The sequence below is a fragment of the Rhodococcus pseudokoreensis genome (assembly GCF_017068395.1).
GTDB lineage: Bacteria > Actinomycetota > Actinomycetes > Mycobacteriales > Mycobacteriaceae > Rhodococcus_F > Rhodococcus_F pseudokoreensis.
The window spans coordinates 6,135,199-6,192,869 of the sequence record NZ_CP070619.1 but is presented as its reverse complement, the minus strand read 5'-3'; the positions used below and the strand labels follow the sequence as shown (position 1 = coordinate 6,192,869).

Sequence of the window (57,671 nt, the reverse complement as noted above, 5' to 3'; positions counted from 1 at the left end):
CCGACCCACCGGAGTACCGAGATGGATGACACGATCGACGCAGTACGAGCCGACCGCGAACTGAAGACCAAACACCGCGCCATGTGGGCGCTCGGCGACTACCCCGCCGTGGCCACCGACGTCATCGCGGACCTCGGCCCCGCCCTCGTCCGGGCGAGCCGGGTCAAGCCCGGTGACCGTGTCCTCGACGTCGCGGCCGGTTCCGGCAACGCCGCCATCCCCGCGGCGCTGTCCGGTGCGAGCGTCGTCGCCGGTGACCTCACTCCCGAACTGTTCGACGCCGGCCGCCGCCGGGCCGCCGAACTCGGCGCCGAAGTCGAGTGGCGCGAAGCCGATGCCGAGGCGATGCCGTTCGCCGACAACGAATTCGACACCGTGATGTCCTGCGTCGGTGTCATGTTCGCCCCGCACCATCAGGAGAGCGCCGACGAACTCGTCCGCGTCTGCAGGCCGGGCGGGACGATCGGACTGCTCAGCTGGACCCCCGAGGGGTTCATCGGTCAGATGTTCGCGACGATGAAACCGTACGCACCCCCGCCCCCGCCCGGCGCGCAGCCGCCGCCGCTGTGGGGTCGCGAAGACCACGTCCGGGCGTTGTTCGGCCATCGGGTGACCGACGTCGTGGCAACCCGGCACACCGTCCGCATCGACCAGTTCCGGACCCCGGAAGACTTCCGCGACTACTTCAAGACCCGCTACGGCCCGACCATCGCGGTGTACCGGAACATCGCCGAAAACCCAGCCCGGGTGGCCGAGCTCGACCACGAACTCGCCGACCTTGCACGGCGTTTCGACTACGGCACCGGCAGCACCGCGATGAACTGGGAGTACCTCCTGCTCACCGCGCGGAAGTGGTAGCGGGACATCCCGCGCCGGTCAGGCGTGCTGGGTGAAGCCCACCTGGCCGGGACGGCGGTTCGGGGCGTACCCGAGCCGGGCGAGGGTCTCGTCGGCATCGGCGTAGGTCTGACCGATCCGGTAGATGTCGCGGGCCTCCTTACCGGTGGCCACCTCCCGGCCCAGCTCCCCGGCCACCCGGACCAGCTGCTCGACCTGCGCGACCGACGTCATCTTCTCGCCCTTGCGACCCCAGATCGTGTCCTCGTTCCCGCAGCGCGGGTGCAGGCCCATCGCGATCGCCATCGCGTTCACCGGCAACACACTGCGCATCAGGGTCTCGAGGGTCAGGCACGCACCGTCCGGGACCCGCTGGACGAAGTTCATGATGTTGTACGGGTTCGGGCCGTCGAAGCCGCCGCCGATCCCCACCCACGTCAGGTTCAGCGGACCGGTATACACCCCACGGCGGATCAGCCGCTCGACGGTCTCGAGCTGCGGGATGCTCGACAGCTGGAAGTGCGGCTGGATCCCCGCCGCCTGCAGCCGCCGCAGGTGCTCCTCCACCCACGCCGGACCGGCCGGGACCGTCATCTCCCGGTACGCCTCCGCCAGCTCGGGGCGCTGCATCGACGTGCCCGCGATGTCGTCGGCGGTCATCAACTCCATGATGTTCATCTGCGAGGTGTTGATCGCGATCGTCACCTGATCCGGTGCCGGATCGAGGTCGGCGAGCATGTGCCGGGTGTCGTCGGAGAGCCACTTCGCGTCCGACCCCTCACCCTCGGGGGCGAAGGAGATGGAACCGCCGACCTGCAAGATCATGTCCGGCACCGCCTGGCGCAGTCCGGCGAGCAGTTCGTTGAACTTCGACAGCCGCTTGGAGCCCTTGCCGTCGAGTTCACGGACGTGGATGTGCAGCACGGTGGCGCCGGCCTCGTAGCAGTCGACCGCCTTCTGGACGTGCTCGTCCATCGTCAGCGGCAGGTCCTCGCGGAAGTCGTCCGGCTCCCACTCCGGACCGTACGGGGCACACGTGATGACCAGCTTCTCCTGAGTTTCGGGGAAGAGGGCGTCGTCGTGGAAATGCATGGATGTTCTCCGTTCGAAAGGTTGCGGACGGCGGGACTGTGACTCAGCTGACACAACGGTAGCCACGGGATGGGGTCCATACTTACCCTGACGGGACATATTTGTTTCCTGTTCGGGACACCTCGGCCGAGCGGGACGCATGCGACGAAAGGTGACGCGAATGGCCAAGCCCCTCGCCCGGTATGCCGCGCTGACTGGCTTCGTCGAACTGGGCCGCACACTCTCGCTCGACCCGGTGACGCTGCTGACGAGCGTCGGACTCGACCCCGCCGGGCTGGACCTGCAGGACCGCTGGGTGCCCGCGGCGTCGGTCGCCCGTCTCCTGGAGTTGTCCGCGGCGGCGTCGGGTCGCCAGGACTTCGCGCTGAAGCTGGCCGAGCGGCGGCGCCTGTCCACCCTCGGCCCACTGAGCGTCGGCATCCGGGACGAGCCCGACGCGCGAAGCGCACTGCGAATGCTGATCCGCTTCCAGCACACGTACAACGAGGCACTGCACATTCGACTGTCCGAGCGCGACGGCCTGGCGACGATACGAATCCGCTTCGACCCCGGCGAACCCGTGCCGGTCCGGCAGTCCGTCGAACTGGCGGTCGCGGTGACCCACCAACTGTTGCGGCACCTGCTGGGCGAGCGGTGGCATCCGGTGTCCGTCAGCTTCGAACACGGACGCCCGGCCGACGACTCCACACACCGGCAGTTCTTCGGCGCGCCACTCCACTTCGACGGCGAGTATTCCGGAATCCTGGTCTACACAGGAGATCTGGACGAGCCGAACAGATTGTCCGACCCGCTGCTGCGGTCCTATGCGCAACAGGTCCTCGACACGCTCACCACGCCGGAGGAGCCGACCCTCACCAATCGCGTGCGCGAACTCGTCGAACTGCTGCTGCCGAGCGGGCGCTGCTCGATCGAGCAGGTCGCCCGCAGCCTCGGCGTCGATCGCCGGACGGTGCATCGACACCTTGCGAAATCGGGAGAGACCTTCACCTCGGTCCTCGACTCCACCCGCGCCGAACTCGCGAAACGCATGGTCACCGGCCGGCGTTACTCGTTGACGGAAATCTCCGAGATGCTCGCCTTCTCGACGCCGAGCAGCTTCTCCCGGTGGTTCCATCAGCAGTTCGGCATGAGCCCTCGCGAGTGGCGCAAACAGACCTCGGGATAGGTGTGCGACTGATGTCCCGAAATGCAAAGAATTCCGTCCCGTAGGGGCAACTAATCGGCTCACGGGCCACGTAGCGTGATGCAGGCCACTATCGGGTCGGGCCGTAGCCCGCATCACACCCGATTCGTTCTCCGTGAAACGAGCCGCCATGACCGCTGAGCCGATACCCACCCCGACACTCGACCGAATGAAGAGTGCGGGGAGCTGGAATCCCCTGTGGGACACCTTGTCCCAGTGGGATCCGGAATGGACCGAGCAGTTCATGGCCATGAACGCCACTCCCGTGCAGCGTGGGGTGTTCACGCCCGAGTTCGTCGAACTGCTCAGCATTGCCATCGATGCCGCCGCCACCCACCTGTACGCGCCGGGAGTGCGCAGGCACATCCGGGCCGCACTCGAACTCGGTGTGTCCAAGGAGGAGATCCTCACCGTCCTCGAGATGGTCAGCGTCCTCGGAATCCACGCCTGCAATCTCGGCGTGCCGATCCTCGCGGAGGAACTCGACGCGTACGAGTCCCGGCGCCCGGCACACTGAACGCCGCTCCCCCACTCTCTTCCTCTCCATCCGCACCCTCAGGAGCATCCATGGGACCGAATCCCACCACGTCCGAACTCGAGATCGCAGTCGCCGACTTGTCGAGTTCCGTGCCGACCGCCGACCGCCGCACCCGACGCTCCTCGCTCTACCCCTGGCTCGTTTTCGCCCTCGCGTTCGCATTGCTGCTGTCCGACTACATGTCCCGCCAGGTTCTCAGTGCGGTCTTCCCGTTCCTGAAGGCCGACTGGGCGCTGACGGATTCCCAGCTCGCATCCCTCACCAGCATCGTCGCGCTGATGGTCGGGCTGCTCACCCTCCCGCTGTCCCTGCTGGCCGACCGCTGGGGGCGCGTCAAGTCCCTGGTGCTGATGGCCACGCTGTGGAGTGTCGCGACCCTGCTGTGCGCGATCGCCTCCAGCTACGAGCAGATGCTCGCCGCGCGCTTCCTGGTCGGTGTCGGCGAGGCCGCGTACGGAAGTGTCGGAATCGCCGTGGTTCTCAGCGTCTTCGCGCCACGCGTCCACTCCACGCTCAGCGGCGCGTTCATGGCCGGTGGTTCCTTCGGCTCGGTCGTCGGAGTCTCGCTCGGCGCCGTCATCGCCGTGCACCTGAGCTGGCGCTGGTCGTTTGCCGCGATGGCGGTCCTCGGACTTATCCTGGTCCTGACGTTCCGCACGGTCGTCACCGAACGCCGCCTGGCCGAGCACGCCGCCACCGACGACACCGCCGAAGCCGCCCGCCCCGACGAACCCGCGATCCGCGTCCCGGTGTCGACACTGTTCACCAACCCGACCGTGTGGTGCGCATACCTCGGCGGCGGACTGCAGATGTTCAACGCGGCCGTGCTGCTCGCCTGGGCCCCCAGCTTCTTCAACCGCTACTACGGCATGGCCCCGGACAAGGCGGGGGCGGTCGCGTCGGCGTTCGTATTGCTGATCGCCATCGGCATGATCGTCTGCGGCATGATCACCGACCGGGTCGGCCGAAACACCGCGGCCATGAAGTGGACAAGCGCGATCATCTACTGCACGATCTCGCTGACCTCGCTCGGAATCGCATTTCAGCTGGAAACCGGTGCATCCCAGCTGATTCTGCTGGGCATCGGCGCCTTCTTCGCCGCCGGTTCGTCCGGCCCCACCGCCGCCATGGTGGCCGGTCTGACCCACCAATCGGTGCGGGCCTCGGCCCTCGGCAGCCTGACCGTCACCAACAACGTCCTCGGCCTGGCCACCGGCCCCTTCGTCATCGGCATCCTCGCCGACCGCCTCGGCCTGCTCGGCGCCCTGCAGCTGGCACCGCTGGTGTACGTGCTGGCGATCGTCGCCCTGTTCCTCGGCAAGCGGATGTACCCGGCCGGACTCGCGAAGCTCGCGGCGCAGAGTGCCGCCGCAGCGGCCAAGGTCTAGGTTTCGCCGGTCCACATCATTCGGCAGGTCCCGGTGGCAGCCGCCACCGGGACTTGCCATGTCAGCGACCTCGACGATGCACTGGCCGGTTACATCACGATGCGCTGGAGGGCCTTCGCCGCATCGACGATCGCGGGGTGATCGAGCGCGAGCGGTTCGACCCGCACCAACTCCGGGCGCAGCCAGCCCGCCAGCACCGACCACCGCGGGCGGTGATACGACCACCATGCCACCGCCTGCCACGCCCGGTCCCCCGTGTGGGGTTCGGTTTCCGACCAGATCCGATGCCCCCACCGCTGGGTGACCGTCAGATTCCGGGTCACGACCTGCGTCGGACGCAGTCCCGAGCGCACCAACTCCGCCGGATCATCCAGGTCGAGGATTCGCAGGTCATCAGGCAACTCGAACACCCCCAGCGCGCGCCGCGAACCCGGCAAAAGCGGGAACTCGAGCATCGAATCCTCCCAGCGGGCTAGGTTGCCGAAGCCCTCTCCGCGTCGATGGTCTTCTCGTAGCGCTCCGCCACGTCGACGTGGGCTCGGTCGGCCCCGGGGAGCATTACGTACGGCTCAAAGATACGGCAACGTACGCCGTTGGCGTACGATTGATGCATGACTACAGCACAGCGCCCCGCCGAGGTATCGGTTACGCACGCGCGTGATCACCTATCGGCGACCATTGCGGAGCTGTCAAGCGTGCAGGCAATCCAGCTCGTGAACCGTGGCCGAGTCGTCGCGGTGCTGGTCTCGCCTGAGCGATTCGAGGCCTTGCTCGACGCCGCCGAGGATGCCGAGGACTATCGGGCGATCGCGGAACACAACTCCGATCCCGACCCCGATCCGATCCCGTGGGAAGACGTCAAGCGTGACCTCGGACTCCTGGGGTGAGCGAACGCTACAGTGTGCAGGTTCCGCGCAAGGTAGTGAAAACCATTGCGTCACTGCAAAGAACGGAACAGCGCCGAATCCAGGGCGCAATCGAGCTATTGGCAGAGAATCCGCGCCCACCGAGCTGCACGGCAATGGTCGGCTACAGCAACACCTACCGCGTACGCGTGGGGACGTACCGCATCATCTATGAAGTGCGAGACCGTGAGCTGATCGTGATCGTCATCCACGTCGGGCACCGGAGAAACGCATACAGGTAGGTTGCGTGCCTACTCGACGTGACTAGGGACGCCGTCGCGTACCCATGCTCGCCGCTGTGACTGAGGACCCGGTCCGACGCCGGGTTGCGTCGGGCTATCCTCGTCGCCGTGAGATCACCCAACCGCGGCGCGCTGGAGGCCATGGTCGCGGAGGCCACGGTCGACTGCTACAACGACAGCGAGTGCGTCACCGGCTTCTACACCATGCTCGACGAGCACCTCGACGTGCCGTTCCACACCCGTGTGCTCGGTGCCCAGGTCACCGTGTCCGGCATCGACCTGACCGACGACCACATCGTTGTGATCTGTACCCGCGGCCGGTCGCGACAGCGCATCCGAATCCTCGACCTGCCGTTGCCGGCACCACCACCCGACGGTGCCGAGTGGATCGAGGCATACCGCCACTGGCGGAGATAGGTGAGGACACGAGCGTGAACACCGGCGACACCGCGCTCCCGACCGGGGAGCACCGGATACGAGTGACCGAGCAGGAGGCGATGACGAATCTGCACACGGTGTTACAGCTGTGCGCGGCCGGTGAACTGCGGTGCAGCGAGAAGACCCACCGCCCCTCCGCGGCGACGGTCGCCGCCGTGGGCTCACAGCTCGCGCACGGCGACTTCTACCCCGACGACCCGATCGCGTCGTTCGCGTGGCCGCTGATCATCCAGGCCGGTGGGCTCGCCACAATCGAGGGCGGGCGCCTGCGGCTGACCCCGAAGGGCCGTACCGCCCTGAGTCGGCCGGCGGCCGAGGTCATTTCCCAACTGTGGCGCCGCTGGCTCACCCGCGCTGTGATCGACGAGTTCAGCAGGATCGAGCAGATCAAGGGTCAGCGCGCACGCAATGTCCTCACCTCGGCCAGGACCCGCCGACAGACCGTCGCTGCGGCATTGGCCGGCTGCCCACCCGGAGAGTGGATCGGCATGGATTCGCTGTTCACGACCATGCGGCGGAAAGGCATGAGCCCCAACGTCGCCCGCAGCGAGCGCGCGCTGTACGCCGGCACACTGGGGCTGCTCGACCTCGACTACCGCCACCCCAGCGGCGCACGGTCGGACTTCCACGACATTTGGGGCGGTGACAACCTGGACGCGCTGAGCAGATATGACGGACTGCAGGCGATCCGGCTCACCACCCTGGGCTGCTACACGCTGGGCCTGACCGACACCTATCAACCGCCCGCCGACAACCCGCCAGCCCGGGTTCTGAAAGTCCTGCCCAACCTCGACATCGTCGTCACCGGAACCCTGTCCCCCGCCGATCAGCTGCTGCTGTCTGCATACGCGGAGCACACCGCGGACCGGGTCTGGACGGTCTCCGCCGCGAGCCTGCTGTCCGCGATCGATGGTGGTCGCCACCTCGAGGACCTCACCACCTTCCTCGCCCGGCGCACCGACCATGAGCTGCCCGGCACACTGAGGACCGTCGTCGACGACGTCACCCGCCGAGCCGGCCAGCTCACCGACCACGGCCATGCCCGGGTGATCGAATGCACCGATTCCGCACTCGCTGCGCTCATCACCCGTGACCGCGCACTCCGCACACTGTGCCGTCCGATCGGCGACCGCCACCTCGCGGTCCCCCTCGAACACGAACCGAAGTTCCGCAGGGCCCTACACAAACTCGGCTACACGCTGCCCGGGCCGAACACCCCCTGACCGAAGACGTCAACCTCCCGGTGGCAGCCGCCACCGGGACTTGCCGAATCAGCTTCGTGAACGCCTCACAAATGCCACGCTTGAGACCATGGACAGCATCAACTCGATGAGTGATCGGTAATGGCCCGGCCGGTACGCGTCGTCGTGCTCGGCGCCGGTTCGTGGGGAACGACGGTGGCCGGTCTCGCCGCCCACAACACGCCGACCCTGCTGTGGGCGCGGAGTTCGGATACTGCGGACGAGATCAACACCGAGCATCGCAACTCCCGCTATCTCGGCGAGCGGGCCCTCCCCGACTCCATGCGTTCGACGGCCGACCTGGTGGAAGCGGCGCAGGAAGCCGACGTTCTCGTGGTCGGGGTGCCGTCGCACGCGGTCCGCAGCACGCTCACTCAGATCACCAACGAGGTGCGGGCGTGGGTGCCGGTGCTGTCGCTGGCGAAAGGGCTGGAGCCGGGAACACGCTTGCGGCCCACCGAGGTGATCGCCGAGTGTTTGCCCGGGCATCCGGTCGGGCTTCTCGCGGGCCCCAACATTGCGCGGGAGATCGTCGACGGGCTTGCGGCGGCGTCGGTCGTCGCCACCCAGGACGTCCGGGTCGCCACCGCGTTGCAGCCGTTGTTTGCGTCGGCGGTGTTCCGCGTCTACCGGAACACCGATGTGCTGGGCTGCGAACTCGGCGGCGTGCTGAAGAACATCGTGGCCATCGCGTCGGGGATGGCAGACGGACTGGATGTCGGCGACAACACCCGCGCGATGGTCCTGGCACGCGGGCTGGCCGAGATGACCCGGCTGGGTGAGGCGATGGGCGCGAACCCGCGGACGTTCGCCGGGCTCACGGGGGTCGGAGACCTGATCGCCACGTGTATGGCCCCGACTTCCCGCAACCGGCGGGTGGGCGAATTCATTGCCCGCGGCATGACCGTCGAGGAGGCCGTCGCCAAGCTGGGGCAGGTGGCCGAGGGCGTCAAGACCGCGCCCACCGTGATGGAGTTGGCCCGCGACTACAACGTGGACATGCCCATCGCCGCGGAGGTCGAGGCGGTGGTCGCGGGTCGGCAGACGCCGGAAGGTGCCTACCGTGGCCTGCGAAAAGTCGCTGCCGGCGGTGAGGACGAGGTGGCGTGATCGCACACCTGCAACCGGAAGTAGCACTATCTAGACGTTTCTAAGCAATCTCCTAGAAAACTGGGGCAGACTCCTGAAGGGAGGCACCCCAGCGAGCAGCGTCGTGCGGGGACGGATGCGTGAGAGAAGTCAGCGATGAGTTCACCGACCCCGATCGGTCCCGGAGACTCGCCCGCGCGCGCCTATCCGCTGTCGCCCGCACAGATGGGGATGTGGCTCGCGCAGCGCGTCGACCCTGCCGTTCCCGTGTCGGTCGCCCAGTACGTCGACATCCGCGGCGCGCTGAACCGTAGCGCACTCGCGTCGGCGTGTGCTCGCGCTGCCGCCGAGTTCGAGTCGTTCTTCCTGCAGATCACCGAGGTCGACGGGCAACCGCGGCAATGGGTGGATCCGAGCCTCGACGCGACCGTCGGCTATATCGACTTCCGGGACGCTCCGGACCCCGAGACGTCGGCGCACGCGTGGATGCGGGCCGAGTCCGCCGACCCGATCGACATCCGGCACGACCGCCTGACGGTCTCGTTCGTTCTCCACGTCGGGCCGGGCCACTACTTCTGGTATTCGCGCGCACACCACGTCGCGATGGACGGTTTCGGGTCGATCACGCTGGTCTACCGGATCGCCGCGCTCTACACGGCCGCGGTGCACGGACTGCCGCCGCCCGCGAGCAGGACCCTCGGCCTGCGACGCATTCACGACCTCGAGATCGACTACCGCGACTCGGCCCGCCGCGACGCCGACCGGGAGTACTGGATCGGCACGATGCGCGGCGTCACCCACCCGAGCACCCTCGCGCGCGACTCCGCGCCCGCGGCCGCCGGTTCCCGGGACGTCAGCGGAACGTTGCCCACCGAGGTCGTCGATCGGCTCGAGAAATGCGCGGCCGCGCACGGGGTCAATCCTGCGACACTCACGGTCTGTGCGGTCGCGGCCTATCTGGCGCGCATGACCGGCGAGGACGACGTCACGCTCAGCCTCCCGGTGTCGGCCCGCACGACGGCGGCGCTGCGCCGGTCCGGCGGAATGGTGTCCAATATTGTGCCGCTGCGGATCACGGGTGCGGGGAGGGCGACCGTCGGCGATCTGGTAGCACGCACGCGTCTCGTGATGTCGGGTGCCCTGCGGCATCAGCGGTACCGGCACGAGGACATCCGCGCCGATCTGGGAGACGCTCTGTCCGGGCCGCGACTGTTCGGCCCCGCCGTCAACATCATGCTGTTCCCCGAGGAACTCGAACTCGGTTCCCTGCGGAGTCAGCTGCACGTGCTGTCTTCGGGTCCGATCGAAGACCTGCTGGTGAACATGTACCGCTCCGGTCCCCGCGGACGCGTGCATGTCGACTTCAAGGCGAACCCGCGACTGTATTCGCAGGACGAGCTGGACGGTCACCATGCGCGATTCCTGTGGTATTTCCAGCGCTTCCTCGACGCCGAGACCGCGCACCCGATCGGTGATCTTCCTGTCCTCTCCGCGAACGAAACCGCGGCGCTGGTCCCCTGCCCCGGACCGCCGGGCAGTGCGCCGGTCACGCTCGCCGACGTGTTCCGCGCTGCTGCCGCCCGCGATCCGGACGAGACGGCCGTCGTCTGGTCCGGCGGGGAGGTCACCTATCGGGAACTCGACGAGCGGTCGGATCGGATCGCGGCGACGCTGGCACGGTTCGGCATCGGGTCCGGCGACGTGGTGGCGCTGGCGTTCCCACGGTCCTTCGACTATCTCTGCGCGGTCTGGTCCGTCGCGAAGACGGGAGCCGCATTCGTGCCGGTGGACCCGACGTACCCGCCGCCCCGTGTTCGGCACATGCTCGACGACTCCCGCGCGGCGATCGGGTTGACCTCCGCGGAGTTCGCGGCCACGGTGCCGGACGGCACCGAGTGGCAGCTGCTCGACGAGGCGGCCCGCTCCGGAGGCCCCGATTTCCGCACGCCGGCAATACGACTCGACGACGCCGCGTATCTCATCTACACGTCCGGCTCGACCGGCACCCCCAAGGGGGTGGTGGTCACCCACCGCGGCATCGCGAATCTGGTCTCCGCGCAGCGCACCCGACTCGACCTCGACGGGTCGGCGAGGGTTCTGCACGTCGCGTCGCCGAGCTTCGACGCCTCCGTGTTCGAGATGCTGATGGCCTTCGGTTCCGGCGCCGCACTGGTCATCGCCCCACGCGAAACATTCGGCGGATCCCCTCTGGCGCAGCTGATGACCACCGAAACCGTCACCCACGCGGTGCTCACCCCGTCGGTGCTGGCGTCGATACAGCCTGCCGAGGTCGAAGGTCTGCACACCCTGGTCGTCGCCGGCGAGGCGTGCCCACCGGAACTGGTGTCGCGCTGGACGTCCCGGTGCCGGGTGATCGACGCGTACGGTCCGGCGGAGACCACCGTCATGGCGACCGTCAGCGGTCCTTTCCGCGACTCCGCAGCGGTCACCATCGGCCGGCCGATCGACGGCACGAGAGTGGTGGTCCTCGACCACCGGCTCCGCCCGGTTCCCGTCGGCGTGGCCGGCGAACTGTACGTCGCGGGGCCGGCCCTGGCCCGCGGGTATCACCGCAGGGCCCGGGAGACGTCGGAGCGGTTCGTCGCCGATCCGTACGGACCGCCGGGTACCCGCATGTACCGCACCGGCGACACGGTCCGCTGGACCCGCGACCACGAACTCGAGTATCTCGGCCGCAGCGACGAGCAGGTGAACCTGCGAGGCCTGCGCGTCGAGCCCGGGGAGATCGACACGACGCTCCGTCGGCATCCGGCGGTTCGGTCCGCCGTCACAGTGATTCGCTCGCAGGCCACCGGTGATCACCTCGTGTCGTACGTGGGAGCCGACGCCGTGACGGAGCGGGAGTTGCTGTCGTTCCTCACCGCCGAACTGCCCCCGCATCTCGTGCCTGCCGACGTCGTCGTGCTCCCCCACCTTCCGCTGACCCCGTCCGGCAAGCTGGATCGCGCTGCTCTTCCCGAGCCCCGCGCCCGGTCGTCCTCGCGGGTCGCCCCCGAAGGCGACCGGGAACGGACGCTCCACGCCCTCTACGCCGACATCCTCGGAACCGCCGATTTCGGTGTGGACGAGTCGTTCTTCGCGCTCGGCGGCGACAGCATCATGGCGATTCAACTGGCCGCCCGGGCGCGGAGCGCCGGCATGTCGTTCACCCCGCGCGACGTGTTCGAGCAGCGGACGGTGTCCCGGCTCGGTGTCGCCGCCGGCGACGACCGAAGCGGACCGGCCCTCGAGGAACTCCCCGGCGGCGGGATCGGCGAGATGCCGCTCACCCCGGCCGCCCGGTTCCTCTTCGACCGCGTCGGGGTCGTCGACCGGTACGCACAGGCTGTGGTGGTGGAACTGCCGCGGGGTGTGGAGGCGCAGAGACTGCACACGGTGATCGGGGCCGTCGTCGATCGGCACGACGCGCTGCGGGCGCGCCTCGGACGCCGCTCCGACGGGACGGCGTTCCTCACGGTGAGTCCGGCCGGCGCACCGCTGCCGGACGGCACGATCACACGGGTCGCGCTGCCCGCCGACGACGACCCAGCGCAACGCACGCGGGACGAGCACGAGAGCGCAGTCCGGAGGTTGAATCCGGTTGCGGGCGTGATGATGCAGTGCGTGTGGCTCGATCCCGGACCGGAGGCGACCGCGCGGCGTGGGCGGCTGCTCGTCGTCGCGCATCACCTGGTGGTCGACGGGGTGTCGTGGCGGATCCTGATCGGCGACCTCGCCGACGTGTGGACGCAACTCGACGCGGGAGCGTCGCCCAGCCTTCCGCCGGTCGGCACATCCCTGCGCCGGTGGTCGCACGGACTGGTCGAGGAGGCACAGCGTCCGGGCCGCAGGTCCGAACTGTCGTTCTGGCGCGCCGTGACGTCGGTCGAGGATCCGCCGCTCGGCACCCGGCCACTCGACGCCCGGCGTGACGTGAATTCGACGGTGGACCGGATCCACACGAGAACATCCGCAACGCACTCGCTGCTCACCGACGTTCCGGCCGCGTTCCGCTGCGAGGTCAACGACGTACTGCTCACCGCCCTCGCCCTCGCTCTCGCGCAGTGGCAACGCCGCCGCGGCCGACCGGCCACGGTGCCGCTGATCCGGCTCGAGGGTCACGGCCGCGAGGAAGCGGTGCTGCCCGGGGCCGATCTGTCCCGCACCGTCGGGTGGTTCACCAGTATTTTTCCGATCCGTCTCGACCTGCAGGACCTCGACCTCGATGACGCCGGCACCGCCATCACGGTGGTCAAGGAACAGTTGCGTGCGGTGCCCGACAAGGGCGTCGGCTACGGCCCGCTGCGGCGTCCCGGGGACGAGACCGGGCAGATCGCGTTCAATTACCTCGGACGGCTCGACAGCGCTGATTCCGAACGTGATTGGTGTCCGGTGCGGAACGGCACCGCCGTGTTCGCCTCCGCCGAACCGTCGATGCCGGTCACCGCGCTGATCGACATCACCGCGTTCACCAGTCACGGCGTCCTCGACGCCACGTTCGCGTTCCCGACGGGTGCGATTGCAGCCGAGGACGTGCAGGTTCTGGCCGATCTGTGGGAGCAGGCGCTGACAGCCCTCGCCGCGGTGGCGCGTTCTCCGCACACGAGTGGCCTCACTCCGTCCGATCTGCCGCTGGTCGCCGTGGACCGCGAAGACATCGAGGAGTGGGAACGCGACCGGCCGGGCCTGCTCGACGTGTGGCCGCTGACACCGTTGCAGTCGGGGTTGCTGTTCCACGCGGCGTTCGCCGGCGCGGAGGCCGATCCGTATGCGATGCAGGTGATCCTGAGCCTGTCCGGGCACCTCGACCGGGACCGACTCCGACGCGCGTGCGGCACCGTCCTCGCGGGGCACGCGAACCTGCGCACCGCGTTCGTGCGCGACGGTCGCGGCGTCCCGGTGCAACTCGTCCTCGACGACGTGCCACTGCGGTGGCGGCACGTCGACGTCACGGGTACCGGCGCCGAGCAGATCCTGCTCGACGACCGCACCACCCGCTTCGACCTGTCGGCCCCACCGCTGATTCGATTCACCCTGCTGTCGCGGGGACCGGACCGTGCCGAACTCGCAATCACCGCCCACCACATCGTGCTGGACGGCTGGTCCATGCCGCTGCTGGTCCGCGAACTCTTCACCGCCTACCGACGCGGCGACTCCCGCACCGAATCACCGGATTCGAGCCCCTATCGCAGCTTCCTGGAGTGGCTGGCCGCGAGGGACACCGACGCCTCGGCGCGGGCGTGGGCCGCGGCGCTCGACGGCATCACCGAGCCCGCCGCCCCGGCGGAGGACACCCCCACCCCGTCCGAGTCGGTACTGGAACTGAGCGAGGCAGACACCCGGACGCTGACGGCCCGCGCGAGCGAACTCGGAGTCACGCTGAGCACCATCGTCCAGGCGGCCTGGGGAATCGTCCTCGGGCAGGAGACCGGCCGCGACGACGTCGTGATCGGGGAGGCCGTCTCGGGCCGCCCCCCGGAACTCGCCGGCGTGGAGAGCGCGGTGGGATTGTTCGTCAACACCGTCCCCGTGCGGATCCCCCTCGATCCCGGCATCGACGTCGCCGCCCTGCTCACCCGCCTGCAGGCCGAGCACGTTCACCTCCTCGAACACCACTGGTTGGGCCTCGCAGACATCCAGCGGGCGGTCGGGGTGGCGCCGCTGTTCGACACGCTGGTCGCGTTCGAGTCGTACCCCGTGGACCGCACCGCGCCGCCGGAGCCCACGGACGGTCTGACCCTGGACGGCGTTCGCGCACACGACGCCTCGCACTACGCTGTGACACTCGCAGTGACGGCGGCCCCGACCCTGCGGCTGACGGCGAAGTGCCGGTCACACCGGTACGACGGCGCGGCCCTGCTCGCGCGAGTCGGCCGCGTGCTCGACTACATCGGCAGGGATCCGCACGTCCGGGTCGGCGGCCTCGACCTTCTCGGTGCGGCGGAGCGGGAGCGGGTGCTACGCACGTGGAACGCGACGGACACACCGGTGCCCCCGGCAACCCTGGTGGATCTGTTCGACGCGCAGGTCGGACGTTCGCCCGGTGCCGTGGCGGTGGTGTTCGGCGCGGATCGGGTGACGTACGCGGAGTTCGACGCACGGGTGAACCGGCTGGCGCGGTATCTCGTGGCGAGGGGCGTCGGACCGGAAAGCGTCGTCGGGGTGGCGGTTCCCCGTTCGATGCGGCTTCTCGTCGCGTTGCACGCCGTGCTGAAGGCCGGCGGCGCCTACCTGCCCGTGGATCCGGCGCACCCGCTCGGACGCACCGCCCTCGTACTCGACTCGGCAGCACTGGTTCTCACGTCCGGTACCGGGAACGGCACGGTGCCGGACGGAGTCGCTGTCGTGGATCTCGACCGGCTGGACGTCGAAGGATACGATCCCCGCCCGGTCGAGGATGCCGAGAGACGCGCACCGCTGCGCCCGGCGAACGCGGCGTACGTCATCTACACGTCCGGTTCCACGGGACGACCCAAGGGCGTGACGGTGACCCACGAGATGATGGTCAACCAGTTCCGGTGGGCGCAGACGCTGACGCCGCTCGACGGTACCGATGCGGTGCTGCACAAGACGCCGCTCACGTTCGACATCTCCGCGTGGGAACTATTCTGGCCCTTGCACACCGGCGCACGGGTGGTGATCGCCGAGCCGGGCGGACACCAGGACCCCGGATATCTCGCGCGGACCGTCGCGCAGCAGTCGATCACGACGCTCCACGTCGTTCCGTCGATGCTCGACGCCTTCCTCGAGCAGTGCGGGTCGCAGGTGCCCCCGACTGTGCGTCGCGTGTATTCGGCAGGCGAGTCGCTGCCCGCTGCCACGGCAGCACGGTTCGCGGGGGGCAGTGCCGCTGCGCTGTACAACTGGTACGGCCCGTGCGAAGCGGCGGCCGCCACGTCGGAGTCGTTCGACGGCAACGAGATCGGCGCGACGGTCGCCCTCGGCGGCCCCGTCCACAACATACGTACGTATGTGCTCGACGGCCGCCTCCGACCGGTGCCGGTCGGGACTAGAGGCGAGTTGTACGTCGCCAGCGCCTACCTGGCGCGCGGGTACGCCGGACGTCCCGACCTGACCACCGAACGCTTCGTCGCCGATCCGTTCGGCGGCACGGGCGGACGGATGTATCGCACCGGCGACGTGGTTCGGTGGAACGAGGCGGGCAAGCTCGAATATCTGGGGCGCAGCGACTTCCAGATCAAACTCCGCGGCCAGCGCATCGAACCCGGGGAGATCGAAACCGCGTTGACGTCCGACCCGGCCGTGACCCACGCGGCGGTCACCGTGCACCGCGACCGGGATGCCGGAGACCGGCTGATCGCGTTCATCGTGACCGCGGGCGATGCGCCGGACGAGCGGCGGATCGCCGACCGTCTCGCCGGACTGCTCCCGGCCTACATGATCCCCTCCGCCTTCGTCCCGCTCCGGGAACTGCCTGTCACGTCCAGCGGAAAACTGGATCGCGCGGCCCTGCCGGAACCGGCGCCCGCGAGGCCCGCGTCCGATCCGCCCGCAACACCCACCGAGGACGTGATCGCGTTCGTGTTCGCGGAGGTGACCGGCACCGCGTCCGTGGGACGGCACGACAACTTCTTCGCCGCCGGAGGAAACTCGCTGACCGCCGCGCAGGCCGCCGCCCGCGTCGGAGCGGCGCTGGGAACCACCGTCGACCTCCGCGCACTGTTCGACCACCCCACGGTCGCGGAACTGTCGGCGTATCTCGCGGACCGCGCCCTCGAGACGGCGCAGGCGCCGCTGGTCGCCCGTGCCCCGGCCGCCCACGTGCCGCTGTCCCCCGCCCAGCAACGCCTGTGGTTCCTGAACCGGCTCGACGGACGCTCGGCCACCGACAGCATTCCCGTCGTGCTCCGCCTCACCGGGACGCTCGACGAAGCGGCACTGTGTGCGGCGGTGCGTGACGTGATCGAACGCCACGAACCCTTGCGCACCGTCTACCCCGAGCACGATGGGATCCCGTGCCAGCACGTGCTCCCCGCGACCGCCGTGCCGCCGTGCACGGTGCGGAAGACGGCGAACCCCGCCGGCCGAGTGCGGGAACTGCTGTCGGCGGGATTCGACCTCACCGCCGAACCCCCGGTACGCGCCGAACTTCTCGCGGCCGGCACCGGCGAGTGGGTGCTCGCCCTGGTCGTCCATCACATCAGCGCCGACGGGTTCTCGCTGGGACCGCTCGCCCGGGACGTGATGGCGGCGTACCGCGCTCGGGCGCAGGGCGGCACACCGGTGTGGACGCCACTGCCGGTCCGGTACGCCGACTACGCCCTCTGGCAGCGTGAACTGCGGGACCGGCAGCCGGGTCTGGCGTACTGGAGGCAGACCCTGTCCGGGATGCCCGCACTGCTGACCCTGCCGTGCGACCGCCCCCGACCGCCGGTCGCGACGCACCGCGGCGCCGACGTCGCGTTCACCCTCGACGCGGAGACGCACCGGCGGATTCGCGCGCTCGCGCGCACCCACGACGCCACTCCGTTCATGGTGGTGCACACGGCGCTGGCCGTCCTCGCGGCCAGACTCGGCGGCACCTCGGACGTCGTGATCGGCACTCCGATCGCGGGACGCGGACCGCGCGCACTCGACGACCTCGTCGGGATGTTCGTCAACACGCTGGTGTTGCGGACGGACCTCGCAATCCACGACACGTTCGCCGGCGCCCTCGCCCGCGTGCGGGACGTCGACCTCGCCGCGTACTCACACTCGGACATCTCGTTCGAGGAGATCGTGGAGGCCATCGCGCCGGAGCGGTCGCGTAGTCGCAATCCGCTGTTCCAGTTGGCGCTCGCCTATCACAACACCGCACCGGTCGTCGTCGACCTGCCGGAGGTGTCCGCGTCTGTCGTCGAGATCGACACGCACACCGCGAAATTCGATCTTCAGCTCACCGTCTCCGAATCGCTCGACGATCGGGGTGACCCGGGACCCCTCTCCTGTGTCTTCACCCACGCCACCGACCTGTTCGACGAGACCACCGTTTCCGGGTTCGCGGACCGGTTCCGGCGGGTGCTCCACACCGCGCTCGCACATCCGCGCGTCGTGGTCGGCGACATCGACCTCCGGGGCGGCGAGGAGAAGGCCACCCGGCACGCCGGTGCGCCGTCGTTGCCGCACCGGACGCTGCCCGATCTGATGTCGGCAGCCGCCGAACGGAATCCGGACGGTCCGGCACTGACGGCGGACGGCCGGACCCTGACGTACCGCGAACTCGACACCGAGTCGAATCGCCTCGCCCGCGCACTGATGCGGCGCGGAGCGGAACCCGAGACGATCGTCGCTCTCGCTCTGCCGCGCTCGGCGCTCTCGGTCGTCTCGGTCTGGGCCGTCGCGAAGACCGGGGCCGCGTTCGTCCCCGTGGACCCCAACTACCCCGCCGCACGGATCGAGTACCTGCTGGGCGACTCCGGCGCCGCGCTCGGGCTGACCACCGTCACGGACCACGAGGCGCTGCCGGATGGGACGGACTGGCTGCTACTCGACGCCCCGGAATTCCGAACCGAATGTCGCGACTATTCTTCGGCCCCGATCACCGATGCGGAACGCACGCGACCACTGGACGTGCGCCACCCGTCGTACGTGATCTACACGTCCGGTTCGACGGGAAAACCCAAGGGTGTGACGGTAACTCACACCGGTCTCGCCGATTTCACGGCGGATCAGCGGGAGCGCTACGCGGTGACGGCGCCCTCGCGCACGTTGCACGCGTCGTCCCCCGGCTTCGACGGCGCGGTGCTGGAGATTCTGCTCGCACTCGGTGCGGGCGCGTGCATGGTGCTCACACCACCGACCGTGCAGGGCGATGATCCGCTCACCGAGGTGCTGGCCGGCGAGCGGGTCAGCCACGTGTTCACCACACCGACGGTTCTGGCGACGGTCGACCCCCACGGCCTGCGCGACCTGCGGGTGGTCGTGGTGGGCGGCGAACCGTGTCCGCCGGAACTCGTGAAAGTCTGGTCGCCGCACCGGCACGTGTCGCTGTTCAACGGATACGGTCCGACCGAGACGACGGTGATGACGACGATCAGCGACCCCATGGTGGCCGATCAGCCGGTCACCATCGGCCGCCCGGTCCGCGGCGCCGCGGTATTCCTGCTGGATGCGCGTCTGCATCCGGTTCCGGCGGGGGTGGCCGGCGAACTCTACATCTGCGGTCCGGGCGTCGCGCGCGGCTACCATCGCAGGCCCGCGCTCACCGCCGCACGGTTCGTCGCCTGCCCGTTCGGCGGCGCCGGGGAGCGGATGTACCGGACGGGCGACGTGGGCCGGTGGCGCAGCGACGGGTCGATCGAGTATCTGTACCGCAACGACGCGCAGATCGAACTGCGCGGTGTACGAATCGAACTCGGTGAGATCGACGCAACCCTCCTCACCCACCCGGGCGTGCGGTTCGCGGCGACGGATGTGCGCGAATTGCGCGACGGTGTCGACGCACTCGTCTCGTACATACTCGCGGAGCGGGGCGAGACGGTCGATCCGGAGCAGCTGATCCGCTACGCGTCGACCCGCCTGCCGGCACCGCTGGTACCCGCGATCGTGGTCGTGGTGGACGCCGTGCCGCTCACCGTCAACGGGAAACTGGACCGCTCGGCGCTGCCCGACCCCGTTCCGGCGGCAACCGATTTCGAGGCCCCGCACACACAAGCCGAGCGGGTGGTGGCCAGAGTGTTCGCCGAGGTGCTCGGACTCGACCTGGTGGGACGCGACGAGAACTTCTTCGCCCTCGGTGGCACGTCGCTGTCCGCGACGCGCGCGGTGTCCCGGATCGGTGCCGCGCTGGAGACGTCGGTGCCGGTGCGTGCGGTGTTCGACACCCCGACCGTCTCCGCACTCGCGGCCGCCGTCACCGAGCAGACCGACGGCGCGGCGCACGTCGCGCTGACCGTGCGCCCGCGCCCGCCCCGCGTGCCGCTGTCGCCTGCGCAGCAACGACTGTGGTTCCTCGCCCGCCTCGCACCCGGCTCCCCTGAATACAACATTCCGATGGCGCTGCGACTCGACGGAACACTCGACGTCGCCGCCCTCACCGCGGCCGTGGCCGATGTGGTCGGCAGGCACGAACCGCTGCGCACCCTGTACCCGGACAGTGACGGCGTCGCGTACCAGCAGTTGATCCCGGTGTCGCGGGCCACGCCGTCCCTCCGGCCGATACCCGTGGCCCGGGGTGACGTCGCCGCGCGGGTCGCGACGTTCGCGTCGCAGGGTTTCACCCTGGGCGCCGAACCGCCGATCCGCGCCCGGCTGTTCGCCCTCACCGCCGACGAGTGGGTGCTCGCCGTCATGGTTCATCACATCAGCGCGGACGGGTTCTCGGTGCCGCTGCTCGTCCGCGATCTGATGACCGCCTACGAGGCGCGGGTCGCGGGCGAGGCGCCGCAGTGGGCCGCACTGCCCGTCCAGTACACGGATTACACCCTGTGGCAGCACGAAGTGCTGGGCGACCGCGACGATCCGCAGTCCGTCGCGGCGCGGGAACTGTCGTACTGGAAGGACACGTTGTCCGGTGCGCCGGAGCAGCTGTCGCTGCCCACCGACCGACCGCATCCGGCCATCGCGTCGCACCGCGGCGGCACTGTCGAATTCGCGCTCGACGACGCCCTGTACCGCGCTGTCGAGCACACCGCGTCGACGTGTGCCGTCACTCCGTTCATGGTGGTGCACGCCGTGTTCGCCGTGCTGCTCGCGAAGCTGAGCGGGTCCACGGACATCGTGATCGGTACCCCCGTCGCGGGACGCGGGGATCAGGCGCTCGACGAACTGGTCGGCATGTTCGTCAACAACCTGGTTCTTTGCACCGAGGTGAGTCCGGCGGAAAGCTTCGCGGACCTGCTCGCCCGGGTACGGGAGGACGACCTCGACGCGTTCGCGCACTCGACCGTCCCGTTCGAGACCGTGGTCGAGGCGCTCGATCCCACCCGGTCCCGCGCCCGCAATCCCCTGTTCCAGGTGGCCCTGGCGTTCCAGAACCTCGACCACACCCCGCTCACTCTGCCCGGACTGCGGGTGTCGGCGACTACTCCCCCCACCCGGGCGGCACGATTCGACCTGCACCTCACCGTGACCGCGGATCCCGGCCCGTCGACGGAACGCACCCGGCGCACGGCCGTCTTCACCTACGCCACCGACCTGTTCGACCATCACACGGTCGTAAATCTGGGGGAACGGTTCCTCCGGACGTTGAGCGAGGCTGTCGCGCATCCGCATCGGGCTGTCGGCGACCTCGCCCCCGTCGATCCGGACCCGGATGTCCCGGCCGCAGTGCCGTCCTCCGGCGAAACCCTCGTCGATCTGTTCGAGCGGCACGTCGCCACGTCGCCGGACGCGGAAGCGGTCGTCGCCGGCGACCGCGTGCTCACCTACGGTGAACTCGACCGTCAGATCAATCGGCTCGCCCGCCACCTGATCGCCGCTCGTGTCGGCCCGGAGTCTCTGGTGGGATTGGCGATTCGCCGCTCCGTCGACCTCCTCGTCGGAATGTATGCCGTCGCGAAGGCGGGCGCGGCGTACGTGCCGATCGACCCCGACCAGCCCGCACAGCGCAACGCCCAGATCATCCGGTCCTCGGACGCTCGGGTCGTCCTCACCACCGAACGCGATCGGTTCGACCTCGCCGACGTCCTGCCCGCGGAGACACGGCTCGTCGTCGTCGACCGGGTGGACCTGTCCGGGATCGACCCGTCACCGGTCTCCGATCTCGACCGGACTGCGCCGCTGAGGGCGCAGAACCCCGCATACGTGATCCACACGTCGGGATCGACGGGCACCCCCAAGGGGGTCGTCGTGACCCATGCGGCCGTCGTGAGCTTCCTGCACTGGCGGCAGGACACCGACCCGCTCGGCGCCGGCGACACGGTGATGCTCAAGTTGCAGTACACGTTCGACGCCTCGGTCCGCGAATTCTGGTGGCCGCTGATCGCCGGTGCGCGACTGGTGATCGCCCGGCCGGACGGCCACCGCGACCCCCGGCATCTCGCCGAGCTGATCGGACGGCACCGGGTGACCGCCGGATACTTCCTTCCGCTGATGCTGGCCGAGATCCTCGCGATCCCCGACGCGGATCTCACGTCACTGCGGCAGGTGTCCTGCGGCGGCGAGGTTCTGCCGCCGGGCACCGCCCACAGTTTCCACACAAGGTGCCCGGGCACGGTGCTCTACAACGAGTACGGCCCGACCGAAACGGCCGTCGCCGTGACCCGCACGGTCGTCGGCGGTGTCGATACGACCGTCCCGATCGGTGTGCCGCAGAACGGTGTCGGTGCGCTCGTGCTGGATTCGCGGCTGCACCCGGTGCCTGCCGGCGTTCCCGGTGAGCTCTACCTCTCGGGCGCCCAGTTGGCCCGCGGGTATCTCGGGCAGCCGGGGACGACGGCCTCCCGATTCCCGGCCAATCCGTGGGGACCGCCCGGTCAGCGCATGTACCGGACCGGCGACGTGGTCAGTCGCCGGCACGACGGCACGATCCGCTACCTCGGCCGGCGGGACCTCCAGGTGAAGATCCGCGGTCAGCGCGTCGAACTCGAGGAGATCGAGACGGCGCTGCGACGCAACACCGCCGTCGCACAGTCCGCGGCGGCCGTCTACGAATCCCCTGCCACGGGTTCCCGGCTGGTCGGCTACGTCGTGCCGCGTCCGGACGCGGACGTTGACACCCGTGCCGTGTCGGCGGAACTGGCGCAACGGCTGCCCCGGTACATGGTGCCCAACCAGATCGTGGTGCTGGAGGCGCTGCCGTCGACACCCCACGGCAAGCTGGATCGGCGTGCGCTCCCCGATCCGGGTGTGCCGCGGGCGCAGCGGTTCCGTCCCCCGACGACCCGCACCGAGAAACTGGTCACCGCGGTGTTCGCGGACGTGCTGGGCACCGGTCTGGTGGGGCTGGACGACAACTTCTTCGAGCTGGGCGGCAACTCGTTGTCCGCGACCAGGGCGGCGTCCCGGCTGCACACCTCGACGAACGTCGAGGTCCGCCTCGACTGGTTCTTCACCGACGCGACCGCGGAGAGCATCGCTGCGCGGATCTCGTCGAGTTTCGCCGCCGCCTCCGACGCCTCCGCGGCGCTCGAGGTGCTGCTGCCGCTGCGGGCGGACGGCGAACGGGAACCGCTGTTCTGCATCCATCCGGCCGTCGGGTTGGCGTGGTGTTATTCGGGATTGAGTGCGCATCTCCGCCCCGGCCGCCCGGTCTGGGGTGTGCAATCCCCCGCCGTGACGGCGGCCGGCGACCGGTTCACGTCGATCACGGAGCGCGCCGCTCGCTACGTGCAGGAGATCCGCCGCGTGCAACCGCGGGGCCCGTACCACCTCCTCGGGTACTCCGTGGGCGGCGTGATCGCGCACGCGATGGCGGTCGGGTTGCGCTCGCACGGCGAGGACGTCGGTGTGCTCGCGATGATCGACAGCTACGCGTCGGCGGAACGCGGCACCCCGGTACCGACGCTGCCGGAACTGCTCGCGGAATTCGGGGACGGCGCATCGGAACAGCTGGGCCCGGAGCAGCTGGCCCGGCTGTACGAGGACTACGTCGACGTGATCGACGCTGCCACCGACTTCGTGCCCGGGCACTTCGACGGCAGCCTGCTGTTCTTCGGCGCGGCCGGGGACGGCTCCCAGCCCACGGCCGCGTGCGCGACGTGGCGGCCGTGGATCGGCGGGGACGTGATCGCCCACACCGTCGACCGCCCGCACGCGCAGATGACCGACCCGGAGGCGCTGGCCGTCATCGGACCGATCCTGGCCGGCTATCTCGACGGCGTCTCAGGCACCGACGGGACGGAGAATTCAGGCGCCGACGGGACGGAGAATTCAGGCGCCGACGGGACGGAGAATCCACCAGCCGCCCAGCGCGAGACAGCCCAGCGTGACGAGTAGGGACAACCCCACCCACACGATGCCGGGAACGTGGGTGAGCCGCGCCAGCTGATCGGCGTCCGACTCCGGAGCCGAGCCGCGGGCGCGTTGACGCTGCAGTTCCAGGACCGGCCTCGGGGCGGCGACGAGCATGAACAGCGTGATCAGATAGGCCGCCGCCACCTGCTGGTCCTGCGTGCCGAACCACACGAGCCCGAACAGCAGCGCCCCGACCACCGTGAGGGAGAACAATCCGTACAGGTTCCGGACGAGGATCAGCATGGCCGCGAGAGCCACGACACCGATCCACAGCACCGCGATCGCATGCTGGGTGCCCAGCACCCAGGCCGCACCGAGCCCGAGGACGGCGGGACCCACGTAGCCGGCGAACGTCATGAAGACCACGCCGAGCCCGGTCGGTTTGCCGGACGAGATGGCCACACCCGACGTGTCCGAGTGCAGCCGCACTCCCTTCAGCGTGCGGCCGAACAGCAGGGCGACCACCAGGTGCGCACCCTCGTGCACGATGGTCACCACATTGCGGGTGATTCGCCAGGCGTGCGGTTCGAGGACGAGTATCACCGCCACCACCGCCGTGACCTGAACGATCCAGGGAGCCGGCGCGGGGCTGACGGCGCTCACGCGCTCCCACAACGAGTGCATTCCATTCATCGGCGCCGAGTGTACGGCGGCCGGCTGATCACTCCCTGCGTGCCAGCTGCGGAATCAGTCCGCCCGCGAGCACGTCGTCGACCTGACGTGGCGACAGCCGGTGACGCACCGGGATCTCCACGTCACGGGTCGCGTCGAGCAGCGTCAGACGGGGGCCGGAACGAATGGCCTCTCTGACTCCGTCGAGGACCAGTACGTCGTCCTGCCGGATCGTGTCGTAGTCGTCCGGGTTTTCGAATTCGAGTGCGAGCACACCGAAGTTGGCGAGGTTCTGCCAGTGGATACGGGCAAACGAGGTGGCGATCACCGCATGCAGACCGAGGTACCGCGGGGTGATCGCGGCATGCTCACGGGAGGAACCCTGCCCGTAGTTGTCGCCGCCGACGATGAAATGCCCGGTGGTCTTCGCCGTCTCCTCCGCGCGCGCCGGGTAGGTCTCGTCGACCTGGGTGAACGTGAACCGGGACAATTTCGGAATGTTGGAGCGGAAAGGCAGGGCCCGGGCCCCGGCCGGAGAGATCTCGTCGGTGGAGATGTTGTCACCGACCTTCAGAAGCACCGGAGCCTCGATGCGGTCGGGCAGGGGCGGAAACTCGGGCAGGGACGAGATGTTGGGGCCCTTCACCAGTTCGACGTGCCGAGCCTCCTCCTCCGGCAACGGCGCCACCAGCATGGCCGTGTTCACGGTGGCCTCATCCGGAAGCGTGATCTCCGGGTACTGCATCCCGGCATCCTCTGCCCAGTCCCGCGGGTCGGTGATCACCCCGGTGAGAGCCGATGCGGCAGCCGTCTCGGGTGAACACAGCCACACGGAATCATCATGGGTGCCCGAACGCCCGGGGAAATTGCGGGGCATCGTCCGGAGAGAATTCCGGCCGGTCGCCGGCGCCTGTCCCATCCCGATACAACCCATGCATCCGGATTGATGTATCCGCGCGCCTGCCACGACGAGTTCGAGCGTGGCGCCCATCTTGGTGAGGTCGGAGAGGATCTCCCGCGAACTCGGATTGACGTCGAAGCTCACGCTCGGGTCGGTCTGCCGCCCCGACACCATAGCCGCAGCGATCGCGAAGTCGCGCAGTCCGGGGTTGGCGGACGACCCGATCACCACCTGACTGACGTCCTCACCGGCGACGTCCCGGACGGGCACCACGTTTCCCGGTGACGACGGTTTCGCGATCAGCGGCTCGATCGTCGACAGGTCGAGCTGTTCGTGCACGTCGTACTCCGCGCCTGGATCGGCGCACAGTTCCACGAAATCGTCTTCCCTGCCCTCGGAGCGGAGGAACGCGCGGACGGCGTCGTCCGAGGGAAAGATGGACGTCGTGGCGCCCAATTCGGCGCCCATGTTCGCGATGACGTGACGATCCATCGCCGTCAACGTCGCGAGTCCCTCACCGTGGTATTCGATGATCCTGTTGAGCCCGCCCTTGACGCCGTGGCGGCGGAGCATCTCGAGGATGACGTCCTTCGCCGAACTCCACTCGGGGAGCCTGCCGGTCAACTCCACACCCCAGACCTGGGGCATCCGGAGGTGGAGAGGTTGACCCGCGATCGCCATGGCGACCTCGAGCCCACCGACGCCGATCGCGAGCATGCCCAGCGATCCCGCCGCCGGGGTGTGCGAGTCGGAACCGACCATGGTCTTGCCGGGAACGCCGAAGCGCTGCATGTGGGTGGGATGAGAGACGCCGTTGCCCGGCTTCGAGAACCACAGCCCGTACCGCAGGGCGGCGGTGCGGAGGAACTCGTGGTCCTCGGCGTTCTTCTCGTCGGCCTGCAGCAGATTGTGATCGACGTACTGCACGCTCAACTCGGTCTTGATGCGGTCGAGGTGGAGCGCCTCGAGTTCCTGCATCACCAGGGTTCCGGTGGCGTCCTGGGTGAGGGTCTGGTCGATTCGGATCGAGATCTCCTCGCCCGGTTCCATCCGGCCGTCGAGGAGGTGTTCACCGATGACCTTGCGGGCGACAGTGTCCGACATCGCTGATCCCTTCGTCGTCCTTCCAGGATGCGCCGGAGCGGCGGCGAGGGCCAGCGTCCGGCACTCGACAGGACAATCTTCGGCTTTCTACGCAAAACCGTAGAATTCGCTAGATCGCGCTAGTCGTGCTGCGCGCGCAGGTACTTCCCGAAGTGCGGCACGGTGAATCCGATCGACCCGCGCTCGGCCGAATAGATCAGGCCCTTCTTGATCAGCCCGTCCCGCGCCGGGGACAGCGACGCGGGTTTGCGGCCCAGTTCGGACGCGATCGCCGCCGTCGCGACCGGGCCGTCGTCCCCGGAGAGGTCGGCCATCGCGCGCATGTACTCCCGCTCGGCCGGCGTCGCGCGCTCGTACCGTGAACCGAAGAACCCGACCGCCAGTTCCTCCTCGGCGGTCGGCTCCGCCACCCGCACGTCCTCCTCCGTGATCGGCGTCGCCGCGGCCACGTCCCACGTCGCCTTGCCGTACGCCTGGACGAAATAGGGGTAGCCGTCGGCCGCGGCGTACAACGCGTCGAGCGCCTCGTCGGTGAACTTCACGTCCTCGCGTTCGGCGGGCGCGATCAGCGCCCGGTCCGCGGACACCCGGTCCAGCCGGTCGATGCGGTGGTAGCTGAACAACCGCTCCGAGTAGCTCTTGGACGCCGACAGCACCGCGGGCAGGTGCGGCAGTCCGGCACCGACCACGATCAGCGGGGCCGCGTCCTGGCTGAGTTCGTGGCAGGCCCCGCACACCGCGGAGACGTCCGCGGCGCCGAGGTCCTGCATCTCGTCGATGAACAGTGCGATCCCGACGCCGACGTCGCGGGCCAGGGACGACGCGTCGAGCAGCAGTTCCACCAGGTCGATCTCGATGTCCCCGGAATCGGCGCGACCCTTCACCGCGGGCGCGTCGATTCCCGGCTGCCACCGCTCGCGCATGCCCTTGTCGGCTGTCGCACGCAGAGCGAACGACTTCAGGGTTCCGAGGAACTCCTCGACCCGGTCGGGGTCGCGGTGCGCGCCCGCGATCTCCCGAATCGCCATGTGCAACGCCGAGGACAGCGGCCGCCGCAGATCCTGATCCGGGCGGGCCTCGATCTTCCCGGTTCCCCACCGCCGAGAGATGGCGGCCGACCGCAGGTGGTTCAGCAGGACCGTCTTCCCGACCCCGCGCAGACCCGTCAGCATCACACTGCGCTCCGGGCGACCGCGCGCGATCCGCTCGAGCACCACGTCGAACGCGTCGAGCTGCCTGGTACGTCCCGCCAGCTCCGGCGGGCGTTGCCCCGCGCCGGGTGCATAGGGGTTACGGACAGGGTCCATGGCCACGAAGGTAACAACCTCTGTTGCCGAATCTGCGCTCATCTAGCGCGTGTCCTAGATCCCGCTATGCAGTCCCGGCCGAAACCCGGGGTGGGTACTTCCGCACCCTTCGGTGCCTATCGACGATCACGTGTTCCGCCGAGGCTGGATGCAGCCGCAGGAACAGGGAGAACGCCATGATCGAATTGGACGCCAGAGCCGAGTTGGAACGACTCGCGCCGTACGCGGCGGCGGGCGACGAAGACGCCGTCGAAGAGGTTCTCCGCATCGCGCACCCGCTCGTGCACCGCTACTGCACGACCCGCCTCGAATCGGTGGATCACCCGCACACGACCGCCGACGACGTCACCCAGGACGTGTGCCTCGCATTGATGAGCGCGCTGCGGACGTACCGGAACCAGGGAAAGTCGTTGCTGTCGTTCATCTTCGGCATCGCAGCACACAAGGTGTCCGACGCGCGGCGACGCGCCACCCGGATGTCCGTACCGCCGACCGCGCGCGCTGCCGCGGCACACCACGTGGTGGACGTCGAGGACGGCCCCGAACACCACGTCCTGCGCGACGAACTGCGCGGCGAGATGGGACTGCTCGTCGAGACCCTCCCGGTCCGGCACCAGCAGATCCTCTTCATGCGCGTCATCGTGGGAATGTCGGCGGAACAGACCGCACGGGTCCTGGACACCACACCGGGAGCCGTCCGCGTCGCGCAGCACCGCGCGCTGAGCCACCTGCGGGCGCGGATCGGGCACGGACCCGCCCGCTGAGAGTTCCCGCCCGGTCGTTGCCATCCGGCGGGCCGAGTGGTCCGATGGATTCATGAGCGCAGCCGACACCGTCCTGCTCGCGATCGGAACGAAGAAGGGCCTCTGGCTCGCCACCAGCAGCGACCGCGCCACGTGGTCGTTGTCGGGCCCGCATTTCCTGATGAACGAGATTCCGAGCATCGGGATCGACACGCGCGGTGGGCGCACCCGCATCCTGGTCGGTGTCCGGTCCGAACACTGGGGTCCGACCGTCGCGCATTCCGACGATCTGGGTGCCACCTGGACCGAACCGGACCACGGCGCCATCCGTTTCGGCGACGGCGACGGCGCCGCACTCGAGCGGGTGTGGCAGATCCGGCCCGACACGGACGACCGTCCCGGGGTCGTGTGGGCGGGGTGCGAGCCCATCTCGGTGTGGCGGTCGGTCGACGGCGGCGAGCATTTCGACCTCGAACGCGGGCTGTGGGATCACCCGCACCGGCCGGAATGGGGAGCCGGATACGGCGGTGCCGCAGCGCATTCCGTCGTCCCGCATCCGCAGGACGAGAACACCGTGCACGTCGCGATGAGCACCGGCGGCGTGTACCGCACCACGGACGGGGGTGCGTCCTGGGAGCCGCGCAACACCGGAATCACGGCCTACTTCCTGCCGGATCCGAACCCGGAGTTCGGCCAGTGCGTCCACAAGATCGCCCGCGACGGCGTCGCCCCCGACCGGTTGTACGCCCAGAACCATCACGGGGTCTACCGCTCCGACGACAGCGGCGACACGTGGAAGTCGATCGCGGACGGGCTGCCGACGGACTTCGGGTTCGTGATGCTCACCCATCCCCGCCGCGAGGGAACGGTGTGGGTGGTACCGATCAAGGCGGACGGAGAGCGCATCCCGCCGGACGGCCGGCTGGCCGTCTACCGGAGCGAGGACGCCGGGAACAGCTGGACGCGCCTCGACAGCGGGCTGCCCAAACTCGACTACAACGTGGTGCTCCGCGACGCCGCCGCGGTGGACACCGCCGACCCGGTCGGCGTGTATTTCGGCACGCGCGGCGGCGAGGTCTACGGGAGCGCCGACGAGGGCGCAACCTTCCGCACGGTGGCGGCGCACCTGCCCGACGTGCTGTGTGTGCGGGCCGGGGTGATCGAATCATGAGCGAGGGCGTCACCGTTCGGGTTCCGCGGGCGCTGGCGTCGATCGTCGGCGGAAAACGCTCCGTGAACGTGCCCCTCGACTCCGCCTCGACGGTCTCCCAGGTGCTCGACGTCCTGGCGGGCGAGTTCCCGATCCTCGGCCGCCGGATCCGGGACGAGACCGGCGCCCTGCGGCGGTACGTCAATGTCTACGTGGACGGCGAGGACGTCCGGCTCCTCGGCGGCGTCGGCACCGCGGTGACCCCCGGGCAGGAACTGCAGATCCTGCAGTCCGTCGCCGGTGGTTGAGCGCGCTATTCCAGGTGCATCGCCACGGCGCGGGTGGGGGCTCCGTCGCCGTCCTCGAGGGAGATCGGCAGGAGACTGACGAGCGGGTCCGGGAAGTCGATCCGGTCGAGCCGGCACAGGTTCTCGCCGATCACGCCGCCCGCGTCGGCGATCAGGTGGTGAACCGGATATCCGGCATCGGCGTGCTCGTCGTCCGGTGTCTCGTCGACGCTCGGGGCGTCGAGGCAGAACGTCCGCACTCCCCGGTCGAGCAGCAGTGCGCACAGCGCGGGGGCGACGAACGGATGCGTGTAATAGGCGTCCGTTCCGTAGAACCGAGACCATCCGGTATGGAACACGGCGATGTCGCCCGGCCGGACGTCGTCCGCGCGGGACCCGATCAGATCCGGGGTGATCCGCTGCCGTGCACCGAGCCCGCGCACGTCGAACACGATGCCGCGGCCGACGAACAGCTCCGGTGCCAGCCGGTCGATGGTCGCCGCCCCCGCTGTCAGGTGCGCCGGGGCGTCGACGTGCGTCCCGGACTGCGACCCGATCCGGACGTCCAGGACGTTGTAGCCGTCGCGCTCGAGGGTGCAGTGCCGGGTCAGGGTCGGCACCGGGTCGCCGGGATACACCTGCATCCCGGGCCCGATGGTGTGGGACAGATCCACGACTTTCCGCACGTGTGGCATCGCTCGATTGTCCGTGATTCCGGCACGGGAACGCACGCCGGGACGGCCTCGGCGTCACCCGTGCCGCGATATGCTCGATGGCGAGCGAAGAGGTGGTGGCATGACCGATTTCGACCCGCTCGCCACCCAGCGTGAGTCGATGACTGCGACCTTCACGGCCGAGCTGTCCGCGGTCGGGCTGGAGGACGCCAAGGAGATCGGGCACGGTGGGTTCGGGGTGGTATATCGGTGCGCGCAACCGGAACTCGACCGGACGGTGGCGGTCAAGGTTCTCACCTCGGCGCTCGACGCCGAGAATCTCGAACGCTTCCTGCGGGAGCAACGCGCCATGGGCAGGCTGAGTGGCCACCCGCACATCGTCAACATCATGCAGGTCGGGACCACCGACACCGGCAGGCCGTACATCGTGATGCAGTACCACCCCCACGATTCGCTGGACGTTCAGATCCGGCGGCGCGGGCCCATCCCCTGGAGCGACGCCCTGCGGATCGGGGTGAAACTCGCGGGTGCGCTCGAGACAGCACACCGGGTCGGCATACTCCACCGGGACGTCAAACCGGGAAACATCCTGCTCACGGAGTACGGCGAACCACAGCTCACCGATTTCGGGATCGCCCGGATGTCGGGGGCGTTCGAGACGACGGCGGGCACCGTCACCGGTTCCCCCGCGTTCACCGCACCGGAAGTGCTGTCGGGGCGCACCCCGACCGCCGCGTCCGACGTGTACAGCCTCGGCGCGACCCTGTTCAGCGCGATCACCGGGCACGCCGCGTTCGAACGGCACAACGGCGAGGAGGTGATCGCGCAGTTCCTGCGCATCACCACCCAGCCCGTCCCGGACCTGCGCAGCGAGGGATTCCCGGAGGACCTCAGCGCCGTGATCCAGCGGGCGATGGCCGGGAAACCGGAGGATCGCCCCGCGTCCGCCGCCGCCTTCGGGGACGAACTGCGCGAGGTCGAACGGCACCACGGTCTGGCCGTGGACGAGATGGCGATGCCCGTCGACCCCGGTGTCCATCACACCGAGGACTCCTCGCACGGCACGATCTCGACCGTCTCCGGGCCGTTCCGGACGTCCACGACGGGACGGGCGAAATATACGTCGACGCCGCCGCCCGCGCCTGCCACCCGGTTCCGGCCGCCCGCCGCGACCCGGCAACTCGTCGAGCGCGACCGGCTGATCGACCTGCTGCGGGCCGGCCGCCGTCGCCTGCTGACCGTGATCCACGGTCCCACCGGATTCGGCAAGAGCACCCTCGCCGCCCAGTGGCGGAACGTCCTCGCTGACGAGGGGGTGGCGGTCGCGTGGCTGACCGTCGACAGCGACGACGACAATGTGGTGTGGTTCGTCGCGCACCTCATCGAGGCGATCCGCCGTGTGCGCCCCAACCTGGCGAAGGAACTCGGCCAGGTCCTCGAGGAGCACGACGACGAGGCCGAACGGTACGTGCTCACCTCGCTCGTCAACCAGATCCACGAGAGTGGCGAACGGATCGCCCTGATCATCGACGACTGGCAGCGCGTGTCGGAACCCACGACGATCGCCGCGCTGGAGTTCCTCCTCGACAACGGGTGCCACCACCTGCAGGTCGTGGTGACGAGCCGGACCCGGGCCGGGTTGCCGATGAGCCGCATGCGAGTCAAGGACGAACTCGTCGAAATCGATTATTCGGAACTGCGTTTCGACGATTCCGAGGCGCGGTCGTTCCTCGTCGACCTCGGCGGACTGCCCCTCGACAGCGAGGACGTCACGGAACTGCGCGACTCCACCGACGGCTGGGTGGCGGCGCTGCAACTGGCGTCGCTGTCGCTGCGCGGGCGTGCGGATCCGTCGGAGCTGATCGCCGGACTGTCGGGGCGCCACCACGCGATCGGCGAATTCCTCGCCGAGAACGTCCTCGACACCCTCGAACCCGAGATGCTCGACTTCCTGCTGGCCACCTCGATCACCGAACGTACGTGCGGCAGTCTTGCCAATACCCTCGCAGGCACGTCGCGCGGGCAGGCGATGCTCGAGGCGGCCGAGGACCGGGACCTGTTCCTGCGCCACATCGACGACGAGCGAACGTGGTTCCGCTACCACACCCTGTTCGCCGAATTCCTGCGCCGCAGGCTCGAACGCGACCAGCCCGACCGCGTCCGGGAACTGCACCGCGCCGCTTCCCGCTGGTTCTGCGACCACAGCCTGCTCCGCGAGGCCGTCGAGCACGCCCTCGCCGGCGGCGAAGAGCAACGCGCAGTGGAACTCGTCGAGGCCGACGGGCTGTTGCTGCTCGAGCAGTCGCAGTCGGCGACGTTGTCCGCGGTGGTCGACATGCTGCCGCCAGGTCTCGTCGCCGCGAGCGCCCGGCTGCAGGTCACGACGGCGTGGGCGAATGCGATGGCGAACCGGACCACGGTCGCCGAGCGGGCACTCGAACGAGCCGAACGGGCACTCGCCCACGGCGACGCGAGCGCGACCGACACGGCGGATCTGCGGGCGGAGGCGGGCGTGGTGCGTGCCGTGGCCGAACTGCGCAGCGACCGCACCGAACGGATCGACGAACTCGTCGGCGACTGCCTCGCGAGGCCGGAGTCGCTGCACCCGTGGGTGGTGTGCGCCGCGTTCAACGTCACCACGTTCGCCGCGGTCTACCGCTTCGACTTCGCGGAAGTACGCAGGATCCAGGAAGTCGGGCGGCCCTTCTACGAGCGGAACAAGGGACCGCACAACGTCGTTCACGGCCAGAGTTATCTGGGTGTCGCATCGTATGAGCAACTCGACATCGACGACGCCGTCGACCGTTTCCGGCGCGCCCGCCGAGCCGGCCGGAAACTGGGCGGGCCGCGCGCACCGTCCGCCCGGCTCGCGGGGTCGCTGCTCGGTGAGGTGCTCTACGAACGCGGGGACGTCGAGGAGGCCGAGCGTCTCCTCGACGACGGATACACCCTGGCCATCGAGACCGGCGGGGTGGATTTCAAGGTCGCCCGCTTCGTCACCGGAGCGCACGTCAAGGCGCTGCGCGGAGACCGGGAGGAAGCGACGAAACGCCTCCATGCCGGACTCGAGGTGGCCGGGACGTTCTCCCTCGCCCGCCTGCGGGCCCGCGTCGAGAACGAACGCCGGCGACTCGGCATCACCGCGCATCCGAGCCTCGGCGCGCCGGACCCGGTCCGCTACGAGAACCGGCGGCGCCCGGTCTCGGGCATCGACGAGATCGTCGCACAGGTCGAGGAGGCCACCGCGGTTCGGATGCTGCTCGCCACCGGGGCCCGCGAGAACATCGAGACGGCGTGCGGATGGGCGCAGGAGTGGACCGACCGGCTGGCGGGCACCGGCCGCAACCGCGCCCACCTGCTGGCCGAGCGGCTGCGGGTGGCGTGCCTCGCCGCGGCGGGCCGCGAAGACGAGGCGAAGCAGGCACTCGCGTCCATCGCCTCGATCTGCGCGGCGCGCGGACTTCACCGGATACTTCCCGACGGCGGGCCCCTCGTCGTCGCCCTGGTCGCGGATCTCCGGGCCGATCAACTGGCCGGCGACTGGCCCCCGGACCGGCCGACGGTCCCCTCCGATTTCCTCGAGGAACTGCAGAACTCGACGTCGCCGTACACGATGTGACCGGCGGTCAGGTCGGGGTGGGCGCCTCCTCCAGGATCAGTCCCGCGGCGCGCAGGTCCTGCCAGAATTCGGCCGGGATCGGGTGTTCGAGCCAGGCCGCGTTCTGCCGCAACTGGTCGCAGTTCCGGGCGCCGAGCAGAAGTTCCCGCACGGCGGGATGCGCGGCCGCGAACTGAATCGACGCCGCCGCCAACGGAACGTCGTGACGCGCACAGAACTTCTCGATGTCGCGTACCCGGCCCAGCACCTCTTCCGACGCCGGCTGGTAATTGAACTTCGCGCCGGGCACCGCGCCGGTGGCCAGGACGCCCGAGTTGAACACGCCGCCGAGCACGATCGCGACGTCGCGCTCCGCCGCGAGCGGCAGCAGGTCCGTCACCGGATCCTGTTCGAGCAGTGTGTATCTGCCCGCGAGGAGAACGCAGTCGAGGTCGACGCGTTGGAGGGCGTCGACGCAGACGTCGGCCTCGTTGACCCCGATACCGATCGCCCGGACCACGCCCTCGTCCCGCAACCGGATCAGCGCGGGGAACGCACCCGCGAGCGCCTCCGCGAACCGCCCGGGCTGGGCGTCGCCGTGCGTGTACCGGTCGACGTCGTGCACGTAGAGGATGTCGAACCTGTCCTGGCACATGCGCTGCAGGCTGTCCTCCACCTGCCGCAGCACCGCGTCGTACGAGTAGTCGAAGTCGGCCCGGAACGGCGGTGTGTCCACCCAGATCCCGGTGTCGAACGACCCACGGGCCGCGGGTGTCAGTGTGCGTCCCACCTTCGTGGACAACACGTAGTCTTCGCGGTCCTTCGTCAGCAGTGCGTGGCCGACCCGGTGCTCGGACAGTCCGTGCCCGTACATGGGAGCGGTGTCGAACGACCGCACACCCATGTTCCACGCCTCGGCGATCTGCGCCTGGGCGTCCGTCTCGGGGATCGGCCGGAAGATGTTGCCGATGGGCGCACCGCCGTAGCCGAGGAGGGTGACGTCGAAGCCGGCGCGCCCGAACGTCCGGCTGTCGGTCCCCTTCACGGTTTCTCGCCTCCGTCGCCGAGGAACAGGGTGCCCGGGTCGCGCAACACGGCGTCGATCTCCCGGAGGCACACCACCTTGATCGCCGAGACGACGAGTTCCGAATAGAACTGGTCGTGGAACCACTTGTCGCCGCTGTATGCCACGACGAGCCCGCCCTCGCCCACGGCGCTGCCACCCCATTTGGTCCAGCCCGGCTGGTAGAGGTACGGGTGCAGTTGCTGCACGGTGTGCGACGGCAGTCCGGTGGTCCAGCTGATCCGTGCCTTCGACTCGGCGATCGCGTCGTAGGGCCCGCGCCAGTCCTTCTTCTCACCCCAGCTGCGGCGGTAGACGACGGGCAACTCCGCATCAGCGGACGGGGAGACGCCGGGCCGGAGCACGACGAGGTGCCCCGGACCTCGGTGGGAGAGATTCTCGATCGACGGCAGGGCGAGTTCGACGGCCTCCCTGGCGACGGCTTCGGTCACTCCGGAAAAAGTGGTCATCCGATCATCCTTCCCCACGGATCAGATCGACGGCCTTCTCGGCGATCATCACGGTGGGAGCCTGCGTGTTGGAACTGACGATCCGCGGCATGACGGACGAGTCGACCACCCGCAGACCCTCGATGCCCCTCACCTTCAGTTCCGGTGAGACCACGGCCTCGTCGCCAACGCCCATCGCGCACGTGCCGACCGGGTGGTACGACGTACGACCGTATGCGCGAACGAACTTCACGTAGTCGTCCTTGGTGTTCACGGACAGGCCGCCGGCCAGGTGCTCGGCCTTGATGTGCCGGGCCATCGACGACTGCGCCATGATCTCCCGGCTCTGCCGCAGACCCTCGATGCTCGACTCGAGGTCGAAGTCGGTGGCGAGGAAGTTCGGGTCGATCAGCGGCTGGGCGGTGGGATCGTTCGACCTGATCTTCACTGAGCCGCGGCTCTCCGGCCGCAGCGCGTACGAGTTCAGGGTGCAGCCGTATCCCGGGCGGACCGCCGCGACCCCTGCCTCGACGCCGGCGGCGGGCAGGAAGTGGAACTGCAGGTCCGGGATCGACTCCCCCGCGTGCCCGAAACTGAACCCGCCCGCCTCGACGACGGTCGACGCCAGCGGACCCCGCCGGAAGGCCGCGTACTCGAGACCCGCCTTGGCTGTGGCCGGACGGATCAGGTTCAGGCGGTCGAGACTCTGGTATTCGCGGAGTTCGTAGATGACGTCGAGGTCACAGTGATCGTGCAGGTTTCGGCCGACACCCGGAAGGGCATGGGTCACCCCGACGTTCGCGTCCCGGAGGTCGTCGGGATGACCGATTCCCGACAGCTGCAGGATCTTGGGTGATCCGAACGCGCCCGCAGCGACGAGCACCTCGCGCGACGCGCGGAACGTCGCCACGCCGTGCGGGGTGAGCACCTCGATCCCGGTGGCGCGGCCGCCGTCGAGCAGAACCCGCGACACGGTGACGTTCTCCCGGACCGTCAGGTTGGGCCGCTTCCTGGAGGGTGCGAGGTACGCGACCGCGGCGCTGCACCGGCGGGCGTTCTTCGTGGTCGTCTGGTAGAGGCCGACACCGTGCTGGTGATCGCCGTTGAAGTCGCCGTTGAACGGCAACCCGAATTCCTGCCCCGCCTGGACGAACGACTTCGACAGCGGATGGGGGTTCACGGGATCGGAGACCCCGAGCGGGCCGTCGGTCCCGTGATACGGCGCCGACAGCCGCTCGTTGTCCTCGGACCGGAGGAAGTACTTCTGGATCTCGTCGAACGACCATCCGGCGCAACCGTATTTGAGCGCCCACTCGTCGTAGTCCTCGTGCGCGCCGCGGGTGAACACCTGGGCGTTGATCGAGCCGCCGCCGCCGATGACCTTGCCCTGAGCGAGCGGGATGACGCGCCCGTTGCAATGCTCCTGCGGGACGCTCGAGAATCCCCAGTCGTATTTGCTCGAGGTGAGTTTCGCGAACCCCGCGGGAACATGGATGAACGGATGCCGGTCGTTGCCGCCGGCCTCGAGCAGGAGAACCCGGACCGTCGGGTCCTCGGTCAGCCGTCCGGCCAGCACACACCCCGCGGTGCCGCCGCCTGCGATGACGTAGTCGTACGTGCCGGCACTCATCGGTTGCCTCCGGTCCAGTTCGGGAACACGCGGGTGCGCGGTCCGGTGCGGATCTGAATGGTCTTGACGTCGGTGAACTCGTCGAATCCGGCCTGCCCCATCTCGCGGCCGAACCCGCTCTGCTTCATGCCGCCCGCGGGCAGTTGCGGGGCGCCGTCGATGGTGGTGTTCACCCACACGCGGCCGCTGCACATCTCCTTCGCCACCCGCAGCGCCTTGTCGATGTTCTTGGTCCAGATCGACCCGGCGAGACCGTATTCCGTGGCGTTGGCGAGCCGGATGGCGTCGTCGACGTCGCTGAACCGGGTGACGGTGAGGACGGGACCGAAGATCTCCTCCTGGAAGGCGGCGGACTCTTCGGCCACGCCGTCGAGGATGGTGGGGGCGACGAAATGCCCGCTCCCCCAGCGCTCTCCGCAGAGTCGGGCGCCGCCGGTGAGGACGGTCGCGCCGTCCCGCCGCGCCGCGTCGATGTGCCCGAGCACCTTCTCGAGGTGGCCGGCGTCGATCATCGGGCCCAGCTCACTCGCCTCGTCGAGCGGCCCGCCCACCGTGATGCGGCCCGCGGCCTCGACGAGTCGCGCGACGCGTACGCGTGGGTGGCCCCGAGTTCGAGGGCGCGTTCGCGTTTGAACGCGACCGGGTCGACGGCCACGACGTGTGCGGCACCGGCGTGGTGGGCGCCCTGCACGGCGTTGATCCCCACACCGCCGGCACCGACGATCAGGGCGGTGTCCCTCGGGCGGACCCCCGCGCCGTTCACGGCGGAGCCCCAGCCGGTCGCGACCCCGCACGACACCAGGCAGGCCACGTCGAAGGGGATGTCCTCGTCGATCTTCACGGCCTGCGCCTGGGACGTGACGAGGTAGTTCGCGAACGTGCCGAGGCGTTGCATCGCGCCGATCGGCCGCCCCGACTGCGTGGTGAACCGCGCCGTTCCGTCGAGCATGAAACCAGCCTCCATACCGGCCCCCGTATCGCAGATATATTGCATCCCCTGCGCGCACCAGGCGCAAGTTCCGCAGGCGGGGAGGTAGGCGGTGGCGACGTGATCGCCGACGGCGAGCCGGGTGACCCCGGGACCGACCGCGTCGATCACCCCGGCACCCTCGTGACCGCCGACCAGCGGCAGCGTGTTGGGGATGTCGCCGGTGACGAGGTGATCGTCGGAGTGGCACAGCCCGGATGCCATCACCTTGATCCGCACCTCCCCGGGACCGGGCTCGGCGAGGACGAGATCGTCGACCTCCCATTTGCCGCCCACTTCGTGAATCACCGCACCGCGTGCCGTCGTACTCATCGTTCTCCTTCGAATCTCACACTGACACAGGGTCTTATTTGATGATCGAGAGCCGGCTGCGGTCGAGCGTCACGGCGACCGCGACGATGACGACCACGCCGTACACGATCTGTTGGAAGCTGGGGTCGATGCCGGCCACCGAACCCCCCACCCGGAGGACGGTGACCACCAGGGCGCCGACGAGCACCCGCCACGCGCCGCCGATTCCACCGGTGATCGCGCAACCACCGACCAGTACCGCGGCGATCGCGGGGAGCAGCAGCGAATCAGCGAGTTGCGGTGCGGCGCTCTGCTGCTGAGCCGACAGCACGATACCCGCGGCTCCCGCGAAGAAGCCGGACAGGGCGAAGGCTCCGACCCGGACGGCCCGGGTCCGGACGCCGCTCATCATCGCCGCGATCTCCCCCAGCCCGACGAGGTGGAAGACGTTGCCCCGCGGCGAGAACCGCATCGCGCAGAACACCGCGGCCACCGCGGCCACGCCCGCCCACACCGCCATCGGCAGTCCGAGCACCGTCCACGAACTGAGCCAGAAGATCGCTTCGTACCCTTCGCTGATGTAGATGGTGGTCGACCCCGAGGCGACGAGCGCGACCGCACCCCAGAATCCCAGGGCGCCGAGCGAGACGACGAACGACGGGACCTGCCCGAACACGATCAGCAGACCGGTCAGCGCACCGATCAGGGTGAGCGCCACCAGGGTGACGACGACGGCGAGCGGACCGAGCGAACCGATCGCCGTCGCCAGGATCACCGTGGCGAGCGACGCGAGTGCCGCCACCGACAGGTCGATGCCGCCGGTGAGGATGACGAACATCTGGCCCAGCCCGAGCAGCAGGATCGGGACCGCCTGCGCCGAGACCACCGCGAGAGCGTTCATCGACAGGAAGTTCGGTTCGGCGAGCGCGACGAGGAGCACGAGCGCGACCAGCACGACCGACGGTCCCGCCAGGCGCAGCCGGTCCCGCGTCGTCCGGGACACCGCGGCCGCGGCACCCCCGGGTGCGCGCGTCTCGGCGGAAGTCCTCTCGGTGGAAGTTCTTGTTGCCACGGCGATCACATCATCTTCTCGAGGAGTTGGAGTTTGCTGGGCGGGTTTCCGGGCGGCGAGTCGAACTCGGCGGTGATCTCGCCGTCGCGCATCACGATCACGCGGTGGCCGAGACCGATCGCCTCGTCCAGGGTGTCGGCGAGCACCAGGATCGCGACTCCCCGCTCGGACAGGTCGCGGAACAGGGCGTACAGGTCTTCCTTCGCGCCGATGTCGAGCCCGCGGGTGGGATGGTCGAGCACCAGCACCTTCAGGCCGTCGCCCAGGATCCACTTGGCGACCACGGCCTTCTGCTGGTTGCCGCCCGACAGTCGGGCGATGTCGGCGTCGGGGTCGGCGGGCCGGATGCCGAGTTTGTCGATCCAGGTGCGCGCGGTCTCCTGCACCCGGGCGCCGGAGGAGATCCGGCCGCCGCCCGCCTTCACCGGATGCACCGTCGCGATGTTCTGCGCGACGGTCGCCCCGGCGATCATGCCCTCGACGCGACGCTCGGCGGGAACGTACGCGACACCGGACAGCACGGCGTCCGCGGGTGATCGGGGCGCCGAACGCTGCCCGTCGATCTCGACGGTTCCGGAGTCGACGGGGACGGCGCCGAACACGGCGCGGGCCACCTCCTCGCGGCCGGAGTCCACCACCCCCACCACCGACACGATCTCGCCTGCGTGGACGTCGAGCGAGACGCCCTTCGCCTTGCCGCCGCACGTGAGGTTGCGGACCGACAGAGTCGGCGTGCCGGTGTGGGGGACGGCGCGCTTGCGTTCCGACGAGTAGATCTCCTCGGCCGCACCCTTGCCGATCATCAGCTGGTACAGCTCGGATTCGGTTGCCGCCGCGGCGATCCGTTCGCCGACGACCTTGCCGTCGCGCAGCACGTACACGCGGTCGGAGAAGCGGAGGACTTCGTCGAGGCGGTGGGAGACGAAGATGACGGAACCGCGTTCCTTGAGGGCGGTCACCCGGCGGTGGAGCACCTCGACGTCCTCGGGTTCGAGGACCGACGTCGGCTCGTCGAGGATGAGCAGCGGCGGGTGTTCGGTCTGCCGGGACGCGACGGCGCGCGCCACCTCCACCATCTGGCGCTGCGCGAAACCGAGCGTTTCGGTGAGCGCACCGGGGTCGACCGTCGACTCGACCACGGACAGCATGTCCTGGGCGCGGGCGCGGATCCGGCGCCGGCGGAGGAATCCGGCGCGGGCGGTGTCGGCCTCGTGCCCGAGGATCAGGTTCTGGCCGACGGTGAGGTTCGGCAGCAGCGACTGCTCCTGATGCACGACCCCGATTCCATGGCCTGCGGCGTCGGCCGGGCTCGAGAAGCTCACGTCGCGCCCGCCGAGGACCATCCGGCCGCCGTCCTGGCGGTGCACTCCCGCGAGGATCTTGAGCAGTGTCGACTTGCCGGCGCCGTTCTCGCCGATCAGTCCCACCACCTCGTTGGGAGCGATGGACAGGCTCACGTCGTCGAGGACGGTGTTGGGTCCGAATTTCTTCGTGACGTTGCGGAGTTCCAGGAGAGATGTCATTTCACGACCCTCAATCGACTGCGGGCGGGCCACCCGGTCGCGATCACCGCGACCACGATGATGAGTCCCTGCGCGCCCTGCTGGATGTACGGGCTGGCGCCCGAGAGGAGAAGCCCGTTGCCGAGTACCACGAGGAGCAGCACACCCACCAGGGAGTGCAGCGGTCCACCGCGACCGCCGGACAGCAGGGTGCCGCCGACGACCACCGCGGACAGGGTGAGGAACAGACTTCCCGATCCGACGCTCACGTCGCCGACACCGAGCCGGATGGTGGCCAGCACTCCCCCGAGCCCGGACAGCAGTCCGGCCACGGCGAACAGGATGATCTTGGTGCGCCCGACCGGGACACCCGCCAGGCGGCTGGTCGACTCGTCGCCGCCGATCGCGTAGGTGTGCATGCCCAGCCGGGTTCCCTTGCACAGCACCACCGTCACGGCCACGGCGGCGAGCGCGAACACCACGACGACGGGCAGTCCGAGCCAGTGGCCACCCGCCCAGGCGGCGAGCGACGGGTCGGCGAGTTGGGGGGTGGCGGTGCCGAAGAGCACGGTGGCGACACCGAGCCCGACGAACCAGGTTCCCAGTGTGACGAGGAAGGACGGCACCCGGGCGACAACGTGCAGCACCCCGTTCGCCACTCCGAAGAGCAGCCCGACACCCAGCGCGATGAGGACCGCGAGGAGTCCGAGGTCGTTGCCGTTGACGCTGTTCGCCGCGAGCAGGACGAACGTCAGCCCGCTGGCCGCCATCACGCCCTCGATCGACAGGTCCACGCCGCCCACCAGGACCACCAGGGTGGCGCCCATCGCGAGGACCACGGGAATCGCGGCCTGCTCCACGATCGCCATCGCGTTGCTCGCCGTCGCGAATCCGGGAGCCAGTGCGGCGAAGACAGCGCACAGTCCGAGCAGGGCGGTGAGCGGGCCTGCGGTGGAGAGCAACCGTCGCACGCGGGGTCTGTCGGTGCGCGCGGGCGGGCGAGTTTCGGCGGGAGTCGTCACCTCCCCCGTCATTTCGGTCGTCGACATCGTCACTCCTTCGGAAGATTGTGGGTTCGTGAATGGTGAGGGGGTTACCGGGCCACCGGGCCGGTGATGCGGGAGAACGGATCCTGCACGGACCGCACGATCTCCTCGTCACTCGGCACGGTGCGGAACCGGTCGACGTTGCTCGCGGTGATCAGCGACTGGTCGACATAGAATTCGCGGTTCTCGGGGGGCAGCGACGCGACGTCGATTTCCCCGGTCATGGCCTGGTAGCAGATGGCGAGGCCCATCGCGCCGTTGAAATAGGGGTCGGTCGTGTACGTGGAGAGCAGTTCGCCGTCGGCGATGGCGCCCAGCCCTTCCGGGGTGGCGTCCGCGGCGCTGGCGATCTTGATCTCGCCCGCCCGGCCTGCTTCACGCACCGCCTGCAGGGCACCCAGGGCCATGGAATCGGTTGCGGCCCAGATGCCGTTCACCTGGTCGCCGTATTTGTTGAGCAGGGTCTGCGTGGTGGTGTACGCCTTGTTGCGGTCGAAGTCGGCGGGCTGGTCGTCGAGCAGGGTGACGCCGGACTGTCCGTCCATGGCCTGCTGGAAGCCCTGGAACCGGGTCTGGCTGATCTCGTTGGCGAGCAACCCCTGCAGGGCGATCACGCCGCCGGTGCCGCCGAGCGAGTCGACGAGCGCCTTCCCGGTGTCGGCGCCCTGCTGGACGCCGTCGTAGGCGACGTACGACGCCCACCCGTTCCCGACGTCCCAGGGGTGCAGGTCCGAAGGCTTGCTCCACTGGGTGACCGCGCACCCGCCGCTGTTCTGCACGGCACGCACGATCGCCGGGGTGTCGGCGCTCGTGTTCGGATTGATGTTGAGCAGGACGGTCTTTCCCGCGGCGAGCACCGACTGCAGCTGCGACAGCGCGTTCTGCGAGTCGCCGCCGTAGACGATCACCTTCAATTCGATTCCCAGCGATTCGGCGTACGCGCGACTGCCCTGCACCCACGCGGCCTCGTACGGGTTGGTCAGCGACCGGACCTCGGAGACCATCACCATGTCGCCGCGGTCGACGGCGGCGCCGTCCCGCTCGGTCCGTTCCGATCCCGTCGAGCAGGCGACGGCGGAACTCGCCATGACGGAGATCGCCGCGGCGACGCCGACGGCGCGGACTGCCGCCCTGACGGATCGGGTCGCCGGTGTCATCGTTCGTCCGAGCCGGTGCCCGCGGCACCCTTGAGCACTGCCCGGCTGATGATGAGCCGCTGCATTTCGCTGGTGCCTTCGTAGATCTTCGTGATGCGGGCGTCGCGGTAGAGGCGCTCCACCTCGTACCCGCGGATGAAGCCGTTGCCGCCGAACACCTGCACGGCGGCGTCGGCGTGCCGCACGCATCCCTCCGACGCGTACAGCTTGGCCATCGAGCAGAGCGTCTCGGCGTCCGCCGCACCGGTGTCGAGGGCCCGCGCCGCCTCGACCGACAACGCGGTGCCGGCCCGCAGTTCGGTGGCCACGGTGGCGAGGGAGAACGAGATGCCCTGGTTCGCGGAGATCGGCTTGCCGAACTGGCTGCGGTCGAGGGACTGCCGGGTGGCGGCGTCCAGTGCGGCGCGGCTGATGCCGAGGCTCAGCCCCGAGATCCCGAGACGGCCCTTGGCCAGCACCTTCATCATGTAGCCGAACGCCTGGCCTTCCTCGCCGAGGAGCGCGTCGGACGACAGCCGGACGGAGTCGAACACCAGACCGCCGACCTGGGATGCCCGCTGACCCATCTTGTGTTCGTGATAGGCGCGGCTGACCCCGGGCCGGTCGACGTCCACCAGGAACACCGAGATGCCACCGCGCTTCCCCAGTTCGGGATCGGTGACGGCGAGGACGACCGCGAAGTCCGCGACCGGGGCGTTGTGGATGTAGATCTTCTCGCCGCTGAGCACCCAGCCGTCGCCGCTGCGCACCGCCCGCGTGGTGATCGACCCGAGGTCGGATCCGGAACCCGGTTCGGTGAGCGCGTAGGCGCAGCGCTTCTCGGCGGAGAGCATCGGGCGCAGGTACTGCTCCTGCTGCTCGGGGGTGCCGTAGTTGCCGAGCAGGCTGCCGAGGATCTCGACGAGGCCGCACTGGTCGGCCACCGACGCATACCCGTAGGACAGCGACTCCATGACGAACAGGTAGTCGAGGGCGGTGCCGCCGAATCCGCCGAACTTCTCGGGCACCGTGATGCCGAAGAGCCCGATCTTGCCCATCTCGGCGTAGATCTCTTCGGGGAATCGCTCGGTCTCGTCCAGTTCGCCGGCGACCGGCCGGATCCGTTCGTCGACGAACTCCGCGACGAGCTTGCGTTCGTCGGTTCCGAGCACCGACGACGGAATGACACTGTTTCCGGTTGGCATGTGGTTGTCTCCTCAGATGTGTACGGCGACGGGGGCGAACAGCCCCGCGTCCATCAGGCGTGGATTCTTGATGATCGGACGGAATCCCATGTGCGGCAAAATGTCCCGATCGATGTCGATGCCGGGCGCGATCTCGGCGAGTTCGAGGCCGTCCCGGGTGAGCACGAAGACGGCGCGTTCGGTGACGTACACCGCCTCGCGTCCCTCGCGGACGGCGAGAGCGCCGGAGTAGGTGACCTGGTCGACGCGGTCGACGAACTTCGGCACCGACCCCTCCCGCCGGATCACCAGTTCTCCCCCGACGATCTCGACGTCCAGTCCGCGGGCGGTGAACGTGCCGCAGAACACGGCGCGCGGCGAGTTCTGGGAGATGTCGATGAACCCGCCCGGTCCGACGATGCCGCCGCCGATCTTGCTGACGTTGACGGCGCCGGTAACGTCGACCTCGGCCATGCCCAGGCAGCTGACGTCGAGCATTCCGCCCGAGAACAGGTCGAACTGGGTGGTCGACGAGTGCACGACCTTCGGTCCGCGCGCGGCCCCGAACAGATCGCCGGAGACGGGGATGCCGTCGATCAGCCCCTGCTCGATGGCGAGTGTGACGTCGTCCAGGCGGTCCTGTTCGGCGAGCGCGTCCACGACCAGGGCGGACACCCCGAAGCCGACGTTCAGGACGTCGCCGTCCCGGACCTCGGCGGCGGCCCGCCGGGCGATCAGCATGCGGATCGGGTCGTGGTTCGTGGCTCCGAAGCCGGCATTCGCCGCGTCGCCGGACAGTTGCGGGTCGAATTCTCCCGCGTACGTCTGCCATTGGGCCGGCGCGTGGACGACGTCGTCCACCAGGACCGCCGGGATGTGCACGAGCCGCGGGTCGATCGGCCGGTCGAGCAGATTCTTCACCTGGACGATGACCCGGCCGCCGCAGGCCTTCGCCGCCTGGGCGACGGCCAGCGCGTCGAGCTGGGCGGCCTCCCCCGAGCACGTGACGTTGTCGGACGGGTCGATGGAATCGCCGCGGACGATGGCGACGTCGACGGGAAACGGCTTGTAGCGCAAGTACTCACGACCGTCCAGCGTGAGGAGTTCGACGAGGTCCTCGGTGGCGGACGGGGTGAACTTGCCGCCGCCGTGCCGCGGGTCGACGAACGTGTCGAGGCCGGTGGCGGTGACGAGGCCCGGCCGGCGCGCGCCGATCTCCCGCAGCAGTTGGCTGATCGCGCCGCCGGGCCAGGCGTACGCCTCGATCTCGTCGTTGCGGACGAGTTCGATCATCGTCGGCGACCACGTCCAGTGCCCGCCGATGACCCGCTTGACCATGCCCTTGTGTGCGAGGTGGTTGGTTCCGCGGCTCACCCGGTCACCGATGCCGAGGGCGTGCACGATCGTGAGGTCCCTGGGCGATCCGGTCGTGAGAAAGCACTCTTCGAGCGCCTTCAGCACGGTGTCCGGTTCGAGGATTCCGCCGCCCGAACCGGTGAGGGCGATCGTCGATCCTGGCGCGATGCCGCTCACGGCTCGTGTCGCGGTGGTCGGTGTCCAGCGCCTCGCCGCGGCACCCGGTCCGGGATGTGTCATATCCGCTCCTGTAAATGCTTACATTTGGCCAATCGGTCCATGAACGCCATGTACCTCGGTTATTGACACACTATATTGTGAGCTGAGCAACATCAAGAAAGCGATTACAGAATTTTTCCGAGACCTGTCCGGTGACCGGAAAGACACGATTTACCGACGACTGTCGCGTCGGCCTGCTTCACCGCACCGGCGCAGCACCGTGCGCCGGGGTGACATGGATGATCGACGGTTCGGCCGCCGATGCCGCTCAGCTCGGGACGGGACCCGTCGACTCGCGAATGACGACGTCCGCGGAGATCAGCGGCGGAGACGTGGTGGTCTCGTTGTTCAGGGCGGCGCGCATCAGCGACCACGCCTGGTCGCCCAGGTCGATCTTCGGGCTCACCACCGTGGTCAGGCGCGGCGCCAGGTGCCGCGCCATGTCGATGTCGTCGAAGCCGGTGACCGAAATGTCTTCGGGAACACGGAGTCCGCGCTCACGCAGTTTCGAGATGACGCCGAGAGCGGTCAGGTCGTTGAAGCAGACGAGGGCGGTCGGCTCGTGGGTGAGCGCCTCCTCCACCACGTCGTAGCCACCCTCGATGGTCCCGTCGGACGGCACCGCCGTCGCCTCGATCCCGAGCACCTTCGCCATTTCGATGGCCCGCCACCGCTCGCGGTTCTGCCAGGCCAGGTCCGAGCCCTTGACGTAAACGATCCGGCGGTGGCCGAGCTTCGCGAGGTGCCCGCACAGCTCCATCATCGGGGTGAAGTTGTCGACCGCGACCATGGGGAGATCGACCCCCAGTTCCACCCGGTTGACGAGCAGGACGGGGGTGGCCTGCCTGGCGAGTTCCTTCAGCCCGCTCGTCGGAATCCTCGACGAGAGCAGCACGAGGCCGTCGACCTGGCCGAGCAGGTCGAGCGCGGTGGCGAGTTCGTCGGCCGCGTCACCGGAGTAGTCGGCGACGAGCATGCGGTAGCCGTCGGCGGTGGCGCCGTGGTGCATCTGCTTCACGACGTCGAAGAAATACGCGTTGGCCAGGTCGGGCAGGATCACGCCCATGTTTCTCAGCGACCCGAGGACGAGTCCGCGGGCGGCGGTACTGGGCCGGTAGGACAGCTCTTCGGCGACCTTGTGGACCCGGGCCGCGAGATCCGGGGTCACCGACGAGCTGCCGCTCATGACGCGGGAGACGGTGGCGATCGAGACGCCGGCGGCCTTCGCTACGGTGTTGATCGTGACGCGACGGCTCGCGGGCACTCGGGTCTGATCAGCCATCGCTGCCTCTACATCTCTCGTCGCCATTGCCACCGTCCACCCAGTGCAGGGTGGAAACGCTTACAGCGTAGCGCGAAGGCGGCCCCGGATCACGCGGACGCTCACTCCCCGCGCAACAACGCGCGCGTTCCGAGCAGTTTCCGCGACGTCAGCAGCACCTTGACGTGCCTGCTGCCGTTCGATTCGAGCTCCTCGACCGCGCGACCGAATTCGTCCAGCGGGAACGTCGCGGTGTGCAGCGGCGACGCGTCCACCTTCCCCGACTCGAGCAGTCCGGCCGCGTCGACGAAGTCCTGCCGCACGTAGTTCCGGCACGCCACGACGGACAGTTCGCGGGCGTAGAGCGCGCTGTAGTCGAGAGTCAGTTCGTGCCCGGGTTTCGCGGACGCGATCGCCACGTACCGGCCGCCCGGAGCGAGGACCCGCAGCGCCAGCCGAGCGGACTCCGGGGAGCACACCGTGTCGTAGACGAGGTCGACCGATTCCGTCCGGTCCCGGAGCCAGCCCTCGAGCGGGTCGCCCGAGTCCGTCGTGAAATCGCTCATCCCGCACGCCAGGGCGGGCCGCTCCCGTTCGGTGTAGCGATCGACGCCGAACACCCGGACGCCCCGGCTCCGGGCCACCAGCGTGGTCGCGAGACCGATCGCCCCCGTCCCGACGACCAGCGCGGTGTCCCCCGCCGACACGCCGCCGCGGCGGACCACGTGCACACCGACGGCGAGCGGTTCGACGAGTGCCCCGAAACGGTCCAGCACCGCGTCGCTGACGGGCACGCACTGCGTCTCGGGGACGACGAACTCCTCACTGAAGCACCCGCGGGGATCGGACAGCCCGAACACCCGGATGCTGGGGCAGTTGTTGATCCTGCCGTCCAGGCACGCGCGGCATCGGCCGCACCCCGTGGTCGGGTAGACCATCACCGGCTGTCCCACCGTGAGACTCGTACCCGGGCCCACCCGGGACACGCGTCCGGCGCATTCGTGCCCCAGCACCGTGGGGTACGCGGCGACGGCGTTCCGGCCACGCAGATGCGACAGGTCACCGCCGCAGATCCCGGCCGAGTCGAGAGCGACGAGCACCTCCCCCTCGCCGGGTTCCGCGACGTCACCGCGGTCGAGACGATAGTCGTTCGGACCGTCGACCCGAATACTCAAGACTGACATGCACTTTCCCTTTCCTCGGAGACGGCGACAGGAGTCCCGTCGGAGACGGTGGCCGGTGTCGTGCCCGCTGCGGCGGACCGGTAGGCGGCGTCGATCACCGACTGCACGCGCAGGCCCGACCGGGCGTCGGCCAGCGGCGCCGCCCCCGCCGCCCAACTGGTGAAGACGTCCTCGTACAGCGACCGGAACCACGCCGTCATCGACAGCGGGTCGGGTCCGGACGCGTCGACGGACCCGTCGACGAGCGTGCGGGCACCGTCGCCGATCAGGACGAGCGAATCACCCACCAGCCGAAGCTGTCCCGCGTCACCGAACAGGTGGATCGTCGCGGCGCCGCCCGGCCAGGACGCCGTGCTCGCCGTCACCGACGCCGCATGCGTGCCCTGGTCGATCAGCAGGTGGATCGTGTCCTCGGCCTCGAGCCGCCCACGACTGGTGGAGGCCGCGGCCACGACGCTGCGCGCCGGGCCGGTCAGCGACAGGTAGAGGTCGAGGGTGTGGATGGCCTGGGTGATCAGCACTCCGCCGCCGTCACGGTCCCAGGTGCCGCGCCCGGCCTCGGCGTAGTAGGAGTCCGGCCGCCACAACGGAACGGTGACGGTCGCCGAGCGCAGCGTGCCGATCGCGCCGTCCGCGAGCAGTCGCCGGGCGCGGCCCGCCGCCTCCTTGTAGCGGTGTTGCAGCGTGACCGCGGCCCGCACACCGGTCCGCTCCGCCACGTCCACGATCGCCTGCGCATCGGCCAACGAGGCCGCCAGCGGTTTGTCGATCACCAGGTCCAGACCGCGTTCGGCCAGCGCCGACGCGACCGCGAGGTGACTCGACGGCGGCGTGACCACCACGGCAGTGTCGGCGTCCAGGGCCGCTGCCGCGTCGAGACTCGGAAGGATTCGCGCCTCCGGCGCCAGTCGGCGGGCGGCGGCCGCCCTCGTCTCGTCCCGCGTCACCACACCGACCACGTCGGCGCCGACCGCCCGCAGGGCCGTGAGGTGCGCGGCGCTCGCGAGACCGGCGCCGACCACCACGACACGTCGGGTCACGATGCCGCCTCGGCGTGGGTGCGCGCACCCACGCTCCGGCCGAGCGTCTCGGGGAGCAGGGCGATACCGATCAGACCCACCACGCTCAGGCCCATGAGGTAGCTCGCGACCAGCCAGGGTGTTCCGCCGGCGACGGCGACGAGGGCCGTGGCGACCAGCGGAATCGTGCCGCCGACCACCGCGGCGGGGATCTCCCGGGAGATCGCGATGCCGCTCCAGCGGATCTTGGTGGGGAACAGTTCGGAGAGCAGCGCGCCGCCCGGTCCGGACGTCGTGCCCTGGACGAGGCAGATGCCGAGGATCAGCGCCAGCCCGACCATCCACGGCGACCGGGTGTCCAGCATCATGAACATCGGGAACGGGAAGACGATCCCGAAGACAGCGCCGGCCAACAGGACCGGCTTGCGGCCGATCCGGTCGGCCAGGCGGCCGAAGCCGAGGATGACGGGGATGGCGCAGAACTCGGCGACGATCAGTCCGATCAGGGCCTGGGTGGAATCGACCCCGAGGGTCTTGGTCACGAACGACAGCGCGAAGACCTGCATGACATAGGCCCACGGAATCACGAAGCTGAACAGGGCGAGTCCGCACAGGATCTGCCGCCAGTGGTTGCGGACCGCCTCGACGAGCGGTGCACGGTCGACCTCACCGTGCTGGGCGGCCTCCTCGAACACCGCCGTCTCGTTCACCTTCAGTCGCAGGTAGCCGGCGACGAGAACGATGACGGCGCTGGCCAGGAACGGAATACGCCAGCCCCAGGACAGGAAGAGGTCGTCGGGCATCAGCGTGAGCAACGCGAAGATCGCGGTGGCGCCGCCGGTTCCGACGTAGATCGCGGCCCCCGGATACGCGCTGGAGAGTGCTCGCCGGGAACTGTCGGTGGATTCGGTGACCATCGTGATCGCCCCGGCGAACTCGGCGCCCGCGCCTGCGCCCTGGAACAGGCGGAGGACGATCAGGAGGATCGGCGCCCAGACGCCGATCGCGTCGGCGGTGGGCAGAGCCCCGATCAGCGTCGTCGAGGCGCCCATCACGAGCAGGGTCATGAGGAGCATCGGCTTGCGGCCGATCCGGTCACCGAAGTGCGCGAACACCAGACCACCGATCGGGCGGGCACCGAGGCCGACGGCGAACGTCCCGAAGGCCGCCATCGTGCCGGCGAGGGATCCCGCCCCGGGGAAGTAGAGGGGCCCGAAGACGAGGGCGGCCGCGAGTCCGTAGAGCGTGAAGTCGTACCACTCGATCACGGTTCCCGCCGCGCTCGCCTTGATCACCCGGCGGCGTTGCTGCCCCGCCGACCCGTGCGGCACCGCGGTCGACCGCTCGGTGCCGAGTTCGGTCATGCCCATCGAGAACTCCTGACTGTGAAGGGGAACTGCCGGAACCCGACTACTATGACCCACGTCACCGAATTTGTAAACGCTTTCTCGATTACGCAACGGGATTCCCGTTCACACAGTTCACAGCTATATGCTCGACGTATTACGACCGGAACCCGTCAGATACCGCTTTCTCTCGCAGGGTTAGACGGGGTCGGCCCCACGGTCAGACGGAACCCATGTCTGCCGACAGCCAGCGCTCGGGGCGGAGGTAGATGGCGACCTGTTCGCCGAGTTCGGCCCTGGCGAAGTCGAGATAGCCGTCGACCTTGTCCGGCGCGAGGTAGCGCTCGGTGATCTCCCGCAACTGGGCGTCGGTTCCCGGGACCGCTCGCGCCACCGCTCCCTCGACGGACACGTACCGGACGGTGGGGTCGACTCGCTCGACCATCATCGTGAATCGCCCGGCCGCCTCGATCAGGCGCGCCTTCTCCGAACCGGCGCCGGTCAGTACCCACAGCTCACCTCCCGGGGCGTACTGATACCAGATGGGGACCGTCAGAGGTCCGCGGCTCTCACCGGCGGAGACCGACAGCGCCGCAATGTGCGGCTCGGACAGGAACTGTTCGCGCTCGAACACAGACAATGACATGACCTCGACGATAGGAGCCCCCGCCGACACATTCCGGGGGTCCGCGGCGGCGCGCGGGCCGATCGAATGGAACCTGACGGTCCGAAACGGTTAGATGGGACCTGAGGTTCCGGACAGTGCAGCGTCGTACGTCGGAGTGAACGGAGACACAGATGCCAGGCCCAGTCGCGAGATTGGCACCCCAAGCAGTCCTCACTCCGCCCAGCCCTGCCTCCCTGTTCCTGGTGCTCGTCGCCGGACCCTCCGACGAAGACCGCGCGACGGTGTGCGACGTGATCTCCGGCATCGACGGACCGCTCAAGGCCGTGGGATTCCGCGAACTCGCCGGCTCCCTGTCCTGCGTGGTCGGTGTCGGTGCGGAATTCTGGGACCGCGTGAGCGCGTCGTCGAAGCCGGCCCACCTGCACCCGTTCGTCCCGCTGACCGGACCGGCCCACAGCGCGCCGTCCACACCCGGCGACGTGCTGTTCCACATCAAGGGCGCCCGCAAGGACCTGTGCTTCGAACTGGGCCGCCAGATCGTCTCCGCACTGGGGTCCGCCGCCACCGTCGTCGACGAGGTGCACGGCTTCCGCTACTTCGATTCCCGCGACCTCCTCGGATTCGTCGACGGCACCGAGAATCCCACCGAAGACGACGCGTCGGGCGCCGCGCTGATCGGCGACGAGGACCCCGACTTCCGGGGCGGCAGTTACGTGATCGTGCAGAAGTACCTGCACGACATGGGCGGGTGGAGCACGCTGAGCACCGAGGAGCAGGAACGGGTCATCGGGCGCACCAAGCTCGACAACATCGAACTCGACGACGACGCCCAGCCGAGCAATTCGCACGTCACCCTCAACAGCATCGTCGACGAAGACGGCGTCGAGCACGAGATCCTGCGGGACAACATGGCATTCGGCAGCCTCGGCGAGGCCGAGTACGGCACCTACTTCATCGGGTACGCCAAGGATCCCGCCGTCACCGAGTTGATGTTGCGGAGAATGTTTCTCGGCGAGCCGCCCGGAAACTACGACCGCATCCTCGACTTCTCCACGGCGGCCACCGGCACGTTGTTCTTCGTGCCGAGCCGGGACGTGCTCGAATCGCTCGGCGACGCACCGGCCGTCGCGGAGCCGGCGCCCGAAGACCCGGTCGAGCCCGCCGCGGCCGACCCGTACGAACTGTCCCTGAAAATCGGTGGTCTCAAAGGAGTATCGCAATGAGTGATTCGAGCAATCTGCACCGCAACCTGGCACCCGTCACCGAGGCGGCCTGGCAGCAGATCGGCGAAGAGGCCACCCGCACGTTCAAGCGCCACGTCGCCGGCCGGCGCGTGGTCGACGTCGCGGGACCGTTCGGATACTCCTACTCGGCCCACAACCTCGGCCGGGTGAAGCCGATCAAGACTTCCGACAGCAGGATCCGCGCCCAGCAGCGGCAGGTCGACCCGCTCGTCGAACTCCGGTTCCCGTTCACCCTCAGCCGCGCCGAGGTCGACGACGTCGCCCGCGGTTCTCTCGACTCCGACTGGCAGCCCGTCAAGGACGCCGCGAAGGCCGTCGCGTTCGCGGAAGACCAGTCGATCTTCCAGGGATTCGACGAGGCCGGCATCCGCGGACTCGGACCGTCCAGCGACAACCCGGTTCTCAGCCTGCCGGAGGATCCGCTGCTGATCCCCGACGCCGTCGCCTCCGCGCTGTCGGCGCTGCGACTCGCCGGAGTCGAGGGACCGTACTCGGTGGTGCTCGACGCCGACGCGTACACCGCGGTCAGCGAGACCCGCGACGAGGGACACCCGGTGTTCCACCACCTGCGCGACCTGGTCACCGGCGACATCATCTGGGCGCCCGCCATCAGTGGTGGATACGTGCTGTCCACGCGTGGTGGCGACAACCAGCTGACCCTCGGCACGGACCTGTCGATCGGCTACGACAGCCACACCGCCGACGAGGTCACGCTCTACCTCGAGGAGACGTTCACGTTCGCCTCGCTCACCGCGGAGGCAGCAGTCGTCCTCGCACGCTGACGCACACGGGGCCGTCAGCCACCGAACAGCAGGTACAGCCCACCGAACGTGTAGGTGACCATGGTGAGCAGCAGTGCCAGCTGCCCGGTCAGCTGATGGCCCCGCGGCAGGAGCCGCACAGATTTGTCGTGTGCGGCAATCACTCCCAGCACGTGTCCGGCGAGGACGAACAGCACCTTGATCGACGCCGAGGCGGCCGGATGCTCGGACAGCACGTACCAGACCTCGGCGTCGCCGAGCCCCAGCGGGTTCCATCCCCGCCCCAACGGGTCGGCCAGCAGGATGACCGTCGCCTGCCCCTTCTCCACCAGATACGTCAGATAATGCGCGAAGACGTAGCCGATGATGATCGGGATCAGCGAATGCGACAACTGCCCCGGGAGAGCGGCGCGCTGCTCGGGCCGCAGTCCCCCGGTGGCCCGCGAGGCCACCCAGAACGACACCCCGACGAAGCCGACGAAGACCAGGAGCCCGGCCGTGCGCGCGAGGGTGGCGCCGATCGGGGAACCGATCCCGTCCACCAGACGAGACCACCAGGGGAACGCCGAGAAACTGTCGAAGGCCGTGGACCCCAGCAGGGTTGCCATCAACGCGACCGAGCCGGCGCGGACGGGCATCGACCCCAGATGGTCCAGCGGGTTGCGCAGGACGATCCGTCCGCTCGAACGGTCGCGGCTCAGCGGAGACAGCCGCGACGCCAGCGTGCTGTACACCTCGAACGGGTCGCCCCGCTCGCACCAGCGCTCGCCGCACAGAAACGCCCCGGCCGTCGTGACCACGACATACACGAGCAGCCACGTCCGCACCGCGGCCACCGAACCCGGGTCGCCGGAGGCCAGTTCCAGCCAGACGAAGGCGAACAGTCCCGCGACCGCGGGCCAGTAACCCCACGAGTTGCGGTACCGCGCATCGTTTTCCGCCGGCGAGTGGCCGATCGCCGCGCACACCGACCGGTGCACGGTGCGGACCGGGGACAGCACCCGCCAGACCGGCCCGAACGCCAGCGACGCCGCGACCAGCCCCACCCAGAGCAGCACGTAGAACACGCCCGGCAGGGCGTTCTCCGACGATTCCGCGGGTCCGAGGAAGGCGGCGAGGGCCACCCACACCGCGAACACCAGACCGACTGCGGCCAGCACGGTCCGCGTGACCGGAGCGTCGGCGAACCGGGTCACCCAGCCGGGCAGCCTGCGCCCCGGGCTGTCCGGATCCAGCTTCGGGGTGCGCCACGCGAACGCCAGCACCACGAAGGAGACGGTGAGCGCCCAACTCGCCCCGACCAGCGCATACGTGAACGGGATGGGAAGGTCGGTGGATCCGCCGAGACCGTGCGCGAGAACAGCGGTCATGGACGCACGAGCAGGGTGGCCACCGTCTTACCCGTCTCGTGCAATTCCACGGCCACCTGGCCCGGAACATCAACGGAGAACTGGGTTTCCTGCGTTCCCGGGTGAATCTCGAACGAATGCTCCGGAACGGCGTGCACGTGCAACTCGTCGTCGGCGTCGCTGTCGATCCGCACCGTGACGGTCTCCCCCACCGTGGCCTCGATGCGTTCGTTGTCCGGTGTGACCGTGCCGTTCTCGATTACGACGTCGATCACGACACCGTCCTCCGTCGCCGGGGTGTCGTCGTCACCTCCGCAGCCCGACACCAGAGCGACGACGACAGCGGGTATCACGACAAGTCCGGCCAACCGCCTGATCACCTAGTTCTCCTCTTCGTTTTCACTCGGGCCGTGCTTCGCGTTCTCGGCATTCTCGGCGGCTTCCGCCTTGCGGTCCCGGACCGCGAGGTAGATGACCAGCCCGGCGACCAGGAACGCGGGGACGAACGCCGGAATCGCCAGCAGCACCGAATGATCGGCGAGGTAGACGACGTCCGGATCGTGCACCGGGTTCATGTCACCCTCACGTCCTCGCGGGTGCCGGTGGCCGCCTGCCCCTGCGTGTCCTTGCTGATCCGGCCCGCTCCCCACGCCAGGGCGGTGATCAGCGCCAGGGTGCACACGAGCACCACCAGTGATGCGGCGCCGAACAGCCAGGACGGGTGGTCGAAGTTCCGCTCCCGCTGCAGGATGGTGATCTCCGGGACGAAGTCGCGGGTCGAGGACGCGACGGCGGGCAGTTCGTCCGCGCCGATGCCCGGGTCGCTGGGCAGGTAGATCGGGACGGCCGTCATGGTGCGCCCGTCCTGCACGCGCAGCAACGTCTTCCACGTTCCGTGGACCGGGACCGGTTCATGCGTCCGGTAGGTGCCGGGACCGGTGCGTTCGAGCCGGTCGACCGTGAAACCGTTGCCCAGTCCGGGGCCGCCCTGCCAGGACAGGATGGACACCCACGCCGGATCGTCGCTCGCGAGATCGGGTGGATCGATGCGCACCTCCGCGTCGACCATGCGGCCGCCGTCCGGGGCGGCCTCCGTGAGAGCGATCGTCGCCGTGGCGTTGTCCGGGATCGTGGTGACCAGGCCGTTGGCCGTGGCACCGGCGATCACCACGACGGTGGCGACGACGATGGTGCGGCTGATCGCGGGGCGCGGAAGCCCTTCGGATCGGAGCACCCGCGCGAGCAGCGCGCCGCAGGCTCCGGCCGCGATGCCGACGGGCACGGCCATCGCCAGCGCCTCCGGCCACATGCTGGTGGGCCAGGGGTAGATGTAGACGGCGTCGATCCACAGCGACTCGAGCCACAGCCCGACCGTCGCGACGAGGAGTCCGCCGACAGCACCGAACGCCACCCGATTCTTGATCAGCGGTGTCAGAGCGAGCAATTCGATCACCACCGCGGCGCCGAGGCACAGTTCGAACACGTTGGTGGGGGCACCGAGAACCGGTCCGACCACCAGAGCCGTGATCGCGCGGACGACGCCTGCCACCGCCACGGCCACGATCGCCGCGAACGGTCCGAGGACGATTCGGGCCGCCACCAGGGTGAACGCGGCGGCTCCGGCGATCATCATCGGTTGCAGGACGAGTCGGAACTGTTCGACGCCGAAGTCGTATTCGATCTGGAAGACGGACAGGCCGATGAGCAGGCCGCCGAACATGCCGCACCGCAGGAACCAGATGAGCCTGCTGTCCGGCTTCACCTCCCCGGGGGTCGCCATCCGGCCCTCGTAGTCCAGGAGCAGGACGCCGATCAGCGACAGTCCCGCACCGCCGATCAGCATCAGGTGCGTCGGCCCCCACAGCGTGACGTCCTGACCGAAGATGCGGTGCCAGACGTCGTCGAGCGGGAACCCGATGAGGGCGTACAGACCCGCTCCCGCCACGAGGACGCCGCCGACCGGGACGTACCAGGTGCGGGTGATCTTGATCGCCGCACGGCCGGGTTTCTCGTCGCGCGGCAGGATCATCGCCAGCATTCCGGTGATGAACAGCAGGAACAGTCCGACGAGGATGAAGTAGTGCGCGGGGTTCGCGAGCGGCCCGTTGTCGCGGCCTCGCCCGATGTGCAGGCTGACGTCCCAGATGAAACCGAAGAACGCCGTCAGGATGGTCCCGACGAACGTCACCAGGGCCAGGGCCACCCACGGGGGCCGGTCGAGCGCACGCGACGCCGCGTCGGCGATCGTCTGCAGCCACGCGATCTTGCGTGTGCGATGCAGGTACGCGATCCACAGCAGACCCACGGTGATGATCGCCGTCGCCACCGTGATTCCGATGATCTGGTCGAATGCCGCACCGCCACCCTCCCCGCCCGACTGGGCAAGAATGAGTGAACTCGGAGTAACAGTAACTTGGCTCACGTGGTGATTATGTGCGTCTCGTCCCGAAAATGCCAGACCCTCGACCCGGAAACCGGCGGTCCGTATACAAATCTATTCAGATCTGCGATCGAACGTAGATACGGCTAGATTCCCCTAGCGACGCCTCGACCAGCGACAACTGCCACCGACCGCACCCACAGCCGAGGTAGGTGACCACGCCCGTGCTCGTGCGATGCCGGGATACTTCCTGCCAGTCGTGTTCGTGATGTTCGCTCATGCACCCAGCGTGATGTAATGGCATTGTGCATCTCAACCCTTACGGGGAGTATGCGGTCA

The 57,671-nt window shown here is 69.0% G+C and carries 41 protein-coding genes and 2 pseudogenes (1 of these 43 running past the window's edge); 17 read left to right on the top strand and 26 right to left on the bottom strand.

Translation table 11 applies throughout. The features are described from left to right. The first annotated feature begins 21 nt into the window (after positions 1 to 21). Positions 22 to 858, top strand: coding sequence for a class I SAM-dependent methyltransferase (locus JWS13_RS33390; RefSeq protein ID WP_206009731.1), 837 nt, complete (start codon positions 22 to 24; stop codon positions 856 to 858). A gap of 18 nt (positions 859 to 876) precedes the next feature. Here JWS13_RS33390 and JWS13_RS33385 read toward each other — a convergent pair whose 3' ends face one another. Beyond that, positions 877 to 1,929: a beta-keto acid cleavage family enzyme gene (locus JWS13_RS33385; RefSeq protein WP_206009730.1), complete on the bottom strand. Its 1,053-nt coding sequence runs from the start codon at positions 1,927 to 1,929 to the stop codon at positions 877 to 879. 160 nt (positions 1,930 to 2,089) lie between these two features. On the opposite strand from JWS13_RS33385, the gene JWS13_RS33380 reads away from it, so the two are divergent. From JWS13_RS33380 to JWS13_RS33370, 3 genes are all read left to right on the top strand, one after another. Continuing rightward, the gene (locus tag JWS13_RS33380) at positions 2,090 to 3,094 is read left to right on the top strand and encodes an AraC family transcriptional regulator (protein WP_206009729.1); all 1,005 of its coding nucleotides are present in this window, start codon (positions 2,090 to 2,092) and stop codon (positions 3,092 to 3,094) included. Between the two features lie 148 nt (positions 3,095 to 3,242). Further along, on the top strand, positions 3,243 to 3,629 hold the full coding sequence (locus JWS13_RS33375; RefSeq protein WP_124391081.1) for a carboxymuconolactone decarboxylase family protein: 387 nt from the start codon (positions 3,243 to 3,245) through the stop codon (positions 3,627 to 3,629). A 50-nt stretch (positions 3,630 to 3,679) separates the two neighbouring features. Further along, a complete protein-coding gene (locus JWS13_RS33370; protein WP_206009728.1) occupies positions 3,680 to 5,038 on the top strand; it encodes an MFS transporter in 1,359 nt (452 codons plus the stop codon). Positions 5,039 to 5,127: 89 nt separating this feature from the next. Here the strand turns inward: JWS13_RS33370 and JWS13_RS33365 are convergent, their stop codons facing one another. Next, the gene (locus tag JWS13_RS33365) at positions 5,128 to 5,493 is read right to left on the bottom strand and encodes a hypothetical protein (RefSeq protein WP_206011969.1); all 366 of its coding nucleotides are present in this window, start codon (positions 5,491 to 5,493) and stop codon (positions 5,128 to 5,130) included. A 156-nt stretch (positions 5,494 to 5,649) separates the two neighbouring features. Here JWS13_RS33365 and JWS13_RS33360 point away from each other — a divergent pair, with 156 nt between their 5' ends. The 6 genes from JWS13_RS33360 to JWS13_RS33335 all read left to right on the top strand — a co-directional run bounded on the left by JWS13_RS33360 (position 5,650) and on the right by JWS13_RS33335 (position 23,830). Next, entirely contained in the window at positions 5,650 to 5,925 is a 276-nt protein-coding gene (locus JWS13_RS33360; RefSeq protein WP_206009723.1) for a type II toxin-antitoxin system Phd/YefM family antitoxin, read from the top strand. Beyond that, a complete protein-coding gene (locus tag JWS13_RS33355; protein WP_206009721.1) occupies positions 5,922 to 6,185 on the top strand; it encodes a type II toxin-antitoxin system RelE family toxin in 264 nt (87 codons plus the stop codon). Before JWS13_RS33360 ends, JWS13_RS33355 begins: the two co-directional genes overlap by 4 nt. Before the next feature lie 108 nt (positions 6,186 to 6,293). Beyond that, positions 6,294 to 6,602 (top strand): calcium-binding protein, encoded by a 309-nt coding sequence (locus JWS13_RS33350; RefSeq protein ID WP_206009713.1) that lies wholly within the window; start codon positions 6,294 to 6,296, stop codon positions 6,600 to 6,602. A 14-nt stretch (positions 6,603 to 6,616) separates the two neighbouring features. After that, positions 6,617 to 7,846: a helicase-associated domain-containing protein gene (locus JWS13_RS33345; protein WP_206009711.1), complete on the top strand. Its 1,230-nt coding sequence runs from the start codon at positions 6,617 to 6,619 to the stop codon at positions 7,844 to 7,846. Between the two features lie 120 nt (positions 7,847 to 7,966). After that, positions 7,967 to 8,974, top strand: coding sequence for an NAD(P)H-dependent glycerol-3-phosphate dehydrogenase (locus JWS13_RS33340; protein WP_206009709.1), 1,008 nt, complete (start codon positions 7,967 to 7,969; stop codon positions 8,972 to 8,974). 135 nt (positions 8,975 to 9,109) lie between these two features. Further along, on the top strand, positions 9,110 to 23,830 hold the full coding sequence (locus JWS13_RS33335; protein WP_206009707.1) for a non-ribosomal peptide synthetase: 14,721 nt from the start codon (positions 9,110 to 9,112) through the stop codon (positions 23,828 to 23,830). On the opposite strand, the gene JWS13_RS33330 is transcribed toward JWS13_RS33335, so the two are convergent. The 3 genes from JWS13_RS33330 to JWS13_RS33320 all read right to left on the bottom strand — a co-directional run bounded on the left by JWS13_RS33330 (position 23,765) and on the right by JWS13_RS33320 (position 27,772). Continuing rightward, complete coding sequence (locus JWS13_RS33330; protein ID WP_206009699.1) at positions 23,765 to 24,481, bottom strand: M50 family metallopeptidase; 717 nt, start codon at positions 24,479 to 24,481, stop codon at positions 23,765 to 23,767. The two genes, JWS13_RS33335 and JWS13_RS33330, sit on opposite strands and share 66 nt — an antisense overlap. A gap of 28 nt (positions 24,482 to 24,509) precedes the next feature. Beyond that, positions 24,510 to 26,465: an aconitate hydratase gene (locus tag JWS13_RS33325; protein ID WP_206009698.1), complete on the bottom strand. Its 1,956-nt coding sequence runs from the start codon at positions 26,463 to 26,465 to the stop codon at positions 24,510 to 24,512. Positions 26,466 to 26,584: 119 nt separating this feature from the next. Then, complete coding sequence (locus tag JWS13_RS33320; protein WP_206009697.1) at positions 26,585 to 27,772, bottom strand: AAA family ATPase; 1,188 nt, start codon at positions 27,770 to 27,772, stop codon at positions 26,585 to 26,587. Between the two features lie 176 nt (positions 27,773 to 27,948). Here JWS13_RS33320 and JWS13_RS33315 point away from each other — a divergent pair, with 176 nt between their 5' ends. The 3 genes from JWS13_RS33315 to JWS13_RS33305 are packed head-to-tail and all read left to right on the top strand — an operon-like array spanning position 27,949 to position 29,973. Then, positions 27,949 to 28,536: a sigma-70 family RNA polymerase sigma factor gene (locus JWS13_RS33315; protein ID WP_124391071.1), complete on the top strand. Its 588-nt coding sequence runs from the start codon at positions 27,949 to 27,951 to the stop codon at positions 28,534 to 28,536. Between the two features lie 52 nt (positions 28,537 to 28,588). Next, positions 28,589 to 29,686: a WD40/YVTN/BNR-like repeat-containing protein gene (locus JWS13_RS33310; RefSeq protein WP_206009696.1), complete on the top strand. Its 1,098-nt coding sequence runs from the start codon at positions 28,589 to 28,591 to the stop codon at positions 29,684 to 29,686. Further along, positions 29,683 to 29,973: a MoaD/ThiS family protein gene (locus tag JWS13_RS33305; protein ID WP_206009695.1), complete on the top strand. Its 291-nt coding sequence runs from the start codon at positions 29,683 to 29,685 to the stop codon at positions 29,971 to 29,973. The genes JWS13_RS33310 and JWS13_RS33305 overlap by 4 nt, the downstream gene beginning before the upstream one ends. A gap of 5 nt (positions 29,974 to 29,978) precedes the next feature. On the opposite strand, the gene JWS13_RS33300 is transcribed toward JWS13_RS33305, so the two are convergent. Continuing rightward, entirely contained in the window at positions 29,979 to 30,647 is a 669-nt protein-coding gene (locus JWS13_RS33300; RefSeq protein WP_206009694.1) for a cyclase family protein, read from the bottom strand. Between the two features lie 100 nt (positions 30,648 to 30,747). Between JWS13_RS33300 and JWS13_RS33295 the strand changes: the two genes are divergently transcribed. Continuing rightward, positions 30,748 to 34,245, top strand: a complete 3,498-nt coding sequence (locus JWS13_RS33295) for a serine/threonine-protein kinase (RefSeq protein ID WP_206009692.1) — start codon at positions 30,748 to 30,750, stop codon at positions 34,243 to 34,245. Between the two features lie 7 nt (positions 34,246 to 34,252). On the opposite strand, the gene JWS13_RS33290 is transcribed toward JWS13_RS33295, so the two are convergent. The 16 genes and pseudogenes from JWS13_RS33290 to JWS13_RS33220 form a co-directional block, all read right to left on the bottom strand. Continuing rightward, the gene (locus tag JWS13_RS33290) at positions 34,253 to 35,269 is read right to left on the bottom strand and encodes an aldo/keto reductase (RefSeq protein ID WP_206009690.1); all 1,017 of its coding nucleotides are present in this window, start codon (positions 35,267 to 35,269) and stop codon (positions 34,253 to 34,255) included. Then, positions 35,266 to 35,757 carry a hypothetical protein gene (locus JWS13_RS33285; protein WP_206009687.1) on the bottom strand — a complete coding sequence of 164 codons (492 nt, stop codon included), beginning with the start codon at positions 35,755 to 35,757 and terminating at the stop codon, positions 35,266 to 35,268. Before JWS13_RS33285 ends, JWS13_RS33290 begins: the two co-directional genes overlap by 4 nt. Before the next feature lie 4 nt (positions 35,758 to 35,761). Further along, complete coding sequence (locus JWS13_RS33280) at positions 35,762 to 37,366, bottom strand: GMC family oxidoreductase (protein ID WP_206009686.1); 1,605 nt, start codon at positions 37,364 to 37,366, stop codon at positions 35,762 to 35,764. Further along, a pseudogene (locus JWS13_RS45715) lies at positions 37,363 to 37,953 on the bottom strand (aldehyde dehydrogenase family protein); the annotation flags it as partial. The gene JWS13_RS33280 and the pseudogene JWS13_RS45715, both read right to left, overlap by 4 nt. Beyond that, positions 37,932 to 38,666, bottom strand: a pseudogene (locus tag JWS13_RS45710) (alcohol dehydrogenase catalytic domain-containing protein); the annotation flags it as partial. The pseudogenes JWS13_RS45715 and JWS13_RS45710, both read right to left, overlap by 22 nt. 34 nt (positions 38,667 to 38,700) lie before the next feature. Continuing rightward, positions 38,701 to 39,726, bottom strand: coding sequence for an ABC transporter permease (locus JWS13_RS33270; protein ID WP_206009682.1), 1,026 nt, complete (start codon positions 39,724 to 39,726; stop codon positions 38,701 to 38,703). After that, complete coding sequence (locus JWS13_RS33265) at positions 39,723 to 41,240, bottom strand: sugar ABC transporter ATP-binding protein (RefSeq protein WP_206009680.1); 1,518 nt, start codon at positions 41,238 to 41,240, stop codon at positions 39,723 to 39,725. The genes JWS13_RS33270 and JWS13_RS33265 overlap by 4 nt, the downstream gene beginning before the upstream one ends. Further along, positions 41,237 to 42,268: an ABC transporter permease gene (locus tag JWS13_RS33260; protein WP_206009679.1), complete on the bottom strand. Its 1,032-nt coding sequence runs from the start codon at positions 42,266 to 42,268 to the stop codon at positions 41,237 to 41,239. The genes JWS13_RS33265 and JWS13_RS33260 overlap by 4 nt, the downstream gene beginning before the upstream one ends. Before the next feature lie 44 nt (positions 42,269 to 42,312). Continuing rightward, positions 42,313 to 43,422, bottom strand: a complete 1,110-nt coding sequence (locus tag JWS13_RS33255) for a sugar ABC transporter substrate-binding protein (protein ID WP_420855033.1) — start codon at positions 43,420 to 43,422, stop codon at positions 42,313 to 42,315. Then, a complete protein-coding gene (locus tag JWS13_RS33250) occupies positions 43,419 to 44,606 on the bottom strand; it encodes an acyl-CoA dehydrogenase family protein (RefSeq protein WP_206009678.1) in 1,188 nt (395 codons plus the stop codon). The genes JWS13_RS33255 and JWS13_RS33250 overlap by 4 nt, the downstream gene beginning before the upstream one ends. Before the next feature lie 12 nt (positions 44,607 to 44,618). After that, positions 44,619 to 46,181 (bottom strand): CoA-transferase, encoded by a 1,563-nt coding sequence (locus JWS13_RS33245; RefSeq protein WP_206009675.1) that lies wholly within the window; start codon positions 46,179 to 46,181, stop codon positions 44,619 to 44,621. A 247-nt stretch (positions 46,182 to 46,428) separates the two neighbouring features. Further along, complete coding sequence (locus tag JWS13_RS33240) at positions 46,429 to 47,442, bottom strand: LacI family DNA-binding transcriptional regulator (protein WP_087555227.1); 1,014 nt, start codon at positions 47,440 to 47,442, stop codon at positions 46,429 to 46,431. A 101-nt stretch (positions 47,443 to 47,543) separates the two neighbouring features. Next, positions 47,544 to 48,596 (bottom strand): alcohol dehydrogenase catalytic domain-containing protein, encoded by a 1,053-nt coding sequence (locus JWS13_RS33235; protein WP_206011845.1) that lies wholly within the window; start codon positions 48,594 to 48,596, stop codon positions 47,544 to 47,546. Then, positions 48,593 to 49,645, bottom strand: coding sequence for a Gfo/Idh/MocA family protein (locus JWS13_RS33230; RefSeq protein WP_206009673.1), 1,053 nt, complete (start codon positions 49,643 to 49,645; stop codon positions 48,593 to 48,595). The genes JWS13_RS33235 and JWS13_RS33230 overlap by 4 nt, the downstream gene beginning before the upstream one ends. Then, the gene (locus JWS13_RS33225; protein ID WP_206009671.1) at positions 49,642 to 50,994 is read right to left on the bottom strand and encodes an MFS transporter; all 1,353 of its coding nucleotides are present in this window, start codon (positions 50,992 to 50,994) and stop codon (positions 49,642 to 49,644) included. The genes JWS13_RS33230 and JWS13_RS33225 overlap by 4 nt, the downstream gene beginning before the upstream one ends. A 196-nt stretch (positions 50,995 to 51,190) precedes the next feature. Continuing rightward, positions 51,191 to 51,616 carry a pyridoxamine 5'-phosphate oxidase family protein gene (locus JWS13_RS33220; protein WP_206009669.1) on the bottom strand — a complete coding sequence of 142 codons (426 nt, stop codon included), beginning with the start codon at positions 51,614 to 51,616 and terminating at the stop codon, positions 51,191 to 51,193. Positions 51,617 to 51,768: 152 nt separating this feature from the next. On the opposite strand from JWS13_RS33220, the gene JWS13_RS33215 reads away from it, so the two are divergent. Beyond that, the gene (locus JWS13_RS33215; protein WP_206009667.1) at positions 51,769 to 52,821 is read left to right on the top strand and encodes a Dyp-type peroxidase; all 1,053 of its coding nucleotides are present in this window, start codon (positions 51,769 to 51,771) and stop codon (positions 52,819 to 52,821) included. Further along, on the top strand, positions 52,818 to 53,624 hold the full coding sequence (locus tag JWS13_RS33210) for a family 1 encapsulin nanocompartment shell protein (protein ID WP_206009665.1): 807 nt from the start codon (positions 52,818 to 52,820) through the stop codon (positions 53,622 to 53,624). The genes JWS13_RS33215 and JWS13_RS33210 overlap by 4 nt, the downstream gene beginning before the upstream one ends. A gap of 14 nt (positions 53,625 to 53,638) precedes the next feature. Here the strand turns inward: JWS13_RS33210 and JWS13_RS33205 are convergent, their stop codons facing one another. From JWS13_RS33205 to JWS13_RS33190, 4 genes are read right to left on the bottom strand one after another with little or no spacing between them, the layout of a single operon-like run. Continuing rightward, positions 53,639 to 54,973: a hypothetical protein gene (locus tag JWS13_RS33205; protein ID WP_206009663.1), complete on the bottom strand. Its 1,335-nt coding sequence runs from the start codon at positions 54,971 to 54,973 to the stop codon at positions 53,639 to 53,641. Further along, positions 54,970 to 55,332 carry a cupredoxin domain-containing protein gene (locus tag JWS13_RS33200; RefSeq protein WP_206009662.1) on the bottom strand — a complete coding sequence of 121 codons (363 nt, stop codon included), beginning with the start codon at positions 55,330 to 55,332 and terminating at the stop codon, positions 54,970 to 54,972. Before JWS13_RS33200 ends, JWS13_RS33205 begins: the two co-directional genes overlap by 4 nt. Next, positions 55,333 to 55,527 carry a hypothetical protein gene (locus tag JWS13_RS33195; protein ID WP_206009660.1) on the bottom strand — a complete coding sequence of 65 codons (195 nt, stop codon included), beginning with the start codon at positions 55,525 to 55,527 and terminating at the stop codon, positions 55,333 to 55,335. After that, positions 55,524 to 57,374 (bottom strand): hypothetical protein, encoded by a 1,851-nt coding sequence (locus JWS13_RS33190; protein ID WP_206009659.1) that lies wholly within the window; start codon positions 57,372 to 57,374, stop codon positions 55,524 to 55,526. The genes JWS13_RS33195 and JWS13_RS33190 overlap by 4 nt, the downstream gene beginning before the upstream one ends. Before the next feature lie 263 nt (positions 57,375 to 57,637). Here JWS13_RS33190 and JWS13_RS33185 point away from each other — a divergent pair, with 263 nt between their 5' ends. Further along, on the top strand, positions 57,638 to 57,671 hold the 5' portion of the coding sequence (locus tag JWS13_RS33185) for a CGNR zinc finger domain-containing protein (protein ID WP_206009657.1). It continues 479 nt past the right edge of the window; 34 of the gene's 513 nt are visible here — the first part of the coding sequence; the start codon lies at positions 57,638 to 57,640; the stop codon falls past the right edge of the window.

Coding starts and splice junctions, on each gene's coding strand:
- JWS13_RS33390 (WP_206009731.1), top strand. CDS start 22: ATGGATGACACGATCGACGCAGTACGAGCCGACCGCGAACTGAAGACC.
- JWS13_RS33385 (WP_206009730.1), bottom strand. CDS start 1,929: ATGCATTTCCACGACGACGCCCTCTTCCCCGAAACTCAGGAGAAGCTG.
- JWS13_RS33380 (WP_206009729.1), top strand. CDS start 2,090: ATGGCCAAGCCCCTCGCCCGGTATGCCGCGCTGACTGGCTTCGTCGAA.
- JWS13_RS33375 (WP_124391081.1), top strand. CDS start 3,243: ATGACCGCTGAGCCGATACCCACCCCGACACTCGACCGAATGAAGAGT.
- JWS13_RS33370 (WP_206009728.1), top strand. CDS start 3,680: ATGGGACCGAATCCCACCACGTCCGAACTCGAGATCGCAGTCGCCGAC.
- JWS13_RS33365 (WP_206011969.1), bottom strand. CDS start 5,493: ATGCTCGAGTTCCCGCTTTTGCCGGGTTCGCGGCGCGCGCTGGGGGTG.
- JWS13_RS33360 (WP_206009723.1), top strand. CDS start 5,650: ATGACTACAGCACAGCGCCCCGCCGAGGTATCGGTTACGCACGCGCGT.
- JWS13_RS33340 (WP_206009709.1), top strand. CDS start 7,967: ATGGCCCGGCCGGTACGCGTCGTCGTGCTCGGCGCCGGTTCGTGGGGA.
- JWS13_RS33335 (WP_206009707.1), top strand. CDS start 9,110: ATGAGTTCACCGACCCCGATCGGTCCCGGAGACTCGCCCGCGCGCGCC.
- JWS13_RS33330 (WP_206009699.1), bottom strand. CDS start 24,481: ATGAATGGAATGCACTCGTTGTGGGAGCGCGTGAGCGCCGTCAGCCCC.
- JWS13_RS33325 (WP_206009698.1), bottom strand. CDS start 26,465: ATGTCGGACACTGTCGCCCGCAAGGTCATCGGTGAACACCTCCTCGAC.
- JWS13_RS33320 (WP_206009697.1), bottom strand. CDS start 27,772: ATGGACCCTGTCCGTAACCCCTATGCACCCGGCGCGGGGCAACGCCCG.
- JWS13_RS33315 (WP_124391071.1), top strand. CDS start 27,949: ATGATCGAATTGGACGCCAGAGCCGAGTTGGAACGACTCGCGCCGTAC.
- JWS13_RS33310 (WP_206009696.1), top strand. CDS start 28,589: ATGAGCGCAGCCGACACCGTCCTGCTCGCGATCGGAACGAAGAAGGGC.
- JWS13_RS33305 (WP_206009695.1), top strand. CDS start 29,683: ATGAGCGAGGGCGTCACCGTTCGGGTTCCGCGGGCGCTGGCGTCGATC.
- JWS13_RS33300 (WP_206009694.1), bottom strand. CDS start 30,647: ATGCCACACGTGCGGAAAGTCGTGGATCTGTCCCACACCATCGGGCCC.
- JWS13_RS33295 (WP_206009692.1), top strand. CDS start 30,748: ATGACCGATTTCGACCCGCTCGCCACCCAGCGTGAGTCGATGACTGCG.
- JWS13_RS33285 (WP_206009687.1), bottom strand. CDS start 35,757: ATGACCACTTTTTCCGGAGTGACCGAAGCCGTCGCCAGGGAGGCCGTC.
- JWS13_RS33280 (WP_206009686.1), bottom strand. CDS start 37,366: ATGAGTGCCGGCACGTACGACTACGTCATCGCAGGCGGCGGCACCGCG.
- JWS13_RS33265 (WP_206009680.1), bottom strand. CDS start 41,240: ATGACATCTCTCCTGGAACTCCGCAACGTCACGAAGAAATTCGGACCC.
- JWS13_RS33260 (WP_206009679.1), bottom strand. CDS start 42,268: ATGTCGACGACCGAAATGACGGGGGAGGTGACGACTCCCGCCGAAACT.
- JWS13_RS33255 (WP_420855033.1), bottom strand. CDS start 43,422: ATGACACCGGCGACCCGATCCGTCAGGGCGGCAGTCCGCGCCGTCGGC.
- JWS13_RS33250 (WP_206009678.1), bottom strand. CDS start 44,606: ATGCCAACCGGAAACAGTGTCATTCCGTCGTCGGTGCTCGGAACCGAC.
- JWS13_RS33245 (WP_206009675.1), bottom strand. CDS start 46,181: ATGACACATCCCGGACCGGGTGCCGCGGCGAGGCGCTGGACACCGACC.
- JWS13_RS33240 (WP_087555227.1), bottom strand. CDS start 47,442: ATGGCTGATCAGACCCGAGTGCCCGCGAGCCGTCGCGTCACGATCAAC.
- JWS13_RS33225 (WP_206009671.1), bottom strand. CDS start 50,994: ATGGGCATGACCGAACTCGGCACCGAGCGGTCGACCGCGGTGCCGCAC.
- JWS13_RS33220 (WP_206009669.1), bottom strand. CDS start 51,616: ATGTCATTGTCTGTGTTCGAGCGCGAACAGTTCCTGTCCGAGCCGCAC.
- JWS13_RS33215 (WP_206009667.1), top strand. CDS start 51,769: ATGCCAGGCCCAGTCGCGAGATTGGCACCCCAAGCAGTCCTCACTCCG.
- JWS13_RS33210 (WP_206009665.1), top strand. CDS start 52,818: ATGAGTGATTCGAGCAATCTGCACCGCAACCTGGCACCCGTCACCGAG.
- JWS13_RS33205 (WP_206009663.1), bottom strand. CDS start 54,973: ATGACCGCTGTTCTCGCGCACGGTCTCGGCGGATCCACCGACCTTCCC.
- JWS13_RS33195 (WP_206009660.1), bottom strand. CDS start 55,527: ATGAACCCGGTGCACGATCCGGACGTCGTCTACCTCGCCGATCATTCG.